General features: G+C 34.5%; 58 protein-coding genes and 2 tRNA genes (2 of these 60 only partly in view). 36 read left to right on the top strand and 24 right to left on the bottom strand.

Annotation, left to right across the window (positions count from 1 at the left end; genetic code table 11):
* The 12 genes from asnB to ACFSQS_RS07710 all read left to right on the top strand — a co-directional run.
* On the top strand, window positions 1–1,457 hold the 3' portion of the coding sequence (asnB, locus tag ACFSQS_RS07655) for an asparagine synthase (glutamine-hydrolyzing) (protein ID WP_388016561.1). The gene continues 250 nt to the left of window position 1, outside the view; the window shows 1,457 of its 1,707 coding nt (coding positions 251–1,707); the start codon falls outside the window, past its left edge; it ends in the stop codon at window positions 1,455–1,457.
* On the top strand, window positions 1,454–2,857 hold the full coding sequence (locus tag ACFSQS_RS07660; RefSeq protein WP_388016564.1) for a UDP-glycosyltransferase: 1,404 nt from the start codon (window positions 1,454–1,456) through the stop codon (window positions 2,855–2,857). The genes asnB and ACFSQS_RS07660 overlap by 4 nt, the downstream gene beginning before the upstream one ends.
* Window positions 2,858–2,875: 18 nt before the next feature.
* Window positions 2,876–4,309, top strand: a complete 1,434-nt coding sequence (locus ACFSQS_RS07665) for an MBOAT family O-acyltransferase (RefSeq protein ID WP_388016567.1) — start codon at window positions 2,876–2,878, stop codon at window positions 4,307–4,309.
* Between the two features lies 1 nt (window position 4,310).
* A complete protein-coding gene (locus ACFSQS_RS07670; RefSeq protein WP_388016570.1) occupies window positions 4,311–5,204 on the top strand; it encodes a hypothetical protein in 894 nt (297 codons plus the stop codon).
* The gene (locus tag ACFSQS_RS07675) at window positions 5,201–6,343 is read left to right on the top strand and encodes a glycosyltransferase family 4 protein (protein WP_388016573.1); all 1,143 of its coding nucleotides are present in this window, start codon (window positions 5,201–5,203) and stop codon (window positions 6,341–6,343) included. Before ACFSQS_RS07670 ends, ACFSQS_RS07675 begins: the two co-directional genes overlap by 4 nt.
* Entirely contained in the window at window positions 6,340–7,881 is a 1,542-nt protein-coding gene (locus ACFSQS_RS07680; RefSeq protein ID WP_388016576.1) for a glycosyltransferase family 2 protein, read from the top strand. The genes ACFSQS_RS07675 and ACFSQS_RS07680 overlap by 4 nt, the downstream gene beginning before the upstream one ends.
* Window positions 7,878–8,873, top strand: a complete 996-nt coding sequence (locus tag ACFSQS_RS07685) for a glycosyltransferase family 2 protein (protein WP_388016579.1) — start codon at window positions 7,878–7,880, stop codon at window positions 8,871–8,873. The genes ACFSQS_RS07680 and ACFSQS_RS07685 overlap by 4 nt, the downstream gene beginning before the upstream one ends.
* Window positions 8,870–9,991 (top strand): glycosyltransferase, encoded by a 1,122-nt coding sequence (locus ACFSQS_RS07690; protein WP_388016582.1) that lies wholly within the window; start codon window positions 8,870–8,872, stop codon window positions 9,989–9,991. Before ACFSQS_RS07685 ends, ACFSQS_RS07690 begins: the two co-directional genes overlap by 4 nt.
* On the top strand, window positions 9,988–11,058 hold the full coding sequence (locus ACFSQS_RS07695; protein ID WP_388016585.1) for a glycosyltransferase: 1,071 nt from the start codon (window positions 9,988–9,990) through the stop codon (window positions 11,056–11,058). Before ACFSQS_RS07690 ends, ACFSQS_RS07695 begins: the two co-directional genes overlap by 4 nt.
* 71 nt (window positions 11,059–11,129) lie before the next feature.
* Window positions 11,130–12,458, top strand: a complete 1,329-nt coding sequence (locus ACFSQS_RS07700; RefSeq protein WP_388016588.1) for an O-antigen ligase family protein — start codon at window positions 11,130–11,132, stop codon at window positions 12,456–12,458.
* An 11-nt stretch (window positions 12,459–12,469) separates the two neighbouring features.
* Window positions 12,470–13,483, top strand: a complete 1,014-nt coding sequence (locus ACFSQS_RS07705; RefSeq protein WP_388016591.1) for a glycosyltransferase family 4 protein — start codon at window positions 12,470–12,472, stop codon at window positions 13,481–13,483.
* 54 nt (window positions 13,484–13,537) lie between these two features.
* A complete protein-coding gene (locus ACFSQS_RS07710) occupies window positions 13,538–14,929 on the top strand; it encodes a sugar transferase (protein WP_388016594.1) in 1,392 nt (463 codons plus the stop codon).
* A 23-nt stretch (window positions 14,930–14,952) separates the two neighbouring features.
* Here ACFSQS_RS07710 and ACFSQS_RS07715 read toward each other — a convergent pair whose 3' ends face one another.
* Together ACFSQS_RS07715 and ACFSQS_RS07720 are read right to left on the bottom strand one after the other, a co-directional pair.
* Window positions 14,953–16,122, bottom strand: a complete 1,170-nt coding sequence (locus tag ACFSQS_RS07715) for a lipoprotein N-acyltransferase Lnb domain-containing protein (RefSeq protein WP_388016597.1) — start codon at window positions 16,120–16,122, stop codon at window positions 14,953–14,955.
* A gap of 61 nt (window positions 16,123–16,183) precedes the next feature.
* Window positions 16,184–17,254 carry a putative type IX sorting system protein PorV2 gene (locus tag ACFSQS_RS07720; protein ID WP_388016600.1) on the bottom strand — a complete coding sequence of 357 codons (1,071 nt, stop codon included), beginning with the start codon at window positions 17,252–17,254 and terminating at the stop codon, window positions 16,184–16,186.
* 135 nt (window positions 17,255–17,389) lie between these two features.
* Here ACFSQS_RS07720 and ACFSQS_RS07725 point away from each other — a divergent pair, with 135 nt between their 5' ends.
* The 3 genes from ACFSQS_RS07725 to ACFSQS_RS07735 all read left to right on the top strand — a co-directional run bounded on the left by ACFSQS_RS07725 (window position 17,390) and on the right by ACFSQS_RS07735 (window position 19,545).
* Complete coding sequence (locus ACFSQS_RS07725) at window positions 17,390–18,139, top strand: CDP-alcohol phosphatidyltransferase family protein (RefSeq protein ID WP_388016603.1); 750 nt, start codon at window positions 17,390–17,392, stop codon at window positions 18,137–18,139.
* Between the two features lie 5 nt (window positions 18,140–18,144).
* Complete coding sequence (locus ACFSQS_RS07730; RefSeq protein WP_388016606.1) at window positions 18,145–19,026, top strand: DUF808 domain-containing protein; 882 nt, start codon at window positions 18,145–18,147, stop codon at window positions 19,024–19,026.
* A 207-nt stretch (window positions 19,027–19,233) separates the two neighbouring features.
* Window positions 19,234–19,545 (top strand): GIY-YIG nuclease family protein, encoded by a 312-nt coding sequence (locus ACFSQS_RS07735; protein ID WP_388016609.1) that lies wholly within the window; start codon window positions 19,234–19,236, stop codon window positions 19,543–19,545.
* A gap of 199 nt (window positions 19,546–19,744) precedes the next feature.
* Here the strand turns inward: ACFSQS_RS07735 and ACFSQS_RS07740 are convergent, their stop codons facing one another.
* The 5 genes from ACFSQS_RS07740 to ACFSQS_RS07760 form a co-directional block, all read right to left on the bottom strand.
* Window positions 19,745–20,266: a hypothetical protein gene (locus ACFSQS_RS07740; RefSeq protein ID WP_388016612.1), complete on the bottom strand. Its 522-nt coding sequence runs from the start codon at window positions 20,264–20,266 to the stop codon at window positions 19,745–19,747.
* Between the two features lie 72 nt (window positions 20,267–20,338).
* Window positions 20,339–21,079, bottom strand: a complete 741-nt coding sequence (gene lptB / locus ACFSQS_RS07745; RefSeq protein ID WP_388016615.1) for an LPS export ABC transporter ATP-binding protein — start codon at window positions 21,077–21,079, stop codon at window positions 20,339–20,341.
* 74 nt (window positions 21,080–21,153) lie between these two features.
* Window positions 21,154–21,501: a carboxymuconolactone decarboxylase family protein gene (locus tag ACFSQS_RS07750; protein WP_388016618.1), complete on the bottom strand. Its 348-nt coding sequence runs from the start codon at window positions 21,499–21,501 to the stop codon at window positions 21,154–21,156.
* The gene (tatC, locus tag ACFSQS_RS07755; protein WP_388016621.1) at window positions 21,494–22,318 is read right to left on the bottom strand and encodes a twin-arginine translocase subunit TatC; all 825 of its coding nucleotides are present in this window, start codon (window positions 22,316–22,318) and stop codon (window positions 21,494–21,496) included. The genes ACFSQS_RS07750 and tatC overlap by 8 nt, the downstream gene beginning before the upstream one ends.
* The gene (locus tag ACFSQS_RS07760) at window positions 22,318–23,235 is read right to left on the bottom strand and encodes a KpsF/GutQ family sugar-phosphate isomerase (protein ID WP_388017224.1); all 918 of its coding nucleotides are present in this window, start codon (window positions 23,233–23,235) and stop codon (window positions 22,318–22,320) included. Before ACFSQS_RS07760 ends, tatC begins: the two co-directional genes overlap by 1 nt.
* A gap of 253 nt (window positions 23,236–23,488) precedes the next feature.
* On the opposite strand from ACFSQS_RS07760, the gene ACFSQS_RS07765 reads away from it, so the two are divergent.
* The 4 genes from ACFSQS_RS07765 (at window position 23,489) to ACFSQS_RS07780 (ending at window position 27,904) form a co-directional block, all read left to right on the top strand.
* Window positions 23,489–25,693 (top strand): RecQ family ATP-dependent DNA helicase, encoded by a 2,205-nt coding sequence (locus ACFSQS_RS07765; RefSeq protein ID WP_388016624.1) that lies wholly within the window; start codon window positions 23,489–23,491, stop codon window positions 25,691–25,693.
* Window positions 25,694–25,868: 175 nt separating this feature from the next.
* Window positions 25,869–26,801, top strand: coding sequence for a peptidylprolyl isomerase (locus ACFSQS_RS07770; RefSeq protein ID WP_388016627.1), 933 nt, complete (start codon window positions 25,869–25,871; stop codon window positions 26,799–26,801).
* 166 nt (window positions 26,802–26,967) lie between these two features.
* Complete coding sequence (locus ACFSQS_RS07775) at window positions 26,968–27,354, top strand: hypothetical protein (RefSeq protein ID WP_388016629.1); 387 nt, start codon at window positions 26,968–26,970, stop codon at window positions 27,352–27,354.
* A gap of 64 nt (window positions 27,355–27,418) precedes the next feature.
* Entirely contained in the window at window positions 27,419–27,904 is a 486-nt protein-coding gene (locus tag ACFSQS_RS07780) for a GNAT family N-acetyltransferase (protein ID WP_388016632.1), read from the top strand.
* Window positions 27,905–28,014: 110 nt separating this feature from the next.
* Here the strand turns inward: ACFSQS_RS07780 and ACFSQS_RS07785 are convergent, their stop codons facing one another.
* Window positions 28,015–28,569: a thioredoxin family protein gene (locus tag ACFSQS_RS07785; protein ID WP_388016635.1), complete on the bottom strand. Its 555-nt coding sequence runs from the start codon at window positions 28,567–28,569 to the stop codon at window positions 28,015–28,017.
* Window positions 28,570–28,615: 46 nt separating this feature from the next.
* Between ACFSQS_RS07785 and ACFSQS_RS07790 the strand changes: the two genes are divergently transcribed.
* Entirely contained in the window at window positions 28,616–28,975 is a 360-nt protein-coding gene (locus tag ACFSQS_RS07790; RefSeq protein WP_388016638.1) for a tRNA-binding protein, read from the top strand.
* A 32-nt stretch (window positions 28,976–29,007) separates the two neighbouring features.
* Here the strand turns inward: ACFSQS_RS07790 and ACFSQS_RS07795 are convergent, their stop codons facing one another.
* The 3 genes from ACFSQS_RS07795 to ACFSQS_RS07805 all read right to left on the bottom strand — a co-directional run bounded on the left by ACFSQS_RS07795 (window position 29,008) and on the right by ACFSQS_RS07805 (window position 33,899).
* Window positions 29,008–31,515, bottom strand: a complete 2,508-nt coding sequence (locus tag ACFSQS_RS07795; protein ID WP_388016641.1) for a M14 family metallopeptidase — start codon at window positions 31,513–31,515, stop codon at window positions 29,008–29,010.
* Window positions 31,516–31,593: 78 nt separating this feature from the next.
* A complete protein-coding gene (locus tag ACFSQS_RS07800) occupies window positions 31,594–31,977 on the bottom strand; it encodes a PUR family DNA/RNA-binding protein (RefSeq protein ID WP_388016644.1) in 384 nt (127 codons plus the stop codon).
* Between the two features lie 164 nt (window positions 31,978–32,141).
* Window positions 32,142–33,899, bottom strand: coding sequence for an ABC transporter ATP-binding protein (locus ACFSQS_RS07805; RefSeq protein WP_388016647.1), 1,758 nt, complete (start codon window positions 33,897–33,899; stop codon window positions 32,142–32,144).
* Window positions 33,900–34,114: 215 nt separating this feature from the next.
* Between ACFSQS_RS07805 and nusB the strand changes: the two genes are divergently transcribed.
* The 10 genes from nusB to ACFSQS_RS07855 all read left to right on the top strand — a co-directional run bounded on the left by nusB (window position 34,115) and on the right by ACFSQS_RS07855 (window position 40,145).
* Window positions 34,115–35,062, top strand: a complete 948-nt coding sequence (gene nusB / locus ACFSQS_RS07810; RefSeq protein ID WP_388016650.1) for a transcription antitermination factor NusB — start codon at window positions 34,115–34,117, stop codon at window positions 35,060–35,062.
* 82 nt (window positions 35,063–35,144) lie between these two features.
* Complete coding sequence (locus ACFSQS_RS07815; protein WP_388016653.1) at window positions 35,145–35,690, top strand: DUF1573 domain-containing protein; 546 nt, start codon at window positions 35,145–35,147, stop codon at window positions 35,688–35,690.
* Window positions 35,691–35,708: 18 nt separating this feature from the next.
* Complete coding sequence (gene yajC / locus ACFSQS_RS07820) at window positions 35,709–36,002, top strand: preprotein translocase subunit YajC (RefSeq protein WP_388016656.1); 294 nt, start codon at window positions 35,709–35,711, stop codon at window positions 36,000–36,002.
* A 222-nt stretch (window positions 36,003–36,224) separates the two neighbouring features.
* Entirely contained in the window at window positions 36,225–36,635 is a 411-nt protein-coding gene (gene ruvX / locus ACFSQS_RS07825) for a Holliday junction resolvase RuvX (RefSeq protein ID WP_388016659.1), read from the top strand.
* A 70-nt stretch (window positions 36,636–36,705) separates the two neighbouring features.
* A complete protein-coding gene (locus ACFSQS_RS07830; RefSeq protein WP_388016662.1) occupies window positions 36,706–37,296 on the top strand; it encodes a T9SS type A sorting domain-containing protein in 591 nt (196 codons plus the stop codon).
* A 194-nt stretch (window positions 37,297–37,490) separates the two neighbouring features.
* Complete coding sequence (gene def / locus ACFSQS_RS07835) at window positions 37,491–38,081, top strand: peptide deformylase (RefSeq protein ID WP_388016665.1); 591 nt, start codon at window positions 37,491–37,493, stop codon at window positions 38,079–38,081.
* Window positions 38,082–38,140: 59 nt separating this feature from the next.
* Window positions 38,141–38,572 (top strand): DUF5606 family protein, encoded by a 432-nt coding sequence (locus tag ACFSQS_RS07840; RefSeq protein ID WP_388016668.1) that lies wholly within the window; start codon window positions 38,141–38,143, stop codon window positions 38,570–38,572.
* A gap of 149 nt (window positions 38,573–38,721) precedes the next feature.
* Entirely contained in the window at window positions 38,722–39,279 is a 558-nt protein-coding gene (locus ACFSQS_RS07845; RefSeq protein ID WP_388016671.1) for a TlpA family protein disulfide reductase, read from the top strand.
* 207 nt (window positions 39,280–39,486) lie between these two features.
* The gene (locus ACFSQS_RS07850) at window positions 39,487–39,792 is read left to right on the top strand and encodes a hypothetical protein (RefSeq protein ID WP_388016674.1); all 306 of its coding nucleotides are present in this window, start codon (window positions 39,487–39,489) and stop codon (window positions 39,790–39,792) included.
* Window positions 39,789–40,145 (top strand): hypothetical protein, encoded by a 357-nt coding sequence (locus ACFSQS_RS07855; protein ID WP_388016677.1) that lies wholly within the window; start codon window positions 39,789–39,791, stop codon window positions 40,143–40,145. The genes ACFSQS_RS07850 and ACFSQS_RS07855 overlap by 4 nt, the downstream gene beginning before the upstream one ends.
* A 47-nt stretch (window positions 40,146–40,192) precedes the next feature.
* Here the strand turns inward: ACFSQS_RS07855 and ACFSQS_RS07860 are convergent, their stop codons facing one another.
* From ACFSQS_RS07860 to ACFSQS_RS07880, 5 genes are read right to left on the bottom strand one after another with little or no spacing between them, the layout of a single operon-like run.
* Window positions 40,193–41,341, bottom strand: coding sequence for a lycopene cyclase family protein (locus ACFSQS_RS07860; RefSeq protein WP_388016680.1), 1,149 nt, complete (start codon window positions 41,339–41,341; stop codon window positions 40,193–40,195).
* A gap of 16 nt (window positions 41,342–41,357) precedes the next feature.
* Window positions 41,358–41,807 carry a sterol desaturase family protein gene (locus tag ACFSQS_RS07865; RefSeq protein WP_388016683.1) on the bottom strand — a complete coding sequence of 150 codons (450 nt, stop codon included), beginning with the start codon at window positions 41,805–41,807 and terminating at the stop codon, window positions 41,358–41,360.
* 9 nt (window positions 41,808–41,816) lie between these two features.
* Complete coding sequence (locus tag ACFSQS_RS07870; protein WP_388016686.1) at window positions 41,817–42,656, bottom strand: phytoene/squalene synthase family protein; 840 nt, start codon at window positions 42,654–42,656, stop codon at window positions 41,817–41,819.
* A 4-nt stretch (window positions 42,657–42,660) separates the two neighbouring features.
* Window positions 42,661–44,124, bottom strand: a complete 1,464-nt coding sequence (locus ACFSQS_RS07875; RefSeq protein WP_388016689.1) for a phytoene desaturase family protein — start codon at window positions 44,122–44,124, stop codon at window positions 42,661–42,663.
* A gap of 45 nt (window positions 44,125–44,169) precedes the next feature.
* Window positions 44,170–45,069, bottom strand: a complete 900-nt coding sequence (locus tag ACFSQS_RS07880; protein WP_388016692.1) for a MerR family transcriptional regulator — start codon at window positions 45,067–45,069, stop codon at window positions 44,170–44,172.
* A gap of 178 nt (window positions 45,070–45,247) precedes the next feature.
* On the opposite strand from ACFSQS_RS07880, the gene ACFSQS_RS07885 reads away from it, so the two are divergent.
* Window positions 45,248–47,533 (top strand): tetratricopeptide repeat protein, encoded by a 2,286-nt coding sequence (locus ACFSQS_RS07885; protein ID WP_388016695.1) that lies wholly within the window; start codon window positions 45,248–45,250, stop codon window positions 47,531–47,533.
* 23 nt (window positions 47,534–47,556) lie between these two features.
* Here the strand turns inward: ACFSQS_RS07885 and ACFSQS_RS07890 are convergent.
* Window positions 47,557–47,641 (bottom strand) — tRNA-Leu (locus tag ACFSQS_RS07890).
* A gap of 58 nt (window positions 47,642–47,699) precedes the next feature.
* Window positions 47,700–47,772, bottom strand: a tRNA-Lys gene (locus ACFSQS_RS07895).
* Between the two features lie 146 nt (window positions 47,773–47,918).
* Between ACFSQS_RS07895 and ACFSQS_RS07900 the strand changes: the two genes are divergently transcribed.
* Entirely contained in the window at window positions 47,919–48,440 is a 522-nt protein-coding gene (locus ACFSQS_RS07900) for a shikimate kinase (RefSeq protein ID WP_388016698.1), read from the top strand.
* On the opposite strand, the gene ACFSQS_RS07905 is transcribed toward ACFSQS_RS07900, so the two are convergent.
* On the bottom strand, window positions 48,432–48,926 hold the full coding sequence (locus ACFSQS_RS07905; RefSeq protein ID WP_388016701.1) for a phosphoribosyltransferase family protein: 495 nt from the start codon (window positions 48,924–48,926) through the stop codon (window positions 48,432–48,434). The genes ACFSQS_RS07900 and ACFSQS_RS07905 overlap by 9 nt on opposite strands.
* Window positions 48,927–48,965: 39 nt before the next feature.
* A complete protein-coding gene (locus tag ACFSQS_RS07910) occupies window positions 48,966–49,337 on the bottom strand; it encodes an RNA-binding S4 domain-containing protein (RefSeq protein WP_388016704.1) in 372 nt (123 codons plus the stop codon).
* Window positions 49,338–49,506: 169 nt separating this feature from the next.
* Here ACFSQS_RS07910 and ACFSQS_RS07915 point away from each other — a divergent pair, with 169 nt between their 5' ends.
* Window positions 49,507–50,556, top strand: a complete 1,050-nt coding sequence (locus ACFSQS_RS07915) for an FKBP-type peptidyl-prolyl cis-trans isomerase (RefSeq protein ID WP_388016707.1) — start codon at window positions 49,507–49,509, stop codon at window positions 50,554–50,556.
* A 68-nt stretch (window positions 50,557–50,624) separates the two neighbouring features.
* Here ACFSQS_RS07915 and ACFSQS_RS07920 read toward each other — a convergent pair whose 3' ends face one another.
* On the bottom strand, window positions 50,625–51,221 hold the full coding sequence (locus ACFSQS_RS07920; RefSeq protein ID WP_388016710.1) for an outer membrane beta-barrel protein: 597 nt from the start codon (window positions 51,219–51,221) through the stop codon (window positions 50,625–50,627).
* 249 nt (window positions 51,222–51,470) lie between these two features.
* Here ACFSQS_RS07920 and ACFSQS_RS07925 point away from each other — a divergent pair, with 249 nt between their 5' ends.
* The 3 genes from ACFSQS_RS07925 to ACFSQS_RS07935 all read left to right on the top strand — a co-directional run bounded on the left by ACFSQS_RS07925 (window position 51,471) and on the right by ACFSQS_RS07935 (window position 53,985).
* Window positions 51,471–52,043, top strand: coding sequence for a GDYXXLXY domain-containing protein (locus ACFSQS_RS07925; RefSeq protein ID WP_388016713.1), 573 nt, complete (start codon window positions 51,471–51,473; stop codon window positions 52,041–52,043).
* Window positions 52,044–52,325: 282 nt separating this feature from the next.
* Window positions 52,326–53,204, top strand: coding sequence for an alpha/beta hydrolase (locus tag ACFSQS_RS07930; protein WP_388016716.1), 879 nt, complete (start codon window positions 52,326–52,328; stop codon window positions 53,202–53,204).
* Between the two features lie 34 nt (window positions 53,205–53,238).
* Complete coding sequence (locus ACFSQS_RS07935) at window positions 53,239–53,985, top strand: alpha/beta hydrolase (RefSeq protein ID WP_388016719.1); 747 nt, start codon at window positions 53,239–53,241, stop codon at window positions 53,983–53,985.
* A gap of 378 nt (window positions 53,986–54,363) precedes the next feature.
* Here the strand turns inward: ACFSQS_RS07935 and ACFSQS_RS07940 are convergent, their stop codons facing one another.
* The 3 genes in view from ACFSQS_RS07940 to ACFSQS_RS07950 are tightly spaced (at most 17 nt apart) and all read right to left on the bottom strand, a layout consistent with a single transcriptional unit that may run on beyond the window.
* Window positions 54,364–55,530: an acyl-CoA dehydrogenase family protein gene (locus ACFSQS_RS07940; RefSeq protein ID WP_388016722.1), complete on the bottom strand. Its 1,167-nt coding sequence runs from the start codon at window positions 55,528–55,530 to the stop codon at window positions 54,364–54,366.
* Window positions 55,527–56,405, bottom strand: coding sequence for a ComEA family DNA-binding protein (locus tag ACFSQS_RS07945; protein WP_388016725.1), 879 nt, complete (start codon window positions 56,403–56,405; stop codon window positions 55,527–55,529). Before ACFSQS_RS07945 ends, ACFSQS_RS07940 begins: the two co-directional genes overlap by 4 nt.
* Before the next feature lie 17 nt (window positions 56,406–56,422).
* Window positions 56,423–57,549 carry the 3' portion of an alanine/glycine:cation symporter family protein gene (locus ACFSQS_RS07950; RefSeq protein ID WP_388016728.1) on the bottom strand. Its footprint extends 514 nt past the window's final position, so the window shows 1,127 of its 1,641 coding nt (coding positions 515–1,641); its start codon lies off the right edge, out of view; it ends in the stop codon at window positions 56,423–56,425.

Below are 57,549 nucleotides of genomic sequence, written 5' to 3' on the forward strand. Positions count from 1 at the left end.
AACTGCAAAACTGTTACGATTTCAAAACGGTTTCAGATACCGAAGTACTGTTAGCCGCCTATATTAAATGGGGCGAAAACTGTTTGCATCGATTAAACGGCATGTTCTCGTTTACGATTTGGGACACTAAAAAACAGGCTCTTTTTGCCGCTCGTGATAGGTTTGGGGTTAAGCCTTTTTATTATGCACATAAAGGCGGTTCTTTCTATTTTGCCTCCGAAATAAAAACACTTTTTACTGGAGGAATTCAAAAGAAAACAAACGATTCGGTTTGGGCAAACTACTTTGTTTATGGCAGTTACGGCATGCCAAACGAAACATTTTGGGCAGGTGTAAATCAATTACCTGGTGGTTGTTTTTTGTGCTTTAAAAAAGGAAATATTTCCACCAAAAGATGGTATGTTTTTGAAAACAAAATAAAAAAGTATAACGAAAAATTACCTTTTGAAGACGTAAAAGCTATCTATAAAAACTTATTGGAAGATAGTATTAAACTACGATTTCGTTCTGATGTGCCCATAGGGTTTAATGTGAGTGGCGGATTGGACAGTTCCGCTCTTTTAGCCTTGGTGAATAAAAACGAAAAAGGACAAAACATAAACGCTTACACTTTTTATACAAACAATTCGGATTATGATGAACTACCTTGGGTTGAAAGTCTTTTAAAACATACAAAGAATCCGTTGGAAAAAGTACGTTTTAATGCCATTCAAGTCAAAGAACTTAGTGATACCATGTCTAGTTATCAAGACGAGCCCTTTGGCGGAGTTCCCACAATGGCTTACGCCGAAATTTTCAAAAAAGCCAGAAAAGATGGCGTTATCGTTTTGTTGGATGGACAAGGTATGGACGAGCAATGGGCGGGTTACGACTATTATTTGAATAACAACAATAGCGTGATTCAAGGTGTTAATAAATCACCGTTTAAACCTGAAATTTTAAATGATGAATTTTTAAAACTTGCTAAAAAACCAGCGTATCCCAAACCTTTTGATAACAATCTTTTAAACTTACAATTTAGGGATTTGTTTTACACCAAAATCCCGAGGGCATTGCGTTTTAACGATCGCATTTCCATGGCCTATAGCACAGAATTAAGAGAACCTTTTTTAGATTATAGGCTAGTTGAATTTGCTTTTGCCCAACCTTTAAATTATAAAATTAAGGATGGCATACAAAAGTATTTATTACGATCTTTAACCTCTGAATATTTATCGGATGATGTAACGTATGCACCCAAACGCCCTTTACAAACGCCTCAGCGCGAGTGGTTAGCCAATGATTTAAAAGATTGGGTTCAGTTAAAAATCGACACATTAAAAAATGTGGACTGGTTTAATGAAGCATTAATGGAAAAAGAATTACAATATTATTTTAATAAAAATCAAGACAGCAGTTTTCATATCTGGCAGTGGATTAACACCAGTTTACTTTTAAAACCGAATAAAGATAAATGAAAAAAAAGGTGTTTATTTTAGTGTCCGATGGTGTCAGCCTCCGCAATTTTGCTTATACCTCCTTTTATAAATTAGGAATTGCGCAAGGTTACGATGTTGTTTTTTGGAATGCCACACCTTTTAATTTGGAGCAACTTAACTTAAAAGAAGTTAAAACAAATAATGCTAAACCAAGTGCGTTTTCAGATGTATTAAAAACGGCATTAATAAGAATTGAACTGAATCTGTTTTCAAAACGCGATAAGGATGACATCTATCATAAATACAAGTTTCCGTTATCTTATAAAAGCATTAAAGCTTCGGTTAAAAGTTTAATTGTTCAAAGTTATATTACACGATATAGTTCTGAAAAAGGCATTCTAAAAATACGCAAAAAAATTGCTTCTTCAGAAAGAAAGACAAGCTATTATAAAGATTGCAAAACCACTTTGGAAACCGAAAAGCCAGACTTCATTTTGTCAACCAGCCAACGTGCATTAACCGCCATTGCGCCTTTAACGGCAGCACAAGATTTAAATATACCAACGGCATCGTTTATTTACTCATGGGATAATATCCCTAAAGCGACAACGGTAGTAACAACTGATTTTTATTTTGTTTGGAGTACATATATGAAAAACGAGTTGCTCCATTATCAGCGTTACATAGCGTCAAATCAAATTAGAGTAACGGGCACACCACAATTTGAAAATCATTTTGATATAGCTTTACAGGAATCAAAAACAGACTTCTTCAAATCCCATAATTTAGATTTGAATAAAAAATATATTTGTTTTAGTGGTGATGATATAACCACTTCACCCAAAGATGAAATGTATTTACGAGACCTTGCAAAAGCTGTGAGAAGCCTCAATAAAAAAGAGCATAATCTGGGTGTGGTATTTAGAAAATGCCCTGTTGATTTTTCGGATAGATATGATGCCGTAATTAAAGAATACAATGATGTAATTGTGCCCATAGAACCAAAATGGAAAAAAATGGGAGCAGCTTGGAACAGCATTTTACCAACCAAAGAAGATTACAAATTGCAAACCAACATTATTGCACATACCGAATGCGTTGTAAATTTAGGATCGTCCATGGTGTTTGATTATGCGGCACATAATAAACCTTGTGCTTTTATAGATTATAATTATTTAAACGCTTCAAATTCGTATAAAAAAGGTGTTCATGTTTATGAGTTTGTTCATTTTAAGTCAATGCCTTCTTCGGAAGCCGTAATTTGGTTGTCTAACCCAAACACTATAGCAGATCAATTAGAAGAAGTTTTAGAAAACCCATCAAAAACAATATCAAAAGCTAGGGCGTGGTTTGAGATTATCAATGCACATCCACCAGAGCATGTTTGTAATCGTTTTTGGGAAGAGATAGAAAAATTGGTGATTAAAAATGATGCCTAAAATTTTAAACAATTAACAATGCTCTTCAATTCCATAGCTTTTCTAGTATTTTTGCCAGTTACCTTTTCGTTGTATTGGTTTTTGCTTAAAAGAAGTACAAAAGGTCAAAATATACTGTTGTTGTTGGCGAGTTATTTTTTCTACGGCTGGTGGGATTATCGCTTTTTAATTCTTATTGCATTAAGCACCATTGTTGATTATTTTGTAGGGTTATCGCTTGAAAAAGAGTCGGTTGCTAAAAAGCGAAAACGTTTATTGGGTTTCAGTTTAACATTCAATTTGGGGTTATTGGGTTTTTTTAAATACTACAATTTTTTTATTGAAAGTTGGATTGATGCTTGGCAAAACATAGGCATCGAAATGCATACCTCAACCCTAAATATTGTACTGCCAGTTGGTATTTCGTTTTATACCTTTCAAACCCTAAGTTATACTATAGATGTTTATCGTAAAAAACTCCAACCAACACATAGTTTTATCAACTTTGCCACCTTTGTGGCTTTCTTTCCGCAATTGGTAGCTGGCCCCATTGAACGCGCCACAAACTTATTGCCGCAATTTTCTGAAAAAAGAAATTTTAATACCGAAAGGGCCATATCTGGCATACATTTGATTATTTGGGGCTTGTTTAAAAAAATAGTAATTGCCGATAGTTGTGCGACCTATGTAAATGCCATTTTTAGCGATTACGAAACACTAAATACATTAACGCTGTGTATTGGGGCTATCTATTTTGCATTCCAGATTTATGGCGATTTTTCTGGTTATAGCGATATAGCCATTGGTACCGCCAGATTATTTGGTTTTGAGTTAATGCGAAACTTTAATCTGCCTTATTTTTCCAGAGATGTGGCAGAGTTTTGGCGCAGGTGGCACATATCGTTATCAACGTGGTTTCGCGATTATTTATACATTCCGTTAGGTGGCTCAAGAGGAAATAAGGCTAACCAATTACGTAACGTATTCATTATATTTTTAGTAAGTGGTTTTTGGCACGGAGCCAATTGGACTTTTATTATTTGGGGGACGTTGCATGCCGTTTTTTTCATTCCTCTATTATTAAGAAAGCAAAACAGGAAACATTTAAACCAAGTTTCAGAGACAACATTAATACCATCCTTTGGAGAGCTATTTAAAATGCTTAAAACCTTTGCACTTGTTACATTGGCTTGGGTGTTTTTTAGGGCCGACAATGTGTCTATTGCAATTGATTATCTACAAAGATTAGCGCTAAACCTGAATTTTAAAATTGAATATTTAACAATCGAAAGATATAGTATAGAAATGTTTGCTCTTATAGGTATATTTATACTTTTAGAATGGTTTAACAGGCAAAAGGAACATCCTTTTTCCGGTAGATTCAAATGGATTAAGATTACAGGTGTCATGCTTATGCTACTTCTTTTTGGAGTATATTCAGACCACCAAGAATTTATATATTTCCAGTTTTAATATGAAGGAATTTTTAGGGTACATATTTAAAATACTTATTATTGCTTTCGTTGTCATGTATGTTTTTGATAAGGTTTATTCCTATACCTTCCAAAATGGAGCTCCGAGAAATAAAATTCAAAAAATATTACAATTAAAAAACCAACATTACGATTATGCTTTTTTGGGTTCGTCAAGAACCGAAAACCATATAGATTGCGAACTTGTTGAAAAATTAACAGGGAAGTCCTGTATTAACTTAGCTATATCGGGTGGGACTATTGGCGACATGTTAATATTAATGACCATTGCAGAATCTAAAGGAATCACCTTTAACGAGGTCTTTTTACAAGTGGATTATAGCTATAACGGTTCAGGGATATCAAATAATTTTAGGGCAAGTTTAGTTCCGTATATAAATCATAAAGTGGTAAAGCAACAACTTATTGAAAATGGAGAAAGTGTGTTTTATAATTACATCCCCTTTTATCGCTATTTAAAATACGATAAAGTAGTTGGTTTTAGAGAGTTTTTTTCGGTGCTTTTTAATAAGAAACCTAAAACAGATCTTAATGTAGGCTTTGCTCCAAAAACAGGGCAAGGGTTGGCGGTTTCTGGTAAATTACCCGATAAATTTAAAGCTGAAAATGATGAGTTGACCGCACTATTCAGACTTATGGAAAAGCGGAATACAAAGATGGTTTGTTTCATAGCGCCTTATTGTAAAAACATTGAAAACCGAGCGTTTATGCGTACTTTAAAATCCCGAGTCCCTGATTTAAAAGATTACATTTCAGTATTTGATGACAATCCCGAGTTTTTTTTTAATTGCGGACACCTTAACATTGAAGGCGCTAGAGCTTTTACTAAAATTATTACCGAAGACCTGATTCAACCTACAAAAACTAATCTATGAAAATTGCCTTTTTGACTCCCGAATACCCACATAGACGTACAGGTACAGCAGGTGGCATTGGCACCAGTATTCTAAACTTAACAAAAGGTTTAATTGCGCTAGGGCATCAAGTTGTTATTTTGGTTTATGGGCAAGATAAAGATGCTTATTTTGAAGAAGATAACGTGCAGTATTATAAAATAAAGAATATTAAAATTAAAGGTTTATCGTTTTATTTTACCCAAAAAAAAGTAGAGCGTTTAATTGATAAATTATATTCCGAAAATAAGATTGATATTGTTGAAGCGCCAGATTGGACAGGCTTTACAGCATTTATAAACCCTAAATGCCCATTGGTAATTAGAGAAAATGGTAGCGACACCTATTTTTGTCATTTGGATAATCGACCTGTAAAGTTTAAAAATAAATACCTCGAAAAACGGGCCTTAAAAAAAGCCGATGCCATTATTTCGGTAAGTCATTTTACTGGAACCTTAACCAATAAGTTATTCAAATTAAAAAGTCCTTTTACTGTAATTCCCAATGCTATCGATGTTTTGGCTTTTAAGCCATTTCCAAAAACAGATACTCGACTTACTATTTTGTATTTTGGAACATTAATACGAAAGAAAGGCCTGTTGGAGTTACCGGAAATTTTCAATAAAGTGCATGCTGAAAATAAAGAAGCAGAACTTGTTTTGGTAGGGAAAGACAGTCCGGATATTTTTACGAATTCTAAATCTACATGGGCATTAATGCAGCCTTTGTTTAATGCAAATGCTATAAAAAAAGTAAACTATTTGGGTGCCGTACCTTATAAAGATATGCAAGATTTAATTCAGCAAGCTACAGTTTGTGTGTTCCCTACATTTGCAGAAGCTTTACCGGTATCATGGATTGAGGCTATGGCGATGGAAAAACCCATTGTAGCCTCCAATGTGGGTTGGGCAAAAGAAGTGATTTCAGATGGGATTAATGGCTATTTAGTGCATCCAAAAGACCACACAACTTATGCGAATAGAATATTGGAACTTTTAGAAAAACCAAGTTTACAAAAAGAATTTGGTAAAGCCGCTAGAAAAAAAGCAACCACTACGTTTAGTGCAGAAGTAGTTGCAAAACAGAGTGTTGAATTTTATAAAACGATGGTTACTTTATGATAATAGTGTTTCATAAACAAGGTGAAATTACAGATTTGAGAGCCGACTCTCAGCCTAATTTACATGTTTATACACAAAAGAAGGTAACGTCATCGTTATTCGATTTGGCATCAAATCACCCAAATTGTATTTTAGTTTGGTGCCACGAATCTCTAAAAGAACATATTAATATTGAAGGTATAAAGGCATCTTTTCATCTTAAAAACATGATGCTTTCTTATGGGGCAAAACCATATTTTTCCAACCGGATTGGTTATGTTGAAGACTCTCCATTTTTAAAAGTAAATAAAACCGTAAAATACCCAACATGGTTAATGAGCAGTCAAGTTGGCGCTATTTATGCATCGCAGCTATTAAAGTTTAAAAACAAAATAAAGATAGACGATACTTTCGATTTTGTTTTAAACGCCATAGCAAAACAGGGCATGCCCAATGGTTTGTTTTGTTATTCCGAGCCTAAACTTTTAAATAAGAACGCCGCTTTAATTCATTCTGAAATAGCTTCAAACGTTCAATTGTTTAAGTTTGTAAAATTACATTATAAGAGCGTTTGGAGCATTTTATTACTTCTTAATATAATGATTAATGAAGGCAAGTTTCCTATATGGGCTTTTGTTTGGAATTTGCTTAAAAGACAACAAAAATTCAAGTTGAAATTTGATTTAGAACCTCTTGAGAAACAAGTTATAAAAACGAGCTCGACAATAGATGTTATTATTCCAACCATCGGGAGAAAAGAATATTTACATAATGTGTTAAAAGACTTGTCAAATCAGGCTTTATTGCCCACAAAGGTGATTATTGTTGAACAAAATGAAGCTATTAATAGTAAAACGGAATTGAATTTTATTGAAAATGAAAAGTGGCCTTTTAGTATTGTTCATAAATTTATACATCAAACAGGAGCATGCAACGCCCGTAATTTGGCTTTAAAAGAAACAACCTCAAACTATGTTTTTTTTGCTGATGATGACATAAGATTTAATGAAAATTTATTGTTAAATAGCATTAATTTTATGCAAAATCATCATACAAAAGCAACAACTCTAAGTTGTTTAAGGAAAGATGAACTAGAAGTTTTTAAAACCACATTTCAGTGGGCATCGTTTGGTTCGGGTTGTAGTATTGTAAAACGTGAAGTTTTAAATAAAGCCAAATTTAATGTAGCCTATGAACATGGTTTTGGTGAAGATGCCGATTTTGGCATGCAATTGCGACATTTAGGATTAGATGTAATTTACTATCCAAAAGAAAAAATAACCCATTTAAAAGCGCCAATTGGTGGCTTTCGTGAACCTTACAAACATCCGTGGCAAAGGGAAGGCGAGGTGCAACCCAAACCATCTCCAACAGTAATGCTGAATCGATTGAATAACTCAACACCGCAACAAGTTTTGGGCTACAGAACCAAGCTGTTTTTTAAATATTATATAACGCAAAAAGTTAAAAACCCTATCGCATATTATAAACGGTTTAAAAAACAATGGGCACAAAGTTTACTCTGGGCTAATATTTTAAACGAACAAAATAATAAATGAACTTCTCATTAATTATATGTACCTACATGCGCAGCGAACCTTTATTGAAACTCCTGTTTTCAGTAAAGAATCAAACCCTATATCCCAACGAAATATTAATAATAGATGGTTCTGTTGATGATAAAACTAAACAAGCATTAAATACAAATACCTTTAAAAACCTATGTCATTATAAAGTTGAAGAAAAAGACAGAGGCTTAACCAAACAACGTAATTTCGGGATTAATTTAGTTGATGCGACTTCAGAAATTATATGTTTTTTAGATGATGATATTATTTTAAAACCAAATTATTTCGAAAATCTTATATCAACTTATTCCACAAAAAATGATGTTCTAGCAGTTGGCGGTTATATTTTAAATGACAATGCATGGAAACTATCAGATAATCAAAACAATAAAAATAAATTCTATTTTGATGGCTGGATGCGCAATGAACCCTCACGATTTAAACTAAGACGAAAGTTTGGTTTGCTTCCAGATAAAATACCTGGTTTTTTCCCAACCTTTGCCCACGGTAGGTCTATAGGTTTTTTGCCGCCTTCTGGAAAAATTTATCAAGTGGAACAAATTATGGGGGGCGTATCGTCATATAAAAAAGAGATTTTTCAGCAACTTAATTTTTCAACCTATTTTGAAGGCTACGGATTATACGAAGATGCCGATTTTAGTTTACGGCTCTCAAAAATTGGTAAGCTTTATGTAAACACTGCAGCCAAATTGTACCATTATCACGACGATTCGGGCAGACCAAATAAGTACAAATATGGTAAAATGGTAGTAAGAAACGGGTGGTATGTTTGGCGTGTAAAATATCCAAAACCCACTATGAAAGCGAGAATAAAATGGAATGCCACATCACTTTTATTAACCATTATCAGGTTTACAAATGTTGTAAATACAAATAAAAAGAAAGAGGCATTAACCGAAAGTTTAGGTAGAGTAATAGGTTGGTGGTCTATAATTTTCAATAAGCCAAAAGTGAAATTATGAGGTTTTTAATTATTTCACATACACCACATATTCAAATAAACGATGCGCTTTATGCCTATACACCTTACGTGCGCGAAATGAATATATGGTTAAAACATGTTGATACTGTTGAAATTGTAGCGCCAAAAATTAACCAATCGGTTTCAAATATTGAATTGCCATACAAACATGATAAAATTCATTTTAATAAAACACCTTCAATAGCTTTTATTTCGGTTAAAAAAAGTTTAGAATCATTAATTAAAATCCCTATAATTTTCAGCACCATTTTTAAAGCCTGCAAAAAAGCAGACCATATTCATTTGCGTTGTCCCGGAAATATTGGGCTTTTGGGATGCTTGGTTCAAATATGTTTTCCAAAGAAAATAAAAACAGCAAAATACGCTGGCAATTGGGATTCAAAAAGTAAGCAACCTTTAAGTTACAGATTACAAAAACGGATTTTAAGCAATATTTTCCTAACTAAAAATATGCAAGTGCTTGTTTATGGAAATTGGGAAAATCAAACCAGAAACATTAAACCGTTTTTTACGGCAAGTTTTAATGACTCTGAAATTGAAATTCCTAAAGAACGCAATTATGATTCTAAATTAAATTTTGTTTTTATAGGCACTTTGGTAAAAGGAAAACGACCTCTTTTTGCTATTAAATTAGTGGAACTATTAAAAAAAGAAGGCAAAAATGTTTTTTTAGAATGTTATGGCGATGGTGTTTTAAAGGAAGAGTTGCAAGAATATATAACAAAAAACAATTTAGAAGATATCGTTGATTTAAAAGGAAATCAAGATGCATCTGTAATAAAAAAAACTTTAAAGAAATCACACTTTTTAATACTCGCTTCAAAGTCCGAAGGTTGGCCAAAAGCCATTGCCGAAGCCATGTTTTTTGGAACCATTCCTATTGCCACAAAAATTTCGTGCGTACCTTTTATGCTGGATTATGGGAAACGCGGTATATTGATTGATGAAAATTTAGATACTTCCGTCCATCAAATAAAAAATCATTTAAAAGATGAATCGCGTTTAAAATCCATGTCAAAAAACGCTAGTAATTGGTCTCAAAATTATACTTTAGAAGCCTTTGAAAAAGAAATTGTTAAATTGCTAAAACCACAATGAAAGTATTACAATTAATAGATTCTTTGCAAACAGGGGGCGCAGAACGCACTGCGGTTAATTATGCAAATTTACTGGTTAATGTAATTGATAAATCTTATCTGTGCACAACACGTTTAGAAGGCGCCTTAAAAAAAACGATAGATTCACAAGTTGAATATATGTTTTTAAATAAGAAGCGCACCATAGATTTTAAAGCCATAAATAAACTGAATACATTTATAAAAACACACAAGATTACTTTGGTGCACGCGCATTCAACATCCTATGTGCAAGCAGCTATTTTAAAACTTTTTAATAGTCGTGTTCAGGTTATATGGCACGATCATAACGGTAACAGAAGCTCACAAGGTTTATTTGAAAATTTGGTGTTAATGTTATGTTCGTTTTTTTTTAGAAAAGTAATCGTGGTAAATACTAATTTAAAGCTGTGGGCAGAAAACAACCTGTTTACTAAAAAAGTATATTGCCTATCTAATTTTTCTGTTTTAAAAGAAGAAAATCAACATACCATTTTAAAAGGAAAACAAGGAAATTGTATAGTTTGTTTAGCAAATTTAAGGCATCCCAAAAACCATATAATGCTCCTTAAAGCATTTAAAAATATTTCAGACTCTAAATTAAATTGGAGTTTGCATTTAGTGGGCGAAGATTTTAACAATGCATATTCAAAACAAATAAAAGCCTATATTATTGAAAATAAACTGGAAGACCGCATTTTTGTTTATGGTTTACAACAAGATATAAATTATATTTTATCGCAATGCGATATTGGGGTCTTGTCCTCATCATCTGAAGGGTTGCCATTGTCTTTGTTAGAATACGGATTAGCTAAACTAGCTGTTGTAGCTACAAATGTTGGCGATTGCAATAAGGTTATTACTAACAAAGCTGAAGGTGAATTGGTAAACCCTAATGATGTAGATGCTTTTTCAAAAGGCTTATTAAAATATATCAATAATAAAGACGAACGCAAACAGGCAGGAGAAATGCTATTTAAAAATGTTTCTGCTAATTTTAGTGCCAAAAAAAATCTAGAGCAATTAATTTCAATTTATAGCAACGCGTGAAACCCTATAGTTACATATCGTTAATTGTGTTTCATCTAGCTTTAGCAGTCGGTATATTTATTTTGCAACCATTGTCTGAACTTTATTTTATTGCTATAGTTGTTATTTGCTTATATAGTATAATAAGTGCACCAGAAAAAAAACGATATTTATATGTATTGGGTTCTTGCGCCTATGTTGTTGGATCCGAGGTGTTTTTAAGAATGACGGGAGGTAATTTATTGTACGAAGCATCAAAGTATTTAGTTATTTTGTTTTTAGTTTTGGGCATGGTTTTGGGCGATGGTATTGATAAAAAATCATATATATACTTTATGTATATTTTGGCCTTAATACCGGGTATTGTTGTTGCAGCCCATACACTAGATTTTGAAACCAATGTAAGAACAGCAGTGGCCTTTAACTTAAGCGGTCCCATTTGTTTAGGAATAGCAGCCTTATATTGCTACAGAAGAAATGTAACTATAAGCGCATTGCAAACTATTTTGTTGGCGGCTATTTTACCATTAATTACCACAACAGCTTACTTGTTTTTGTATAATCCTAGTATTAAAGCTGTTTTATCTGGTACTCAATCCAATTTTGAAGCCTCTGGCGGCTTTGGCCCAAATCAAGTATCAACTGTATTGGGCTTAGGCGTTTTTTTATTGGCAGGGCGATTGTTTTTACAATCTAAGACCCTTTTTTTAAAGATTTTAAACGTTTCAATATTAGCCTTAATGGCCTATAGAGCCATTATTACATTTAGTAGGGGAGGCGTTTTTGTGGCCGTTATAATAATATTAGCTTTTATTGCCGTGTTTTATTTTAAATCTTCGTCTAAAACAAAGCTTCGTATAACCTTTACATTGCTTATTTTTGGTTTAGGCATACTGTTAACTTGGTATATAAGTTCTTTAAGTACAGAAGGCTTAATCGATAAACGTTACACAAATCAAGATGCTATAGGAAGAGAGAAAGCCGATATAACAACAGGAAGGACAAGCTTACTTGCCAACGAATTAAACGAGTTTTTCGAAAACCCTTTTTTAGGTGTTGGCGTTGGTAAATTGAAAGAGTTGCGATTTGAAAAAGAAGGCATACAAGCCGCAACGCATAACGAGATGAGCAGAATAGTAGGAGAACACGGGGTTTTTGGCGTTTTAGCTTTTTCTGTTTTGCTGCTAACGCCCTTGTTTTTAAGATTTAAGAATAGAAGAAACATATATTTCTACTCCTTTTACTTATTCTGGTTTTTAACCATTAACCATTCATCCATGCGTATTGCAGCACCTGCTTTTATTTACGGCCTGTGTTTGTTGAATATTCAGTTTGAAAAGCAGACAAATAAAAAAAGCATACTAATTAAAAATGCATCATCGCGAAAAGCAAATGGTAAGCAATCTATTAAAAAGCACTAAATTTTATACAGATGAAAACCCTATTGTACATAGGAAACAAGCTATCAAACCAAGGTAAAACAGTAACCTCTATTGAAACCTTAGGTAAGTTTCTTGAAGCTGAAGGCTATATAGTTAAAACCGCTTCAAGTAAAACAAATAAGGTTTTAAGGTTGATGGATATGCTGTACCATGTAATAAAATACAGGAAGCAAACACATTTTGTTTTAATAGATACTTACAGCACCTCTAATTTTTACTATGCTTTTTTTGTTAGCCAGTTGTGTTGTTTTTTAAACTTGAAATATATACCGATTTTAAGAGGTGGCAATTTACCCAATCGTTTAAAATCGCACCCTAAATTATCAAAACCCATATTTAACAAGTCCCATATAAATGTGGCACCATCAAAATATATACTATCCAATTTTGAAGCAATGGGATATTCAAACGTAGTTTGTATTCCTAATACCATCGAAATAAAAAAATACCCATTTAAATTACGGAGTTTCGATAAGATAAAATTATTGTGGGTGCGTTCATTCTCAAAAATCTATAATCCGCTATTGGCAATTCAAGTTTTAAAAGCATTAAAAGATGAAAACATAGAAACCGAACTTTGTATGGTCGGTCCAGAAAACGACGGAAGTTTGCAAGAAACTAAAAACTATGCAAAAGAACTTAATCTTGAAGTTGACTTTAAAGGGAAGCTTAATAAAGACGCATGGGTAAAATTATCAGAAAGTTTCAATATTTTTATAAACACCACCAATTTTGATAATATGCCAGTAAGTGTTATTGAGGCCATGGCCGTGGGGTTGCCTGTTGTTTCTACAAATGTGGGCGGTATGCCTTATTTGATTTCCACCGGTAAAAATGGAATTTTAATAGAACCCAATAATGCTGAAGCGTTTGTAAATGCCATCAAAAAAATTAAAAATCAACCAGAAAAAACAATCGATATAATAACTTCAGCTAGAAAAAAAGCCGAAGCATTTAATTGGGGCACAGTTAAAAACCAATGGATTAAATTATTTAATAATTAGAGCTCAAATAAATTTACTTGCTATATTTATGCACTCTCGATTTAATCATTAAGAATGCCAAAAAAAGGAATTCATTTTAATATTTCAGAACGTAAAGTCCTGCTTCGCATATTCGATATTATTTCGGTGCTTGCTGTATTGTATTTTCTTAGCCTTACATTCGATTTCGATTATTTTACCATCACTAAAGAAAACTGGACCTGGGTTGTTGTTCTTGTGCTTTACATCTCTGTTTTTGGCACCATATTCGAACTTTACGATTTGCAAAAATCCAGTAAAATAGAATCTGTATTTGCCAACATTGTACTTACAGCGTCTATTACCGTTTTGTTCTATTTTTTAACCCCATTTTTAACCCCTTTGTTGCCCGACAATCGTTTACAGATTCTATACTTTTATGTGGCCATATTATTTGCGCTTTTTGTTTGGAGGCTGGCCTATATAACATTTATAGTGTCTCCAAGATTTTACAAAAAAGTGCTTATTGTTGGCGAAACATCCAATATTCAAGCTATTGTTGAGGCTTTTAATATGGCAGACCCTAATTATAAAATAGTGGGTTTTATTAATTGTGAAATAAATAAAGCTGAAAAAGTTAAATTTAAAGGTATTGTTGAGTATAGCCCCAAGCAAATTTATCAGGTCATTAAAGATGAAAATATATCTGAAGTCGTTATAGCCAGTTACAACTCAGAAACCATAGCACCAACTATTTATAAAGACCTCACCGCTCTTTTGGAAGGTGGTTTTTCAATAAGGGAATACACCCAAGTTTACGAGGATTTAACTCTTAGAATTCCCATACAATTTATTGGAAAAGATTTTTATAAGTATTTCCCTTTTAGTAGGAGCAACCAAAATAAATTGTATTTGTTTTTTCATCGTTTCTTCGATATCCTTATTTCTATATTGGGCATTTTAGCAGGCATTTTGTTATTGCCATTTATCCTTTTAGGAAATGCTATTTGCAACAGGGGAATGCTATTTTATACTCAAGAACGCATTGGTAAGCACGGAAACCTGTTTAAGATTATTAAATTTAGGACCATGATTGAAAATGCTGAAAAAGAAGGTGCGGTTTGGGCTAAGAAAAACGATTCTAGAATCACCAAATTCGGTAAATTTTTAAGGCATTCCAGATTAGACGAAATTCCTCAATTTTGGAATATATTAAAGGGCGATATGAGTTTAATTGGCCCTAGGCCAGAACGCCCCTATTTTGTAAGAGAACTATCCCAGTTACTTCCGTTTTACGAAACCCGCCACATTGTAAAACCCGGCTTAACAGGTTGGGCGCAGGTAAAAACCAGATACGGCTCATCGGTTGATGATAGCCTTCTTAAACTGCAATACGATTTGTATTATATTAAACACCGAAGCTTTTTTCTGGATGCTAATATTCTTGTAAAAACACTAAGTACGATGATATTTTTTAGAGGACAGTGATTTTAGTTTTCTGTCATCGGTCTTTAGTCATTAAAAAACTTTATCAAATGCACATATCTAATAAATAGCGCAATTAAAAACGGTATTAATCCAATGGCGAAAGCCTGTACACCAATTAACCAATGCAGCGTTAGTAAACAAAGTAAAATTACCAAAAACTTTAAATATTTAATAAACCAGTTGCTTGGTTTCTTTTTTAATAATTGTGGTGCCATAAATAAATTAAGTGCAAAAGCCCAAAGCAAATTGTAGTTTTGGTGCGTTCCGGCGTGGTCTGTTGCAAGCCAAAGCAGTAAAACAAATACGCCAACAATACCTGTAATGCTAAATAAAAAAATGTCTAGCCATGTACTGCGTGTGCTGGTTTTTTGGTTTTTGTAAGTGATATAAAGTATAATTAACCCGATAACTCCAAAAACGAAAAGCGGACTGGTAAAAAAAGCAGTTGGTTTAACACTGTTTTTTTGAGTGTAAAGTGTTTTACTTTCTTTTACTAAAGGTTTATTGCTATTTTTTATGGTTGCATTTTCAAAGAATTGATAAACAAATTCTGGTAAAAACATGTGTTGTTCTGGTGTGGCTTTTATATCTATTACCGAGCCTAAAGCCACATCAATCCCCAAGCTTCCCCAAGAATTTTTGTTGAGGTTATCGTGTATTAATGTCCTAAACGTTTCTTGTTTAAAACCTTTAGGTTGGTTAAAAGCAATGTTGTTATTAAGGGCAATATTGGTAACATCTTTAATTTTTGTAGCGCAATTATCAAAAAAGAACTCATATAAATATTCCCTGTTTTCAGGCTTGTAATTATTAACTAAAAAATTATAAAGTTTCTGTTTTTCGGGTTGCGTAAGGTTTAAAACCTGTTCTTTAACGGTTCTGTTTTGCCTTACATAAAAGCTTAAAAAATCATAGTAGTTGCTAGTTCCTAACGAATAGTTTAGTTTGCCTCTAGCAAAGTTTAAATAAAAATTAGGAGCTTCAAAATCAAAGCGGCCATAATCAAATGTTTTGTCTAAATTATTTGAAGCATCTTTAATTCTAAAGGCATTATGCCCAAATGCATCATTTAAAGATAAACCGGGAGCAATAGTTAATACGCTAATTTCAGCATCGTTTGATAACTCGATTTGTTGCCCAAAAAAAACTTTTGAAATTAATAAAAGAAATAAAAGAGATCCTGTTTTTTTCATTTAATATTCAATTTTTCCGCTTTGCTATAATTTTTATTGGCTAAATATCCATCCATTAGGATCATCTAAAAATACTTAAATCGAGTTTTAAGGAGAACACATTCGAGTACAGTGCCACACTTTGGTCGCCAATATCGGTAAAGGCATAATCTATTTGGATGCCATTGTATTTAAAGCCCACTCCAAAACTAGGTTGAAAGCCTAATTGCTGGGTGTTGTCAATTTGCAATTCATTTTGAAAATTGCCAACGCCTGCTCGTAAATAAACCATATCGATATAGCCAAACTCAAATCCTAAAGCGGGATTGATGCTGGCCAAAGATGATGAAATAATATCGTTGTTTTCTTCAAACCGAACATTCAAATTTACTGCCGTTAAAAGCGTATAATCTACATTAAAATCTACTAATTTTGAGACACCTATTTGTAGTTTCGGAATAGTGATTTCGGTAGTTTCTGGTAGTTCCTGGTTTTGTCCTGCAACTGCATTTTGTATTTTAGAAAACTCGTCTTCATCAATAGCCCAGGCATTAAATGTTGTTGTGATATCGCGTGCCATAACACCAAATTTCCAGTTGTTTTTAGTTTTAAACTGAATGCCAGCATCAAAACCAAAACCCCACGATGAGGCAAAATCGCCAATAATCCTTCTAATTACTTTTGCATTTATCCCGTAATTCAAACCTTGAACGGGCAGTTTTCGGGCATACGAAAAGGTTAGTCCGTAATCGGCAGTAGAGAATAAACTAATTCTGTCGTAATTTATATTACCTTGTGCATCAATAAGTTGTGTGGTGTTTAAAATGTCGTCAACCGCAAATCGAATTAACGAGATGCCAATAGCACTTCGGTTATCGAGCGGCATCGCAAAGGCTGCATAATCGTAATTGGCAATGTTGGCAAAATAGCTGGAATGCATTAAAGCGATCTGGTTGTCTTTCAAAGCCAAAAGTCCGGCAGGATTCCAATAGCCCGAGTTCACATCGTTGGTATGTGCCGTAACCGCGCTGCTCATGCCCAAAGCGGCGGCATCAACGCCAATATTCATAAACTCGTTGGAGTATTTTCTAACGGTTTGAGAACACAGCGTTAGTGTTAAAAAGCAAAATAATGTGGTTATGTAAGCCTTCAATCGCAAATTTTTTACAAATATGCACATAATTTATAACCTATAAACTTGAAATAATAACAGATATTGTTTCATAGTTGTTTTTCACAACAATAGTTTGTTATTTTTACAAAATAAAACAAAATAAAACAAAATAAAATGAAGCGATATATCCCCAATGCATTAACTCTTTTAAACCTTTTTTCAGGATCTGTTGCTGTAATTTTTGCTGTTAACAATAACTTTGTGGCAGCGGCTTTGTTTGTGTTTCTTGGTATTTTCTTCGATTTTTTTGATGGTTTTGCTGCCCGAAAGCTAAATGTACAAAGCGAATTGGGCGTGCAATTGGATTCTTTGGCTGATATGGTAACCAGCGGATTGGTGCCCGGGATTATTATGTTTAAACTTATTGGCTTAACGCAACTTGCTTGGATAGATGATTTTTACCAAACCAATGCTTTTAATTCGCTTTTAAAAATAACAGGCGGAAGCTTTTTGCCCTTTTTAGGTTTGGCAATTACTTTGGCATCGGCCTATAGATTGGCCAAATTTAATATTGATACCGAGCAACAAAGCTATTTTAAAGGCTTGCCAACACCAGCAAATACCCTGTTAATTGTATCGCTTCCGTTAATTATGGAATATCAAAATAGCGATTTAATAAATTCCATAATTTTAAACCATTGGTTTTTAATTGGCTTAACCGCTTTTAGCTGTTGGATATTAAACGCCAACATTAAGCTATTTGCTTTAAAATTTAAAGATTGGAGTTTTAAAAACAATGCCTCACGTTACGTTTTTGTACTACTGTGTATTGTGCTTTTAATTATACTGCAGTTTGCAGCAATTCCCATAATTATTTTGCTTTATATTTCTATGTCTGTTTTAGATAACCTAACTTCAAAATAAAAAATATGGCATCTGGTTTTTTTGCCTTATTCGACGACATTGCCGCTTTAATGGACGATGTGGTGGTAATGAGTAAAATAAGCACCAAAAAAACAGCAGGTATTTTGGGCGACGATTTGGCGGTAAATGCCGAAAAAGCAACAGGGTTTGTTTCGTCGCGCGAGTTGCCCGTTTTGTGGGCCATAACAAAAGGCTCATTTTTAAATAAATTAATTATTTTACCCATTGCCTTTTTGCTTAGTGCTTTTGCGCCGTGGGCAGTTACATGGGCTTTAATTTTGGGGGCTGTGTATTTAGCTTTTGAAGGCGCAGAAAAAATATACGGGTTTTTTGTGCCCCACGAACACGCTAAAGTTGAAACTAAACCTGAAAATCTTTCAAAAGAAGCTATTTTAAAAAATGAAAAAACCAAGATTAAATCGGCTATACTTACCGATTTTATTTTGTCGGTAGAAATTGTAATTATTGCTTTGGGGACGGTTTTAGGAAGACCTATTTTGTTTCAAATTATAGTGGTTTCCATTGTTGCCATTATTGCTACCGTTGGCGTTTATGGTATTGTAGCCCTTATTGTGAGAATGGACGATTTTGGTTATAAGCTTGTAAAACTAAGCCAGAATAAAAAGAGTATTTCTAAACTAATTGGCAATTTTTTAATAAATGCATTGCCTCTTGTTATTAAAAGTTTATCGGTTATAGGTACGATAGCTTTACTATTGGTTTCGGGCGGTATTTTTGTGCATAATATTGAGTTTTTGCATCATTTTTTAGAGGTGTTGCCATCCATTTTAAGAGACTTTATTGTTGGGTTGTTGGTTGGGTTTGCGGCTGTTTTGGTGGTGAAGCTTTTTATAAGTGTTAAACGGAAATTATTTGCTGAAGAGTAACTAACAATACCTCTAGATTTGAAATGGATCCCTGCCTGCGCAGGAATGACAGACAATTTTCAAAAGACAAAAAGAATTTACCAATAATTAAAAACAATCAAATAATACTGAGTGTCTGTTCAAGATTTTTATTTATCCTAAACTCAAAATCCCATTATTTGTCATTCCTGCGCAGGCAGGAATCCACTCGGTTAACTAAAATTTTTAATGCATAAAACCATTCATCAATATTATTTATACATTTTAACCAATAAAACCTATGGCACATTGTACATTGGTGTTACAAACGATTTGGAGCGCAGAATGTTTGAACACAAAAACAAAATAATGGAAGGCTTTACAAAAAAATATGGTTTATATAAACTTATGTATTTTGAAACCTATCAATATGTAAATGATGCTATTAAAAGAGAAAAGAATATGAAGAAATGGAAGCGCCAATGGAAAATAGACTTGATTGAAAAAGAGAACCCTAATTGGAACGATTTGTCTAAAGATTGGACTTATTTAGTTGATTAGAGAATCTATATAAAACTTGAAAGATCTTAACCTTTAAGTGGATTCCTGCCTGCGCAGGAATGACAAAAAATGGTTACGTATAAGAATAGTGCCGTTTTGTGTCTGAGGGTTTTCCGCAGGAAAATCAGAAATTAACAAACGAGCAACTAACCTTGGTTCAGCAAAAACTAGCAATTTTTTATATGATACTGTGTTGTGCTTAGTTTTTTATTTTTTCAAATTTATATTCATATATTCCATGATTTCCGTTACCTAAAAATAGAATAGCTCCTTCACTCTCAAAACCGTCAACCAAAATTAAATTTCCGTCTTTATCATTACCTAAAATAGTTTTCTGTTCGTTCCGAATGTAATAAATAGGATAAAATGGTATAAGTTTCAAATCTCGGTCAATAGAAAAATATGGTTTTTTTATCTTTCCAGGAAGATTATATTCTTCTAAAACAGAATCTTGGTTAATAAGTTTAATGTTTAGTATTTGTTCTTTTAACAGTGTTATTTTCACGTTTGAGTGGTCTGATTCTTTGTGTTTAGTTAGAATAAACCATAGGTTATTCCCCTCAGATGTTTTATTTCTGTTACTGTAAATTCCATTAAGATTGTCTTCGCTAAATTCTGAAACTTCTGTTGAACTATTACGAATTAATTTCTTTGTCGAAATACAACTCGAAGAGAATATTAAGGTAAGTAAAAGTAGTTTGTAAATGTGTTCAGATTTCATTTTTCAAAATAAGCACAACTTGTGGACAACCATATAAATTAGCTAAAAAAAAATCAAATAAGCCTTAGGCTTTTAGTCGCGAATCTTTTTCTTTCGAAGCTCAAAATTTTGCCCTAAATACACTTTGCGTACCATTTCGTCTTCGGCCAATTCTTCGGGTTTTCCGGCTTTAAGAATACCGCCTTCAAACATTAGATAGGTTCTGTCTGTAATGGCCAGGGTCTCTTGCACGTTGTGGTCTGTAATAAGAATGCCGATATTCTTTTTGGTAAGTTGGGCCACGATACGCTGAATATCCTCAACCGCCACAGGATCTACACCGGCAAAAGGCTCGTCTAATAAAATAAAACTTGGGTCGGTGGCCAGAGCTCGTGCAATTTCGGTACGCCGGCGCTCGCCACCAGAGAGTAGATCGCCACGGTTTTTGCGAATATGCCCAAGGCCAAACTCCTCGATAAGCGATTCCATTTTAAGCTGCTGTTCTTTTTTGCTGAGTTTGGTAAGTTGTAAAACGCTTAATATATTGTCTTCAATACTCAGTTTTCTAAACACCGATGCTTCTTGTGCCAAATATCCAATACCGTTTTGGGCACGTTTGTACATGGGGTATTTGGTAATTTCGGTATCATCTAAAAAAATATGGCCACCATTGGGTTTTATTAATCCCACGATCATATAAAATGAAGTAGTTTTACCGGCACCGTTTGGTCCGAGAAGTCCAACAATTTCACCTTGTTTTACCTCAAGGGAAACATCTTTTACCACTTTTCGCCCGCTGTAGGACTTCATTAAATTTTCGGCTCTTAAAATCATAGTTTAAATACTGAACGCTAAAAATAGTAAAATCATATAGACTATTGTAGCTAAGGTGTTATTTTATCTTAGGTTTAACTTTGTTGTTCTAACGCGTCCCAATACTCATAAGCACGACGCAAATGCGGAATTACAATGGTTCCGCCAATTAAGTTGGCAATACTTAAGGTTTCAACAACTTGTGCTTTTGGAATGCCTTCTTTATAGCAGGTTTCAAGGTGGTATTTTACGCAGTCGTCGCAGCGTAAAACCATGGAGGCCACCAAGCCTAAAAGCTCTTTTGTTTTAATATCTAAGGCGCCTTCCGCGAAAGCGTTGGTATCTAAATTAAAGATGCGTTTTATAACTTTATTGTTATCGGCAAGAATTTTATCGTTCATTCTCTGGCGATATTCATTAAATTCGGTAACGATATCAGACATGTTGTTTTTCTTTTTTCTTTTGATTTTTAACGACTACTTTAGAAATGTAAATGCTAACTTGATATAATATTAAAATAGGAATTGCAACAATAACTTGGCTTACAATATCTGGAGGTGTTATAATTGCAGAAAGGATTAATACAACAACAAGTGCATATTTTCTGTATTTCCTTAATATTTCTGGCGTAACCAAACCTATTTTAGTGAAAAAATAGATGATAATGGGTAGCTCGAAAATCAATCCTGCAGCCAAGGCTGAGTTTCGCACTAAAGCTATATATGAACTTATATCGATTTGATTATCAACAATTTTTGAAATACTATAATTTGCTAAAAAGTTAAGTGATAGAGGTGTTACAATATAGTATCCAAATAATACACCGATAAAAAATAAGAGTGATGAAATGATTATAAAACCACGCGAATGTTTACGCTCGTTTGCATGTAAGCCGGGGCTAATAAATTTCCATAATTGGTAAATAACGTAGGGGAACGATATGATGAAACCGCCTAAAATTGCCGTCCAAATATCTGCTGAAAACTGTCCGCCCATAGTACGGTTTTGTATCATCATGGGCATTTCTTCAGCACAAAACGTAGTTTCAACACCTATAAAATTTGCACCATGGCACAAAAACTCATAGGTTGGAAAACTCATTTCCAGTGGTGCAAAAATAATTCTATCAAAAACAAAACGGCTAAAAATAAAAACCAAAGTTGCTACAATAATAACAGCTAAAACGATTCTTATTAAATGCCAACGTAAATCTTCAAGATGATCTAAAAAAGACATCTCATTAATATCTTTTTTAGCCATTACAAAATACCTTCTTTAATTAAATCGTGCAAATGCACCACTCCGGCGTATAGGCCATTGTCTTCAACAAGCAATTGCGAGATACCGTTGGTTTCCATAACTTCCAGGGCATCAACAGCCATAGCATCTACATTGATGTGTTTTGGGTTGGGGCTCATAATATCTTTGGCGGTTAAAGCAGAAAAATCGTTAACTTTGGTTAACATTCTACGTAAATCGCCATCGGTAATTATACCAATAATTTTTCCGTTTTCAACAACAGCAGTAACGCCCAGCATTTTTTCGGTAATTTCAATAATTATGTTTTTAATGCTGGTGTTTGGCATAACTTGTGGTTTTTCGTTTACCGATGAGATATCGCTAACCCTTAAATACAATTTCTTTCCTAAAGCGCCACCGGGGTGGTATTTGGCAAAATCGTTACTCGAAAAGCCTCGAAGTTCCAATAAGCATACGGCAAGTGCATCGCCAATAACCAATTGTGCGGTGGTGCTGGTTGTAGGTGCTAAATTATTAGGACAAGCTTCTTGCTCTACATAAGCGTTTAGAACAAAATCTGCCTGTTGCCCTAAAAACGAATCGGTATTGCCCGTAATGGCAATCATTTTGTTCTTGGCACTTTTTATTAAAGGAACCAAAACCTTGATTTCGGGCGTGTTGCCGCTTTTCGAGATGCAAATTACCACATCGTCTTTAAGAATTAAGCCTAAATCGCCATGAATAGCATCGGCGGCATGCATAAAAATAGCGGGCGTACCAGTAGAATTTAATGTGGCTACAATCTTGTTTGCTATAATGGCACTTTTACCAATACCGGTAATAATTACGCGTCCTTTAGAATTGTAAATTAGCTTAACGGCCTGCGCAAAATCATCGGTTACAAGGCTGGCTAAGTTAGAAATAGCCTTGCTTTCCATTTCAATGGTATGTTTTGCTGTATCAATAATAGAGATTCCGTCTTTCAAAATTTATTATTTTTTTTTGTTGATGCATTAAAGATTTTGTTATCTTTAAATGTTAAACCAGTTTGAATTTATTTTGTAGATTCGAATTTGGTTACAAAACTAACGAAAAAAACATGAGGGTTCTCTAAATACACTACCAAATATAACCAGAGTAAATTTTACATTAGTGTATTTTCAATTGTGTAAATTAATTTTTATTTAATACATGTTAACAGCCAATAGTGACATTCATGCTGCACTAAAAAAGTATTTTGGGTTTAACAAATTCAAAGGATTGCAGGAAGAAGTCGTAAAAAGTATTCTATCAAGAAACCATACCTTTGTAATTATGCCAACGGGCGGCGGAAAATCGCTCTGTTACCAACTCCCAGCATTAATGCAAGACGGCACAGCTATAGTAGTGTCTCCGTTAATCGCTTTAATGAAAAACCAGGTCGATGCCATTCGAGGCCTTTCCAACGAAGAAGGTGTGGCTCATGTATTAAATTCATCCTTAAATAAAACCGAAGTAAAACGCGTAAAGGAAGATATTGTTAACGGTATAACTAAATTACTTTATGTCGCCCCAGAATCGTTAACCAAAGATGAAAATGTTGATTTCTTAAGAAGTGTAAAAGTGTCTTTTATGGCCATAGACGAAGCCCATTGTATTAGCGAATGGGGGCACGATTTTAGACCCGAATACAGAAATTTAAGGCATATTGCTAAGCGTATTGGCGATGATATACCAATTATAGGATTAACGGCAACAGCTACCCCAAAGGTACAAGAAGACATTATAAAAAACCTTGGTATTACCGGGGCTAAAACATTTAAAGCCTCGTTTAACAGACCTAATTTATATTACGAAGTAAGACCGAAAACCAAAAATGTAGATGCCGATATTATTAGATTTATAAAACAAAATGATGGCAAGTCTGGTATAGTATATTGTTTAAGCCGAAAACGAGTTGAAGAGTTAGCACAAGTACTACAGGTAAATGGCATTAAAGCAGTGCCATATCATGCCGGTTTAGATGCCAAAACCAGATCCAGCCACCAAGATAAATTCTTAATGGAAGATGTAGATGTTGTGGTGGCAACTATTGCCTTTGGGATGGGTATCGATAAACCCGATGTGCGGTTTGTAATCCATCACGATATTCCAAAAAGCATAGAAAGCTATTACCAAGAAACCGGTCGTGCAGGTCGCGATGGGGGCGAAGGCCATTGTTTGGCGTATTACGCTTATAAAGACATTGAGAAATTAGAAAAATTTATGTCTGGTAAGCCCGTTGCCGAACAAGAAATAGGGCAGGCATTATTGCAAGAAGTTGTTGCTTTCGCCGAAACATCAATATCGCGTAGAAAATTCATTCTGCATTATTTTGGAGAAGCCTTCGATAACAAAACAGGCGAAGGAGGCGATATGGACGACAATGTGCGTTACCCTAAAAAACAAAAAGAAGCTAAAGACAACGCTAAGTTGCTTTTACAGACTATTGATAAAACCAACGAAAAATATAAATCCAAAGATTTAGTAAACGTACTTACCGGTAAAGAAAACGCCTTGATTAATTCGCATAAAACCAACGAACAAGATTTTTTTGGCAAAGGCAAAAACCACAACAATAAATATTGGATGGCATTGCTAAGGCAAGTGCTGGTTGCCGGATACCTTAAAAAAGACATTGAAACTTACGGCGTTATAAAATTAACAGATTCCGGAAGGGAATTTATTAAAAAACCAGTATCGTTTATGATGACCGAAGACCATATTTTTGAAGGCGAGCAAGAAGATGGAACCATAATAACCGCCCAAAAAGGCGGCGGAGCAGTGGCCGACAATGTACTTATGGTGCTGCTTAAGGATTTGCGTAAAAAAAATGCCAAAAAACTAGGCGTCCCTCCGTTTGTAATTTTTCAAGACCCCTCGTTAGAAGATATGGCTTTAAAGTACCCAATTACCATGTCCGAGCTTAGTAACGTGCATGGTGTTGGAGATGGAAAAGCAAAAAAATACGGTAAAGATTTTATCGGTCTTATTTCAAAATACGTAGAAGAAAACGATATTACACGTCCAGACGATTTGGTGGTAAAATCTACTGGGAGCAACTCTGCAAATAAATTATATATTATTCAGAATGTAGACAGGAAATTGCCCTTAGATGATATTGCATCATCTAAAAACATGTCTATGGAAGATTTTATAAAAGAAATGGAAGCCATAGTATATTCTGGCACCAAGCTTAATATAGATTATTGGATTGACGAGATTTTAGATGAAGACCAACAAGAGGAAATACACGACTATTTTATGGAATCCAATTCAGATAGTATAGCCGAAGCCATTGAAGAGTTTGATGGCGATTACGATGATGAGGAATTGCGCCTATACCGTATAAAGTTTATTAGTGAAGTTGCTAATTAACGCTTAAGGGGCTCAAAGTTCCAAGCAAGGCCTAAAAGCAATTCAATGCTTCAAAATTGATAATCTTCCCATATCAATCTTTGCAACTTTGTTTCCCGGTAACTTTTGATTCTCCTTCAAACAGAAAATCGTTAATCATTTCTTATATTTGCTGCTTCAAATAAAAAAACAAAAAATGCAAGACGGATTATACGCTAAATTCAACACAACAAAAGGAGAAATTCTTGTTGCTTTAGAATACCAAAAAACCCCAGGAACAGTAGGTAACTTTGTTGCCTTGGCAGAAGGAAACCTTGAAAACGAGGTAAAACCACAAGGCACACCATATTATAATGGTTTAAAATTCCATAGGGTTATTCCAGATTTTATGATTCAGGGCGGTTGCCCACTAGGTTCTGGATCTGGTAACCCCGGCTACCAGTTTGACGACGAGTTTCACCCAGACTTAAAACACGACGCGCCAGGTGTGTTATCTATGGCAAATGCAGGTCCGGGAACCAACGGTAGCCAGTTTTTTATAACCCATGTAGAAACCCCCTGGTTAGATAACAACCATACGGTTTTTGGAAAAGTACAACAAGGGCAAGACATTGTTGATGCCATTGCCCAAGGCGATGTTATTGAAAGTTTGCAAATTATCAGGGTTGGTGCACATGCCGAAGCTTATAATGCTGTAGAAGCATTTAGAACCTTTGAAGGTTCAAGAGAAAAAAGATTGGCAGAAGCAAAGGCACTAGCTGATGCAGAATTAGATAAAATCGCTGCAGGTTTTAACAAAACCAATAGTGGACTGCGCTATCAAATTATACAACAAGGCAACGGTGCAAAAGCCCAAAAAGGCCAAACCGTATCGGTACACTACAAAGGCCAATTAGCCGATGGTACGGTATTCGATTCTTCTTATAAACGCAAACAACCATTAGAGTTTCCCGTTGGAGTAGGACAGGTTATTCCAGGCTGGGACGAAGGTATTTGTTTATTAAACGTTGGCGACAAAGCGCGTCTGGTTATACCCAGCCATTTAGGCTATGGCAGCCAAGGTGCTGGCGGTATAATTCCTCCTGATGCGACTTTAATTTTCGATGTAGAATTAATGGATGTAAAGTAAAGCGCATTAGCTTTTTTAATAGTTTACAAACAGATTAAATTACAAAAATAACATGTTTTAAAACACCCTTTTTTGGGTGTTTTTTTGTTTTAACCCCTTAGGCTAATTTTCTACTACTTTATCGAAAATATTTACAGCCAAATTAAAGTAGCCATATTTTTGACTTATGATTAGTATTAAAAAAACAGATTTATATTCTGAAGTAGTAAAAGAATTTAATTACCTGTTTGGCAGTATATTTGTGTTTAAAGGATTTGTGGTTTCTGAAATTAACCAAGGACAAATTATTAACTGGGATAATCAAGCTAAATTGATTGCTGAAGATGTGACTGCTTTTTTAGGCACTAATGGAGCTGATGTTATTTACATTTCAAACCGAATTAATTCTTATTCGGTTGTAGCCTTGGATTGGCTAAAGTTTTTTAAGCACAGCTATACTTTAAAGGGTTACTGTATCGTTTCTCAAAATAAAAGAGGGATTATAAACGCTAAGATAGAAAAGCTTTTCTACACTAAAAAATTAAGCATTTTAGCAATTTATTCGAAGCAGTGAATTTTGTTAAAAAAAGCGGTTTTGAAATAACTTAGCTGCAAATAATTTTGGACTCATTTTTATTATGATAAGACCATTTTGCATTGCCGATACCCAAGCGCTCTTGGATATTTACAATTATTATGTGCTGAATACTACAGTTACTTTTGATGTAGAACCACTGTCCTTAAAGGTATTTAAAGATAAATTGATTAAAATACATAACCAGTACCCTATTCTGGTTTTTGAAGAGGAAGCTAATGTTTTAGGTTACGCTTACGGCAGCAGATTTAGACCTAAAACAGCTTATAATTATACAGCCGAATCTACAGTTTACGTAAAACAGGATGCGCTCGGACAACAGATTGGTTCCAAGCTTTATGCCGAATTGTTAAGCCAACTTAAAGCCTCAAACTTACATGCCGTTTTAGGGGTGCTTACCTTACCCAATGCAGCCAGCGTAAAGCTTCACGAAAAATTTGGTTTTAAACAAGCAGCCTATTTAAAAGATGTTGGGTATAAATTTGGCGAATGGCAAAGTGTTGGTATTTGGCAATTAACCTTTAATTAAAAAGAATTTCTCGATGCGCTTTACAATAGCAGATAAAAACATGTAACTAAAGCAAAACCCATTTACTATTGGTATGTAAAGTAATCTGCTTAAAAAATAATATGCCAGCACTATTTCCACTTAATGTTACAGCCAATACTGGGTTTTTGCATCTGCATATTTTCTTTGTTTTCCAATACACAATCTAGTGCATGTTTTAAATCTTTGCCCGTAACTGGTAAGCCGTTATCTGGTCTAGAATCGTCTATTTGTCCTCGGTAAACCAATTCTAAATGGGCATCAAACACATAAATGTCGGGTGTGCAAGCGGCATCATAAGCTTTGGCTATTTCTTGGGTTTCATCGTATAAATATGGGAAAGTGTAGCCTTCGGTTTTAGCGTGGGTTTTCATTTTTTCGGGAGAATCCTGTGGGTAATTAACCACATCGTTACTGGAAATGGCAATAAAAGACACGCCTTTTTCAGCGTAAGTTTTTGCTATGGCAACCAGTTCTGGATTTACGTGTATTACAAACGGACAATGATTGCATATAAACATAATAACCGTGGCTTTTTTTCCTTTTAAATCTTCAAGAGATAAAAGGCAGCCCGAAACCGTGTCGAATAATTTAAAATCTGGGGCTATTGTTCCAAGGGGAAGCATGTTTGAAGCTGTGCGTGCCATAATTTATTGTTTTCCCAAAGTTCGGCAAAAAATGTATTTTTAAAAAATGAAAGGCACAATAACTTTTAAAGACTTGGTAAAGGTAGATTTACGTGTTGGAACCGTAATTGGAGTAAACGATTTTCCTGAAGCCAACAAACCAGCTTACCAACTCGCCATCGATTTTGGAGATTTGGGCATTAAAAAATCTTCGGCGCAAATAACAAGCTTGTATAGAAAAGAAGATTTGTTAAACAAGCAAATTGTAGCGGTTGTTAACTTCCCGAAAAAGCAAATTGCTAATTTTATAAGCGAGTGTTTGGTTTTAGGCGCCGTAAATGCTAAGCATGTAGTGCTTTTAAATCCAGAAAATAAGGTTGAAAACGGTATGCCCGTTTTTTGTATTTGCACAAACAGCCGGCTATAAATAAATAAGAATAGAACCTAACAGTAGCAAAACTATATTTGGTTTCTAAAGAAAATAGCATTCATCAATAATTTATTTGTACCGTACCAAAAGCCCCTAAAATTGGTGTTATCTGTAAATGCGATTACTTTGCCCTTGCCCAGTTTTTTAATTTTAACTGGAACACTTTCTGCCAAAGCCTTTAAATTTGGTTTAGAAATATAACCGCTTAACAACGGGTTTTTGGTATATTTAATGGGGTTGTTATAGCTTAAAGAATCGGGTTTTACAAAAACAGTGGTGTTTCTAAACAGCGGTAGTTTATCGTTTTTGTATCCAAAATTTATAGGATGAGAGCGGTCTAGTTTTGCTTCAAAAATAGCGCCTCCAATAACTTGGGCGTCTTTAAAATCGATTTTATCTTCAAAGCTTATGTTGTTGGCGGGTACATTGGTTTTTTTAATATCCAAGCTAATAAATGCTTTTTCCTTTAGCCATTTTACAGTGTTTCTATAGCCAATAATGGTTCCGCCGTTTTTTGCCCAAGCTTTTAGTTTTTTAGTGTTAGCTTCGCTTAGGTATTTTATATTTGGGATAATAATGGTGTTGTATCTACTTAAATCTGCGCGGGCAATGGTTTTGGTATCTAGTTTTGTTGCTGTAATGTTATACCGGGTATCAAATAAATGCCATATTTCGCCGGCATCGTTCGATGTAACCCCATTGCCAACCAAAAGGGCTATTTTGGGCTTCTTTAAGGTTTTAAAATGTCGGCTACCTAAATCCATGCCTTCTGCCAAACTAGTGTTTACAGCATCTATTTGTAGGTGGCTTTCTCGGGCTAGTTTACTTAAAAGGGTATGTAAATCTTTACTGTTTAATTTTTGATTTTGAACAGGGATTAAAACTGTACCGTAGTCGTAATTTTTATTGTTCATTCTAAATTGTTTCAATGCCACTTTGGTACGAATGCCTTTATTTAACAACTGGTTCAATAGTTTTGGCGAATAGTATTCGTGCCATTCCATTAAATAAGCATAATGGGTTTGTTTTGATACAGTGCCCTTTTTTGGCTGCAAATCGATAACTTGTTCGCCTAAATTATTTGTTGAAATATTTTCGGCATAATCTACATTAAAGGCTAGGGGAAAAGACCAAGCCGAAACATCGTAAAACAGACTGTCTTTAAACGTGCTGCGTTTTTCAAACATCGCATCTATTAGGCGTGTGTTCTTTTGGTTTTTTGGCACGATGTAACTGTATCCTTTTTTAAAATGTTTTCCGTTGGCCGTAAAATTTTGTTTTATCTCGTATAATTTAATGTTTTGTCTATGCAGTATTTCTGCTAAATGGTAGGTTTTTGCTGCGTCTTTTTCATCACCAAAAACAATGGCTTTATGGGCTTGTTTTCCGCCTTCTTTTCTGGCGTTTTTATAAAAATCATGCTGGTACCTTAAAATGGTTTCGCGCATGGTTTTTGCTGCTTTTAAGGTAGATAAAGCTGTTGTAAACTGATTTTTTATGGTAAACGGAAAGGTTATTATGCCATTGTCGCTTTCTTGCATATGCCCTCTAGAACTAGCTTGCTCAAATAAAATACCAATACTTCCATTAATGTCTGGAAATGTTGAGCCTTTGCCATAGTAAAAATCATCAAAGCTTTCTTCGGCATAATATAACGAACCAATTTTATTTAATGCCTCGGCATGGAAATTACCAATTTTTTTGGTTAATTCTTGATTTAGCTTTGGCGTTAAAGGATGTGTTCTTGATGGAATGCCGGGTTGGAAGAAGAACGTTGCGTTGGTGCCCATTTCGTGATGGTCTGTTAAAATATTTGGTAACCATTTATGAAAAGTTTCAACTCTGGCTCTAGATTCTGGTAGTTGTACGGGCAACCAATCGCGGTTCATGTCGAACCAATAGTGGTTGGTTCTTCCACCGGGCCAGACCTCGTTAAATTCGCGGTCGTTTGGGTCTGGATTTAAGTTGATGTTTTTGTTGGTATTAGCCCAATAGGCAAATCGCTGTAAGCCATCTGGGTTTAAGCACGGGTCTAAAAGGATAACCGAGTTGGCCAATAATTCGGTAATATAATTGCCTTTAGCCGCAGCCAAATAATAGGCGGCCAGTAAACTAGCATTAGAGCCACTGGGTTCGTTTCCGTGAATCGAAAAGCCTTGATATACCACTATGGGCATGTTTTTGGTTTCTGCCGTATCATTATTTGTGGCATCAATATGGGTTTTACGAATGGCCTCGATATTCTTGTGGTTTTCTGGCGATGTTATGGTTAGCAACAGCAAGGGTCTGTCTTCAAAGGTTTTGCCTCTTTGCTCTATGGTTATCCTATCAGAAGCTTTGGCAAGTACATGCATGTATTGCACCAGTTTATCGTGGTTTACGTGCCATTTGCCAACTTGGTGCCCAATAATACTTTCGGGTGTTGGTATGTCTTGGTTGTAATCGATGTCTTGCGGAAGATAATACGATAAGTTTAAGGTGTTTTGTGAGGTTGCTGTTAAACACAGAAAAAGGCAAATTGTAAAAAGTCTTTTCATTGTATGATGCTTAGGTAATAAATATAAAAAAACCGTTGCAATTTTTTACAACGGTTTTTTTATATTTAATGCGTTGTTTTATATGTCGTCAAAATCTATATCTGTAAAGCTTTCGGGTGTTTTTAGTTGGTTTTCGGTAACTTGTGGCTCTGTACTGTATTCTTTTTTGTAGTCTTTTTGATGGCGCTCGCTAATTACTTCATCACCTTTTTCTTTGATGATAAATTCGGTCATTTCTGATAAAATCGAATTAAATTCGGCAAAATCTTCTTTGTATATGTAAATTTTGTGTTTTTTGTAATGGTAAGAACCGTCATCATTGGTAAATTTTTTGCTTTCTGTAATGGTAAGGTAGTAATCTTTTGCTTTTGTAGCTCTTACGTCAAAAAAATAGGTGCGTCTTCCGGCTCGTAGTACTTTTGAAAAAATCTCTTCTCTCTCCATCATGTCATTATTATTCATAGTTATTTAGAAATTTGTTAAATGCTATTTAATATGTATCAAAAATCTAAAAAAAACGGATATTAACCAACAAATATTGGGTTTTCTTTTTTTAAATGTAAATAGGTGTTGCGTTTAATCGAATTAAAATGTGTTTTATACACTTAAAATTCAGGTGGTTTTTTTTATTTGTGGGCTGTTTCGCTTTTTTGCTTTAAGTATAAATTTTTATAGTACCCTTTGGCAGCAAGAAGTGTGTCGTGGTTTCCTTGTTGTACAATTTGGCCTTTTTCAAGTACAATTATTTTATCGGCATTTTTAGCAGACGATACTCGATGGCTTACTATAATGGTTGTTTTTCCTTTTGATAGTGTATTAAGGTTTTTAAGGATTTGCTCTTCGGTTTCGGTATCGACAGCCGATAGGCAATCGTCGAACAATAAAATCTTGGGCGATTTAATAATGGCACGCGCAATGGAAATGCGTTGTTTTTGTCCGCCGGAAAGTGTAATTCCGCGTTCGCCCAAAACCGTATCGTACCCGTTGTTAAATTTTATAATGTTGTTGTGTACTTGGGCGTTTTTTGCGGCTTTTATTACATCGGCATCCGTAGCATCTTCTTTACCAAATTTGATGTTGTTTTTTATAGAATCTGAGAATAGAAAGGCATCTTGCGGTACATAACCAATGCTGTTTCGTAAATCGGTTAGGTTGAGTTTGTTTATTTCTGTGCCGTTTATGGTAATTGAGCCCGCATCGACATCGTAAAGGCGCCCAACTAAATCTAAAATAGTAGATTTTCCAGAGCCTGTTTTGCCCAAAATAGCAAGTGTTTCGCCTGCTTTTATAGTAAAGCTAACGTTTTTTAGGGCTTGTATATTGGTGTCGTCATAAGTAAAGGACACGTTGTTAAAAGCTATATCCCCGGTTATTTCTGTGGGGTTTGCGACCATGTTTTTTATTTCGGGCTCAATCTTTAAAAACTCGTTGATTCGTTTTTGCGATGCTTCGGCTTGTTGTACAATAGAGGTTACCCAACCTACCGTGGCCACAGGCCATGTAAGCATGTTTACATAAATAATAAACTCTGCAATGGTGCCCAGGCTTTCTATTTCGCCATTTATGTATTGCATACCGCCAATGTATATAACCAATAAATTACTGGCGCCAATGAGTAAAATCATCATCGGGAAAAACAGGGCTTGTACTTTGGCCAAATGGATTTGTTTTTCTTTACTGGTAGCTGATAGTTGCTTGAAATTAACAGCTGTTAAAGGTTCAATACCATAAGCTTTTATTACAGAAATACCGCTAAAAGACTCTTGGGTATAAGTAGAAAGTTTAGAGAGGTACTGCTGCACTGTAGTACTGCGCTTGTGTATTTTTCTGCTTAGTCTATATATAACAACCGATAGGATTGGTAGCGGTGCAATGGTAAATAAGGCCAGTTTTGGTGCGGCACTAAACATGTAAATAAGTACTATTGTAAAAAGGGTAATGGTGTTTATGCTGTACATTAAAGCAGGACCAGCGTACATGCGTACCCTACCAACATCTTCACTTATACGGTTCATTAAATCGCCTGTTCGGTTTTTTTTGTAAAAGTTAGAGGATAGTTTTTGGTAATGCGCGTAAATTTCGTTTTTTAAATCGTATTCAATATAACGAGACACGTTTATAATGGTTTGGCGCATAAAAAAAGTTAGTATTCCGGCAATTACTGCAGCACCAATAATATACAGTATGGCAGTTGTTAGTTCTGCCTTAAAGGCTTCTTTTGTAATTAGGTTATCGGCATACCTTTCAATAGTTACAAAAATCTCTTTAACATAACGTGGTGTAAAAAGCAGAAATATTCTGGCTACCACGGTAATTATACTGCCAATTATTAAGTGGGACTTATATTTTAAAAAGTATTTGTTTAAATGCTGAAGTTCCTTCATTTATTAATATAACCGTTGCTTTGTTTTAAAGTAGCAAAGGTAATAGATTAAAACCATTAATCGATTTTTACTTTATGCTACAGAAATGTTAAAAATAACCCCAAGCTGTATTGCCGTAATAAGTTTGTATTACCTAGTGTTATTTTTAAAATAATATTATTTTTGCGGCACGAAACATATTAAATATAACGTTTTATAACCTAAAGTTCTTTGTAATGATGCTAAACAGAAGACATATCCGTGTAAAAGTAATGCAAACTTTATATGCTTTTAAAGGAGGCGAGAGTGACGATTTTATTAAAGACCAAAAATTCCTGCAGTTTAGTATCAATAATATGTACAACCTGTACCTTTTGCTGTTAGCATTGTTAATAGAAGTGCAAAAGAGGGCCGAAAGCGATTTGCTGAAAAAACAAAACAAGCATTTGGCTACCAAAGAAGACAAAGACCCCAATAAAAAGTTTGTTAATAACCAATTACTGCAGCTGCTTAAAAACAATGCCGCATTAAAAAACCAGTTTGAAACCTTTAAAATAACCCATTGGAACTTAGATAATGAGTACGTAGATATTATATTTAAAGCTATTGTGGCCAGTGATTTGTACAAAGATTACATGCAAACCAAAACATCGGACTTTAAAGAAGATAAAGATTTTATAGTAGATGTTTTTAAAGAAATTATAGCGCCAAACGATAAGTTATACGATTATATGGAAGATAAAAACCTAACCTGGTTAGACGATCTTCCAACAGTAAATACTACTATTTTAAAGCTGTTGCGAAAAGTAAAACCGGCATCAAACGAAAATCATTTTACACCTATTCTTTACAAAGATGCAGATGACAAGCAATTTGCCCTGGACCTGTTTAAAAAAACCCTTCTAAACAAGACCGCATTAAACAAAGAAATTGAAGATAAAACCCAAAATTGGGATGCCGAACGTATTGCCAATGTAGATTATGTGCTGCTTCAAATGGCCATTTGCGAGTTTCAGTACTTTTCCTCAATTCCGGTAAAGGTTACCATAAACGAATATTTAGAAATCGCCAAAGAATACTCGACCCCAAAAAGCAGTATATTCATCAACGGCATTTTAGACAAGCTTGTAAAAGAATACAATGCCAATGGGAAATTAAATAAAATAGGCCGTGGCTTAATGTAAATTTCTGTTAAGATAGCTGCAAAAATTTTTAATCGATTAAATAATTGCTATTTTTGCATCCCAAATAATAAAACCTTAAAAAATGAAAAACATACTAATAGCTTTAGGTGCATTCTGCCTAATAGGCTTTACATCTTGTAAAGACAATGCTGCTAAAAAAATAGAAGAAAGCAATTTGGCCGCTGCGGCAAAAAGAGATGCGGTGTCTTCTAAATTTCCAAAAATAGAGTTTGACAAAACCATACATGATTTTGGAGAAATTGAAGCAAAAACCCGAGTTGAAACCGTATTTAAATATAAAAATACTGGAGAAGCTCCATTGGTTATTACCGATATAAAAAGCACCTGCGGCTGTACCGTTCCTCAAGATTGGAGCAGAGAACCACTGGCTGTTGGAGAAACCGGAGAATTTACCGTTAAATTTGACGGTACGGGACAAAACAAAGTAACCAAAACCGTAACCATTACCGCCAATACAGAAAAAGGAACAGAAACAGTAAAAGTTTCGGCTTTTGTAAAACCAGATCCAAATGCCAAAAACATAGCACCAAAACCAAACTTAACAGTGCCAAGTACTACGGTTAAATCCAGTACAAGACCAGGACACGAGGGACATAACCACGATTAAATAAAAATATAAATTATAATGGGAGAAGGAATAGGGCAATTTATGCCATTTGTATTAATGTTTGTAGTCATTTACTTTTTTATGATTGCACCACAAATGAAACGTGCCAAAAAAGAAAAAAAGTTTGCAGCCGAATTAAAACGTGGCGATAAAATAATTACCAAAAGTGGTATGCATGGTAAAATTTTAGAACTAAACGATAAAGACGGCAGTTGTGTTTTAGAAACCATGTCTGGTAAAATAAAGTTTGACCGCTCTGCAATTTCCATGGAGATGAGCAGCAAGTTAAATACACCGGCTAGCAGCAAATAACTAATGCTTGCCTTAAAGTTTAGTAGCTGTTTAAAAAAGTTTTTAGCTTTAAATTACGTTTTAAAAGCCTTAGTGTTATCAAAGAAAAAGATAATGGTTTTTATTGTTTAAATAAGGCATGCTTTTTTAAACAGCTTTTTTGTTTATTTGGGTAAGCGCATTGCCAAGGTGCGCTTTGTGCTTGTGCAATCAAAAAAAATATTAATTTTCGTAACCGTATATATGGCACGTATTTTATCAATAGATTATGGAGAAAAACGAACCGGAATAGCGGTAACAGACGAGTTACAGATTATTGCATCAGGGCTAACCACGGTTAATACCAAAGCACTAATTTCTTTTTTAAAGGAATATACCAGTAAAGAAAAAGTAGAACTGTTTTTGGTAGGAGAACCCAAACAGATGGATAATACCGCATCTGAAAGCGAAAAACAAATTCGGCCATTTATACTAAAGCTCCAAAACCAATTCCCCAATATTCCTATTGTTAGGGTTGATGAGCGTTTTACTTCAAAAATGGCATTTCAAACCATGATTGATAGCGGTTTAAAAAAACAACAGCGAAAAAACAAAGCGCTAATAGACGAAATTAGTGCTACACTAATACTTCAAGGTTACCTGTATTCTAAATAATTTCTTTTTTAATTATAAGAAAATAAGTACTTTTACTTTTTAATTTATAAACCCCATAATACCATTTACCATGAAAAAAAATTACATGCTTTTATTGTTAATTTGTGTATTTGGCTTTGGCACAATTTATGCCGAACCATGTCCCAATGCAGGAGGAACCACTTCGTCTGGAGGAACCAAAATCTTTTTTTCTTATTTGCCAGCAACCTCTTTTTGTGTTAACAGGCCAGCCACTATCGAGGTTAACGGAACCTCTGTTTTTACATTGGAAGTAGCCTCTTGTTCTGAAACCACTTCTGTGTACAACCTTACAAGTGGACCGGCCATTGTAGGGCAAGATTTTACCGTAACATCTGGCTTCGATAGCTCTTGTGCGTACTCTGGCGGTACATTGCCAATAGTAAAAAACAGTATTGAAACTGGTTTTTGGATGTCGCCCAATCCGCTTAAAAAAGACAATTTGCTAAAATTGTCGTTTGGCTTTCCCGTAAATGCCCATGTTAGTATATACGATATTACCGGAAAAAAAATAATTCAGGATCATATTAACAATAAAGATTATAAAGACCTTAGCATTGCAAATTTAACTAAAGGTGTTTATATATTGAATCTTTCAACTAAAAATACTGCCATAACAAGAAAAATTGTTGTAGCACAATAGTTAAACCTTTAATTACAGAGGCTGCCTAAAAGTAATTTAGTGGTTTTTTATAATCTAGCAAAGAATCATTAAGGCTTTTAGGGAGCCTTTTCTATGTTAAAAAACGCATTAATATGAGTGTTTTTTTAATACAAAAAGCAATAAATTAACTGTTAAGTATTGTATTTTTGCAAAAATTAAATTTAGTAACCACAATGATTTTACCAATTGTAGCCTATGGCGACCCTGTTTTAAAAAAACAATGTGCCAATATCTCAAAAGATTACCCCAATTTAGACGGGCTTTTAAAAAACATGTTCGAGACTATGTACAACGCACATGGCGTGGGTTTGGCTGCACCGCAAATAGGATTGCCAATACGCTTGTTTTTGGTAGATACAGAGCCTTTTTCTGAATACGAAGAAGTATCTGAAGACGAAAAAAGCACACTTAAAGATTTTAAACGTGTTTTTATAAATGCCAAAATAACAAAAGAAGAAGGTAACGAGTGGGCTTTTAATGAAGGCTGTTTGAGCATTCCGGATGTTAGGGAAGATGTATTTAGAAAACCCCAAATAACCATTGAATATGTTGACGAAAACTTTACACCGCATACAGAGGTTTTTGAAGGCTTAGTAGCTAGGGTTATTCAGCATGAATACGATCATATTGAGGGCATATTGTTTACCGATAAATTATCGAGCTTAAAAAAACGTTTAATAAAAGGAAAGCTAAATAGCATATCAAAAGGAAAAATAAGTGCAGATTACCGCATGCGCTTTCCAGACCAAAAAAAGAAACGATAATAGTTGCACTATTGTATTAAACAAGTGATATTTGCCACTTTCAAAAACAAAAACAATTTATGGGTTTAGATAAAGTTTTAGCCATTTCAGGAAAACCAGGTTTATACAAGTTAATAGCACAAACCAGAGGCGGTTTTGTAGCAGAATCGTTATTGAACAACAAGCGCATTTCTGTAAGCATGCAGCAGAATGTAAGCGTTTTAAGCGAAATAGCTATTTATACTTTAGCCGAAGAAATACCATTAACACAGGTTTTGGCTAGTATTAAAGAAAAAGAAAACGGCGCCCAGACCAGTGTTAAACCAAAAGATAGCAAAGATAAACTAGAAGAATATTTCTTCAATGTTTTACCAGATTACGATGAAGATAGGGTATATGCCAGCGATATAAAAAAGATATTGCAGTGGTATAATTTATTACAGCAGCACAATATGTTAGGGCTTTTAGATGATGGAAATGATGAGTCTAAAGTTCTGGATGAAGAAGAATAGCACAAGCTGTTTTATACAATACTAACCTCTGTTTTTAGAGGTTTTTTTATGCCTATTTTTGTGGGTTTTATTATTTTAAATTATAGCTCTATAATTAAGCTGAAATATTAAGAACACATCGCTTTTTTAAGCATAGTAAATTAATACACATGAAAATCACCAAACCAAAAAGGAATAATATTATTTTTTTAATTGTAATAGCGGTTTTATTAATTCCGCAAACTCGAAAACCCATACAAGTATTTTTACAAAAAGGTTTGGCTTTAATTAGTCCGTCTGTAATAAAAGAGAGCGAACAAACTAGCATAACAAATTACAATTGGAAGTTAAAAGATGAAAACGGAGCCGTTTTTAATTTTGAAACCACCAAAGAAAAAGTGGTATTACTAAACTTTTGGGCTACATGGTGCCCGCCTTGTATTGCAGAAATGCCGAGCCTTCAAAAACTTTATGATGATTATAATGATAAGATTGAATTTATACTTGTTTCAGACGAATCGTTTAGCACTATCAATTCATTTTTAGAAAAAAACAACTATAATTTCAAAGTATATAACCAAGCATCAAAATCTCAATTTTTTAATGTTAGAGGCATTCCAAGAACGTTTTTAATCGATAAAAAAGGTAACGTGGTTATCGATAAAACGGGTGCCGCCAATTGGAATAGCGACTCGGTAAGAAACACCATTGACGGACTGTTAAAATAGCGAGTATTAAAAAAGGCTGTTTAAATTTAGGGTTTAGCATGCGGTAAATCAAACCAAGGTGTCTGTTGCCCTTAAAATATTTGTCCATTAATACTTCTATTGCTAAAACTATCAACCGTTATATTGCAATCAATTTTAGCTTTTAAAGCAGAACCGGTAAAAATCTTTTAATTATTAATACCTTTACAATTAATAGTAATGGTTAATATGAATATCCGGAATATCAAGTGCCCTAGCTGTGGTATTTATAATGTTAATAGCGATTATTGCTCTAAATGCCATACGGTTTTATCGTATAAAAAACGTCGTGAAATAGAGTATGAAAACGAACAAAAAGCCCGTTTAGAGCGTATTAGTATCGAGAAAACAAACAACCCTTCTTTTTTTGAGAAATATGAAGACCATCGATTTTTGTTGGTGCGTATTTTTGTAAAACTACTAAAATCCATTTGGGTAGTTGTAATGGCTATAGGCATGTTTATAGCGTGGTTAATTACAACTATTGCTGCATGAATATTTTAAAACATCCTATATTTATTGGTGTTTGCACTTTGGCTTTGGCTATTTATTTGGCAAAAATAAGTCATGTGAATCTGCCAAATTGGGTGTTTTTTTATTTAAGCGATTTGCTGTGTATGCCTTTTGTTTTTAGTTTATGTTTGGTAGTAGTTCGGTTAATAAATAAAGACAATACGTTACTTATCCCGTTGGGGCCAATCATTGCGTTAACAGTATTTTATGCCATGTATTTTGAGTGGCTGCTACCACAATATATTGCTCGCTATACTGCCGATATTATTGACGTTTTCTTATATATTGCAGGTGCGGGATTATTTTATAAATTTCAAAAACGATTATATTGCTAGTGTTTTCACTCTTATTAAAAACTAGAAATATTCGTTTTTAATCTTAGCTAAAGTGTCCTAAAAAAAGCCTTTATAAAACTAAAGGAGAATAGAGACGACATGATTTTTAAGTCTTCAAAAAAATTAGATTCTTCATCTAGAAATTTAAACATGGTTTCCACAGAATTTTTATTGTAAAACTGCTGGAAAATCCATTCGCCTTTATGGTTATCGTCTTTTAAAACCTTTAAAAACACTTTATCGTAAAACTTAAATTTACTTTTAAATAGCTTGTTTGAAGGTGCTTTATTGGCTTTAATATTCTCAATTATTTGTGCGGTTTTTTTCTCGGTGTGCTTAAACGAATACCCTGTTGATGCTTTTACCCAACCACCTGCAGTACCAATTTTTGTAAGGCGTTTGCTGTTGTGTTTTTCAAAAGGAAAAGTGGTCATTGGTATAATGCCTGTTTCCGTTTCAACAATGGTATAACTATCAATTTTTAAATATTCCTTTATGTATTTTTTTATGAATTTGCTGTAGGTTTCATCATTTACAAGTTGTTCGGTAAAATAGGTAAACTCTACCAAGGCTTCTGTTTTCGAGAATGGTAAAACGTAAGTGAATGTGGTTTGATTGCCGTCTTTTAAGCGATAATCCATCATAATCACTTTGGTTTCATCAAAAGATTCCTGCTCGGTTTTAATAACCCAGCCTTTAAAATGTTGAAGGATGGTTAGGCTCTGTTTTGAAAGTTCTGAAAATGTTTTGGGAATTCTGCTATCAAAAGCATACGAAGCCGTAAAAGTGTTTTGTTTGGTGGTTACAATAATGTTATCGTTTTCTTCTCTAACCAATTCTACGCCATCTATTATAAAATGGATATTATGATGTTTTTTGAGTTTCGTTTTTGCTTCGTTGTAAAAATCTATAGATCGAATAGATTTGTAACTATATGGTTTAAGCGTTAAATGGGTGGTTTTTTTTGAAGTAATTATTGATGCTTTTTTCCAAGACCTAAAAACGATGCCGTTCCATAACGAAGGTTTGGTTTCCCAGAAGCTCCAAGTTTTGTCGTTCAGTTTTTTTTCTGAATGGTCAATCAGCGCCACTTGCTTGTCGTTAAAAAAAGCATCCGAGGCCATTTTTAAGGCCAGTTGTAAACCTGCTAAGCCATTCCCTATAATAATGTAATCGAAATGGGAGCTGTTGTGCATTTATAATATTGTTTTTTTATCTTTTAAAATATTTAAAAGGAACAAACAGCATACCAAAGCACTCTCCATCTTCTTTACCTAAGTGTTTGTGGTGTATTTTGTGGGCTCTACGCACACCTCTGGCATACCAGTTATTGGCATTTCTAAAAAGTTTGAAACGCTGGTGTATAAAAATATCGTGTACAATAAAGTACGATAAACCATAAGCGAAAATACCAATGCCAATGGGCAGGCCAATCCATAAATCGTTATACTTCCAAAGTAAAAAGAAGGTAACGCTAACTATGGCATAAAAAATAAAAAACAGGTCGTTGCGCTCAAACCAACTATCGTGGTCTTTTTTGTGATGATCTTTGTGCAGGCTCCATAAAAAACCGTGCATAATATATTTATGCGTAAACCACGCCATAAATTCCATAAAGCAGTAAGTGCTTAAAAAAACGAGTATCCAGAGTAGGGTTTCCATAGCTTAAAATTACATTATTTTTAGTTGATATTTTATATAACTGCGCATTAAAAGTTCTATTTTTTTAGGGTTTGAAACTCTAATACGTGTGTTTTTTATTTTTAAAGCGGGTGTTTTTTTTAGTTTTTTTAACAGTTGCCTGTAATATCTGTAAGCCATAAACACACCAAATTTGGCCTCTATGGGAAGTTTTTTTATGCCGCTTAGTCCTTTGCTAAAATCTGCTTCAATATCGTTTATAATGTTTTGTTTCGAGTTTTCGTTAAGGTTTTTTAAATCGGTATTTGGGAAATAGGTCCGGTTTAAACCTTCAAAATCGGCTTTTAAATCCCTTAAGAAATTTACCTTTTGAAAGGCAGAGCCAAGAGCCATAGCCGTTTCTTTTAGCTCGTTATATTTTTTGTTATCGCCCTTTACAAATACTTTAAGGCACATAAGCCCCACAACATCTGCCGAACCGTAAATGTAGGCCTTAAATTCTTCTTCGGTTAAATATTGTGTTTTGTATAAATCTGTTCTCATACTATCCATAAAAGCATCAACCAATTGCTTGTCGATGTTGTATTTATGGTAGGTGTGCTGAAATGCATTTAAAATGGGGTTTAAACTAATTTTGTGTTTTAAAGCGTGTTCTAAATCTTCATTAAATTTATTAAAAAGTTCTTCTTTATTGTAATTGTGAAAGGAATCTACAATCTCGTCGGCAAACCGCACAAAGCCATAAATGTTGTAAATATGGCTTCTTATGGAGCCATGAAGCATTTTGGTAGCTAATGAGAAAGACGTGCTGTACGTTTTTGTTACAAGCTTACTGGAATGGTACGAAACGGTATCGAAAAGTGATTTCATCTGTTTAACTGTGGTGTTTAGATACGAGATTAGCAACTAATTTTCCTGATATTAACGATGGTGGCACTCCGGGACCAGGTACGGTTAGCTGTCCTGTAAAATATAAATTGTTTACTTTTTTGCTTTTTAATTTTGGTCTTAAAAAGGCCGTTTGCAGCAGGGTGTTTGCCATACCGTAGGCATTTCCTTTGTAAGAATTGTAATCGTTTATAAAATCGTTCAAGCAAAAACTTTCTTTAAATATAATATTATCTTTGACATTTTGAGACGTTAAATTCTCAAAGCGGTTTATAATTTTTTCAAAGTATTGGTTTCTTAGCTCTTGTGTGTCTTCAAGACCTGGAGCGAGCGGAATTAAAAATATGCCTGCTTCTTTTCCTTGGGGAGCCGTACTGCAATCGGTTTTACTGGGGAAGCTGGCGTAAAAAAGCGGGTTTTCTGGCCATTTTGGATTATCGTAAATGGCTTTGGCGTGCGTTTCAAAGTCAACATCAAAAAATAAAGTATGATGGTTTACATTTTTTAATTTTTTATTAAAACCAACATAAAAAAGTAGGGAAGAGGGCGCAAATGTTTTTTTGCTCCAATATTTTTCAGAGTACTGCCTATACGATTTGTCTAAAAGTGTTTCGGTGTGGTGGTAGTCTGCACCGCTTAATACAATATCCGAAACATAGGTTTTTCCGTTTGAAATAATGCCTTTTGCCCATCCGTTTTCAACTATGATTTTTTCGATTGGCGATTCGGTTATAATTTTAACACCAAGTTCTTTTGCTAAACTTTCCATGGCCATTATAACTTGGTACATGCCTTTTTTGGGATGAAAAGTGCCTAGGCCAAAATCGGCATAGTTCATAAAACTATAAAACGACGGTGTATCACTGGGTTTTGCGCCCAAAAACAAAACGGGGAACTCCAGTATTTTAATTAGTCGCTCGTTTTTAAACTCTTTTCTAACATCTCTTTTAATGGTACTAAAAAACTGGTTGATTTTTTTAATGGTTTTTGGAGTAATTAGTTCTAATGGCGAAACACCCGGGTTGTAAACCAAGTCTTTTATGGCGACATCGTAATTGTCTTTGGCTTCTTTAATAAACTTTTTAAGTTTTAATGAACTGCCGGGTTCTTCTTTTTCAAATGCTTTTATTATTTTTTCCAGTGTGTCTTCAATGGTAATAAAATCGTTTTTACCATAATAAACACTATAGGCCGGATTTAATTTTTCTAATGTGTAATAGTCTGATGGTTTTTTGTTGAAATCAGAGAAAAATCTTTCAAAAACATCGGGCATCCAATACCATGTTGGTCCAATATCAAATACAAAACCGTCTTTTTTTAATTGCCTTGCCCGACCACCAATGGTCTTGTTTTTTTCGAATATGGTTACATTGTAACCGGATTTTGCTAAGTAGCAAGCGGCTGCTAGCGAGGAAAACCCAGAGCCTATTATGTTTATGGTATTTTTCATTTGTTTAACAAATATATTAAAATGTTAAACAAATATAATGAAATTTTACAAATGTTTAACTAAGTTTTCTATTGAAGTAAAAGTAGTTATGTTTTTTGGCAGGTTTGATAAGTTTAAACTAGAAAGTTTGGCGCCCAAAACCAGGAATTTGGTATTTTCGTTTATTAAAAGTGTATCTCTAAACTTGTTTATGTAGTTTAATAGGTTTTCTTCTTCGGGATATACCGTAAAATAAGATATAAAAGTAATATCGTTAAAAAATTCGTGTAAACCTTTAAGGCTATCCATAGGCACGCTTTCGCCTAAGAAAATGGTGTGGTAGCCTTTGCTTCTTAATTGGTAATTGATAAAAAGCAACCCAATATCGTGTATTTCGTTGTCGGGTAAAAACAAAACAAAGGTTTTAGAATTTGGTTTAGGCTCTAGGCTTTGCAGCCTTTCAATATTAATAAGAATTTTTTGTTTAATATGAACAGATAAAAAATGCTCGTGTGCCGGTGTTATGGTATTTGTTTGCCAAAGCAGGCCAATTTCGTTTAATAGTGGTAAAAAAACCGTGTAGAATATTTCGCTAAAGGTTTTGTTTTCAAGTAGGTTATTGTATGTGTTGTAAAAAAGCACTTGATCGAAATTAATCATGGCCATTTTAAAGGCGTTAATAGCATGGTCTTCAATTTTTGCCCGCGATGCTATTTCTCTTACTTTAATGGGTATTTCCTCTTCTTTTAAACTGGCAATTTTAGAGACTTTAAGTCCGTTATTGTTTAAATAAGAGATGTTTAACAGTTTTTGTAAACTTGTTAAGCTGTAATTTCTAATGTTGGTTTCGGTTCTGTTTGGGCTAAGTAAATTGTAGCGTTTTTCCCATATTCTTATGGTGTGTGCTTTTATACCTGTTAGGTTTTCTAAATCTTTTATGCTGAAGTTTACCTGTATATTGTTCATTTCTTTCATTAATTCATTAAACAAAAGTAGGCATTATTATTTAATGTACAACAAGAATTATGTATTAATATAGATATTAGCTTTGCAACTTTAAGTAAACACGGTATTTTTGATGGGGTATTGTTTAGTGTATGTTTTATTGTGCAACCTTGGTTTGCAAATAAATATTCTGTTAATTATGCCTAAAAAAAACTTAATAAAAAAAGAGCTTTTGGACTTTAAATTGCTATCTGTATATATTTTTGCTTGTTTGTGCTTTTTTTCTGCTTGTAAAGAAAAAAAAGATAATTATATAGCGGTTACACAAGCCCAGAAAAATAATTTCGCTTCAACAAACCCGATACCAGACCATCATTTTTTAGGCGATAATACTTGTAAAACATGTCATGCTGCCGAGTTTAAATCCTGGAAAGGATCACACCATGATAAAGCCATGGAAATAGCTTCAGACTCCACGGTTTTAGGAAACTTTAATAATGCTGAATATACCAATAAAGGTGTAACATCATTATTTTTTAAAAAGGGCGACGAATTTTTTGTTAATACCGAAGGGCCAGATGGTAAATACCACGATTACAAAATAGAATACACCTTTGGGGTAGAGCCCTTGCAACAATATATCGTTAAATTTCCAAACGGACATTTTCAGTGTTTAAGAACCGCTTGGGATACCGAAAAAATGGTTTGGTTCGACTTGTACCCAGACTTTAAAATTGTACACTCCGAGTGGTTGCATTGGTCCAGGGGCGGTTTAAACTGGAATAACATGTGTGCCGATTGCCATTCTACCAACGTTAGAAAAAACTATGATGAGGCTACTCATAGTTACAACACAAAATACGCCATAATAAACGTAAGTTGCGAAGCTTGCCATGGCCCAGGTAAAACACACGTAGAGCAGGTAAACTTGCTGGGAAAAGACTATAAAGTCTCTAACGATTTAAAAATGACTGTTGGCACCAACCCCAAAGCCTTGGTCGATCAATGTGCCCGATGCCACATGAGGCGCGAGCAAATATCAGAATTCTATAATTTTGAAGGGACTATGCTCGATCATTATTTTCCGCAATTAATTGCTGAAGATACCTATTATCCCGATGGGCAAATTCAAGACGAAAATTATGTTTATGGCTCTTTTGTTCAAAGTAAAATGTACCACAATGGTGTAACCTGTACAAGTTGCCACGATGCACATTCGTTAAAGCTAAAATTTGAAGGCAATAATTTATGCGCCCAATGCCATAACCCTGAAACCTACAACACGCCAAAACATCATTTTCATACCAATAATACCGAAGCTTCAGAATGCATTAATTGCCACATGACGGGTAAATATTATATGGGTAACGACTTTAGGCGCGACCATAGTTTTAGAATCCCTCGTCCGGACCAAAGTTTAAAATACGGTACACCAAACGCTTGCACGCAATGTCATACAGATAAAGACAACCAATGGGCCTGGGATAACTATGTTAAACTGTATGGCGAACCAAAAAGCAAGCACTTTTCAGATTTGTTGATTCCGGGATTGCGCGGTAGCCATAACGGATTTAATAATTTATTGGACTTAGCAAAAGATACCGTATATCCAGAAATAGCGAGGGCTTCGGCAGTTAGAGGCATGACAAATTATTTAGATGCCAATGTTATTGATAACTTGCTAAGCTTTTTAAATGATGAATCGCCACTTGTAAAAGCTGCTGTGCTTGATGCTTTTGGCGAAATAAATTCTGCTGATTACATCAACTATTTTTTGCCTTTGTTGAATGATGAAAAGCGCTCGGTAAGAGTTAAGGCCTTTTTTGCACTAGCCCCCTTAAACGAACTGTCTGTGCCAGAGACCTACAAAGCGGTTTACAAGAAGGTAAAGAAAGAATTTGAAACGCATTTGGCCGTAACGTCTGATTTTGTTGGCGGACGCATTAAAAAAGCAAACTATTATTTAAAGCAAGGCAATTTAGCCCAAGCCATAAAAAATTATGAAAATGCTTTGAAAATAGATAATACAAATAATATGGCCAGAACCAATTTAGCCAATTTGTACTATAGAAATAAAGATTATGTAAACGCAGAAAAAGCTTTTAAAACTATTATCGAACAAGAACCAGAATATGCACAAACCTATTATTCTTACGGATTGCTTTTGGCAGAATTAAATAGAACAGATGATGCCATTGCACAAATGGAATTAGCTATAAAATATATGCCAGATAATATAAGGCCTTATTACAACCTTAGTCTGCTGTACGATAAAAACAACAGCCTAAAAAAAGCAATATTAACTGCGGTTAAGGGATTAAAAAAAGCACCGCAAAACGAAGATTTATTGTACGTGTTGGCCTATGTTTATTCTAAAGACAAACAATTTGAAAAAGCAAAAAACATAGCAAAAACCCTAGCAGAGTTAAACCCTAACAACCCTAACTACGCAGCGCTTTACAATCAATTAAACAATACAAACTAAATAAAATGGATGGTACTTAAAAGTGCGCACGAGAAGATTCGAACTTCCACATCCTAAACAGATACTGGCCCCTCAAGCCAGCGCGTCTACCAATTCCGCCACGTGCGCATAAAAGAAGTATGTAAAAATAAAAAAAGTTAAGCGAAGTAGCTTAACTTTTTTTTTGTGACCGGGCTGGGGCTCGAACCCAGGACCCTCTCCTTAAAAGGGAGATGCTCTACCAACTGAGCTACCCGGTCTTTACTTCAAAACAGCTAACTCTATTACCGTTAGCGGGTGCAAATATAAAATGTTTAATTAATAAAACAATACTTTTTTAAAATATTTTTTCGTTTTTTTGCAGCTTCTCAACGTATGTTTTTAATAATCAATTTATAGCGAAAAAATGATTGTAGTTTTAATTGGGTATATGGCTTCTGGAAAGACCTCTATTGGTAAGAAATTGGCAAATAAATTAAGTTATGATTTTATAGATTTAGACGATTTAATAGAAGAAAAGGAAAAATTATCGGTTACCCAAGTTTTTAAATCTAAAGGAGAGGTTTATTTTAGAAATCAAGAGCATCTGCATTTAAAAGAAGTATTAAGTTCAAAAAACAATATTGTATTGTCTGTTGGTGGTGGCACACCATGTTACAGCAATAACATGGATATTATTGTTAATAATATTAAGGTTAAAAGCATTTACCTAAAAGCCTCAATTACAACATTAACAGAAAAATTGATGAGAAAAAAAGCGCAACGGCCTTTAATAGCCCATATTGAAACCGAAGCGGCCATGGCCGAATTTATTGGCAAGCATTTATTTGAGCGTGTGCAGTTTTACAATCAGGCAGAAATTGTTCTAACAGTCGATAATAAAACCAAAGGCGATATTGTTGAAGATATTATTCTAAAATTATTCTAAAACCGCTTCAAAATTTTTGCCTTCTAAAATCACGTTAACGTGCTCGTGCAGCGATGTAGATAAAGAAATTCCTTTAAAATCAGCTTTAACAGGATATTTTTTATGGTTTCTGTTTACCAACACCGCAGTTTTAAATTGTTTTAAGGGTACATCTAAAAAATGTTTCACACCATAAATTAATGTCGTGCCCGAGTTTAAAACATCATCAATTAAAACCAGCGATTTGTTTTTGTAAACCTCTGCGGGAATAGAGGTTTTAATGTCTGAAAACGGATGTTTTTTATCGATACTTACTTTGCAAAGCACCGGGTTTATATTGGATATTTTGGCAAGTACCGTTTTTAGTTTTTTTGCAAGTATGTAGCCATTGCTGTCAATTCCAGCTAAAATAACCTCGGTCTCGTTTACATTATTCTCGTAAATTTCAAAAGCAATACGCCTTATTTTATGGTTAATTTCGGTATGGGTAAGAATTACATTATCCATGGTACTTATGTTTTTGGTGTGTTGAAATATAATTTAAAATTACTCATTTTCATCAGTAAAATCATCAATATCGCGCCTGTCTTTTTTTGTTGGTCGTCCAACGCCTTTTTTCCGATAGTAATTTTTAGCGTATTTTAAAAGCTCTTGGGCTTCAAATTGTTCTTTAGGCGTTAAGTCTGTTCTGTAAATATCAACCAATTTGGCGCCAATTCTACTTTCAGGAATATCGTTAACTTTTAATTTATAGTTAATTTGGTTTTTCCTCAACTCAATAATATCCTGCGCAAAAACCTCTCTGCTGGGTTTAACCACATTGTTGTTTATTTTAACCTGTCCTTTTTTGCAGGCCGTTGTTGCCAAAGATCGGGTTTTGTAATACCTAATACACCATAAATACTTGTCTATACGCATACAATTAATCTAAAAACTACGTTAATGTTGTTGTGCAAAACTATATTAAAATTGTATCTTGCGCCTCAAAAATAGTTAATATTGAAACATGCCCCACAAAAAACTCAAGCATTAATACTTGCTTTAACGGATGTTACATGTTACCGATAAAAATAATATATTGTATCGTATGAAAAAAGGAAAAATAGCTTTATCTATTTTGTGTTTGGCCATTGGGTTTATATCTTGTAATAAAGACGATGAAGGAAGCAACATTACCGAAGTTCCGCTTAGAGATAGAACTGAGCAACAAGCCATGGACAAAGACTCTTTGGTTAAATATTTAAACGGACATTATTATAATGCCAGCGCATTTGTGTCTAATCCTAATGCAAGCACTTCAGATTTAATAATTAGCAAACTTCCGTCTGATGGTGTTGTGCCAGATCCAGCTAATAATACATTATTAATGGATGATGTGGAGTTAAAAACGGTAACTTTTGCCGATACAAATTATGAGTTTTATATTCTAGATTTAAACCCAACTGCTGGTGGAGAATCGCCTAAATTCTCAGATCAAATACGTGTAAATTACGAAGGTTTTACGTTAAATAATGAAGTTTTTGATAGTGCCGTAACACCTGTCGATTTCGATTTAATATCGCTAGTTCCTGGTTGGAGAAAGGTTATGCCCTTTTTTAAGGCCGCCGAATCTTTTGCTGCCCAAAACGATGGAACGGTAAGTTACACCAACCACGGCGTTGGTGTGATGTTTTTACCTTCTGGTTTGGGGTATTTTAATAATGCAACAGGTAGTATTCCTTCTTATGCATCAATAGCTTTTAAGTTTGATTTATTGCAAATTTCTCAAAACGACCATGACAATGATGGGGTGCCATCTTATTTGGAAGATTTAAACGATGATGGAGAATTTACGCTTAATACATATGCCGATACCAAAGATGGCGACGATACAGATGGTGACAATATCCCAAATTATTTTGATACAGATGATGATGGTGATGGTGTAGCTACCCTTAACGAACTAGAACATAAAACCTACGAGGTTGATACCAACCAAGGCGGGCAAGAACCTGTTCTTGGCGTTAAGGAATTTGAGTTTAGCCGATCTGATAAAGGGGGCATTATTACCATAAAAACGGTAACAATTAAAGATTCCAATAACGATGGTTTAGATGATTACCTTGATGAAAACATTAGCATTAACTACAACGAATAACAATAAAATATTATAAACCAAAAAACCACGCTACAAAGCGTGGTTTTTTGGTTTATAATCGTTCTTTATTAAAGTATAAGCGATAAACTCAAAATAAGTTGATCGGGGCGTGTATCCAGTCTATTATCAACATTAATGCCGTTGTTATCTAAAAAAGTAGCTTCATTATTACTTAAACCTCTTTCGTACCTCACATCAATTCCTAGTTTATTAAAATTAAGTCCAACACCAAAGTTCAATCCAACAGAAAAATCATTTTTTATTTTATTAATAGCAAGGTTGGAAGCTTTAAAATCGGTGTCTAAAATATATTGGAATGATGGACCTCCAAAAACACTAATAGGCCCTAATACTTTTAAGCCCACTAGCATAGGCGCATCTAGCTTTTGCATTTTAAAGCTATTACTAACATAATCACTTTTTGTACTGGTGTAAACTAACTCGGGTTTAAAATAAACTTGCTTTCCAAATTTGCCAAATACACCAAAGTGATAACCAATGTTTCTATCGGGGTTTTCTGCATTGCTGGTAACAGACTCCACGTAATTGCCATTGGCATTGTAATTTAGTCCTGCTTTAAAGCCAAAGCCACTTACGGTCTGTGCATAAGAAACAGCAGAAATCGACATTAAAAATAATAAGGTAATAAAAAATGAATTTTTCATAATTGTTCGTTTTTTAAGATTTAATCTTTAGTATCAAAAACGTTGCCAAACCAGAATTATTTCTTTAAACAAAGATTTATTTAGAATGTACAAGGTAGTTTAAAAAGTAATTTTTATATTGGTTAAAGTTTCGTTAAAAGCAACAAGCAGCTCAATTTAAAGGGCTTAAGGTTTGTTTTGGTTTAAATCTAAATAACTTAAACGGCCTAAAAGAATTGTAAAAACATAAACATTAAACATTTATTGCTAATGAAAACCAGAAATCTGTTTGTAATATTTGTAGTTGTGGCCTTGGTTCAGTTACTTCTTCCAGCACAAATTATTTTTAACCAAGAAACAATTATAAATTCTGGTACGGCCTATAAATTTAAAACCCAGCCTGTCGATCCCAGCGATCCTTACAGAGGTAAATATATTAACCTTAATTACCTGCAAAATACATTTGTAACACCCGACAGCCTATGGGAAAGACAAGATAAGGTTTACCTGTATCTCGATACCGATAGTTTGGGTTTTGCCAAAGTGGACACCGTTGGTAGAACACCTTTAAATTCAGATAAAGATTTTATTGTAGCCCAAGTAAATTGGTATAATAAAAGAGACCAAAAGCTAAATTTCAACCTGCCATTTAATAGGTATTATATGAAAGAGACCAAAGCCTATGGTGCCGAGGTTGCCGTAAGAAACAATCAGCGCGATTCCATTCAAAACACAACCTATGCGTTGGTATATGTTAAAAATGGCGAAACGGTGTTAAGCGATGTTGTTATTAACGACATCTCTATTAAAGATTATGTTGAAAAAGAGGACAATAAACAATAGAGCGATTTATTGTATATTAGTAATCTTACTAGAGTTCGATACAGGAAATTTGTTTTTAAAGTTGATGTACCAATAAAATCAATACTTTTTAGCTTGTGCATTGGTTGAAAAGAAAATTTATTTTCTTAAAAAGCGCCTAGTTAGGCAAGCCAAAAGCCTTATAATTTTTAGAATCTAAATTAGGTTTCTAATGCGCTGAACCAGACATGTAAACCTAATGATTTGAAATTTAAAAATCATACAAATCAACTCTGGCTTACTTTAATCTAACAGGTTTTTAATATGCCATATTGGTTGCACATACTTGTAATTGTATTGTTAATTTACATAGCTATAAGTTTTGCCTTGTACTATTTGCAGGATTATATGTTGTTTAAACCTGAAAAACTTCCCCAAAATTTTCAGTTTAATTACGATAACCAGGATTTTCAAGAACACAACCTTATAACCCGCGATGGTGCCGTAATAAACGGCATTCTGTTTAAACCCAAGGGCAAACCAAAAGGCATAGTTTTGTACCTAAAAGGAAACTCTAAAAGCATAAAGGGCTGGGGCAAATTCGCAATAGATTTTACACGGCACAACTACAATGTACTTATGGTCGATTATCGCGGTTTCGGAAAGAGTACGGGCAGACGCTCGCAAAAAGCCATAAAGCGCGATTTACAAAAAGTATATAATAAAATAAAAGAACGCACAACAGAAGATCATATTATCCTCTACGGCCGTTCGTTAGGCTCCGGTTTTGCGGCAAAACTGGCCTCAATGAACAACCCCAAAATGCTTATTTTGGATGCACCATATTACAGTTTAACCAAAGTTACAGCAAGATACGCACCCTTTATGCCCCTAAGTATTTTAATTAAATACCCTTTGCCAACTTACAAATGGCTAAAATATGTGCAATGCCCCATCCACATAATACATGGTACAAACGATACGTTAATCCCTTATAAAACCAGTGTAAAGCTATCGCAAGTAAAACCTAAATTAACCAAGTTGCACACGGTAATTGGTGGCGGGCATAAAAACTTAAATACCTTTGAATCTTATCATGAAATGATTCACGACATACTAAACCAAAAACCAACCAACATCGATTTATCAACCACAAGTATTAATGTTAAGCACAGCTCGAAACCCAATAAAGCAAAAACTTAAAAAAGCCTTACTAATCCTTTTAAGCATCTATATTATGGCAGTTTCTTTGTTATATTTTTTACAAGAGAAAATGCTGTTTTTCCCAACGGTTTTAGAGCAGGGTTATCAATATCGGTTTTCAAAACCTTTTGAAGAGTTATTTTTGAAGACTGATAACGATGCGGTTATAAACGCCATCCATTTTAAAGCCGAAAACCCAAAAGGCGTCATTTTGTATTTCCATGGAAACGCGGGCAATCTATCGCGTTGGGGATTAGTAACCGAATATTTTGTTGAAAAGCAATACGACGTGTTGATTATGGATTACCGAACCTACGGAAAAAGCACAGGGAAATTAAGCGAAAAAGCATTGTACACCGATGCACAGTTTTGTTACGATTATTTAAAAGCACACTATCCTGAAAACGGTATTACGCTCTACGGCAGATCTTTAGGCACGGGAATAGCAGCGTATTTGGCGTTTAAAAACAAGCCCAAACAACTTGTCTTAGAAACCCCGTATTACAGCATTACCGATGTGGCTAAAACCAGGTTCCCGATGTTGCCCGTTGAAACCCTGTTAAAATACAAACTGCCAACTCATCAATACCTTGAGGGAGTAAGCTGCCCGATTACCATATTCCATGGAACTCAAGATAGGGTTGTGCCAATGGATTCTGCCAAAAAACTCCTGAACTTGAATATGGAAAACTTAAATTTTGTAACCATAGATGGCGGAAACCATGGCGATTTGATTAATTACGATTTGTACCATAGGGAAATAAAAAAAATACTTCCGTAGAGCTTCAGTCATTTAAAAACCTTTCCGTATTCATAACAAAGCTAACATACATTAAAGCAGAAATAAAGTAGAAAGTGGTTAACCGATTTTAATCTGATAATGCTCAAGGTACAAATAAGTTGAATGTACTCGAATCGGCTCAATTTTGAGCAAATATACAATGGGTTTCTCTTAAAAATTTTAACATGCTAATAATCGTTTCTTAAAGAAAACACAAAACTCCAATATAAGCGTTAAACATTTCTAAACAAGTATGGTTTAACGCCTAATTTATCGTCTATTTGTAAAGTATTTGGTTAATAAACTAAATTATAAATAGTTAGTTAAGTTTGGTTAGTAAAAAAGCCGGTAATTATAATTGCCGGCTTTTTTTGTTTGCTAAGTTGCTGGTTTGTATTCTTTTTTGTCTATGATGATTTTTGCCAATATTTCGCGTAAAATCTCAGATGTTCCGCCACCTATTGGTCCTAATCGGCTATCGCGTAGCAGTCTTGCCATGGGGTAATCTTCAATATAACCGTAGCCTCCTAAAAACTGGAGGCACTGGTAAATTACCTCGTCTGCCATTTTAGTAGATTTTAGCTTAGACATGGTAGCTTCTTTTACTACGTATTCGCCTTTATTTAACCTGTAAGCTATTGCATAGTTAAAGGTTTTACAGATTTCCATATCGGTATAAAGATCGGCAAGGGTATGGCGCAAAGCCTGAAACTTATCTATGGTTTTCCCAAATGCCATACGTTCAGACATGTATTGCAATGCATACTCTAAAGCATATTCTGCTCGGGCATGAGCGTTAACCCCCATAATTAAGCGCTCCAAAGAAAAGTGCTGCATAATGTAAGGAAACCCTTTGTTTTCTTCGCCCAATAAATGAGTTTCCGGAATTTTAACATTATCGAATGCAATTTCTCCGGTATCTGATGCGCGCCAGCCCAACTTATCTAATTTGGTTGCCGTAATGCCAGCACTTGCTCTGTCGATAACAAACATGCTTATGCCCTTGTTGCCTAATTCTGGTTTTGTTTTGGCTGCTACCACCAAATAGTCGCTTGTAACGCCATTGGTTATAAAGGTTTTAGAGCCGTTTATAATATAATGGTCTCCACTTTTTACGGCAGTGGTACGCATGCCTGCTACATCGCTACCGCCAAAGGGTTCGGTAATGCAAAGGCAACCTATTTTATGGCCTGTTATACTTGGTGTTAAATAGTGCTCCTTTATTTGTTGGCTGCCTTGGGCATTAAGGTGCGTCATTGCTAAGTAGCAGTGTGCCCAAATAGCTGCAGCAAAACCGCCGGAGTTTATTTTTTGAAGTTCTTCTAGAAGAATAACGGTATAGAAAAGGTCTAGGTCCAATCCGCCATAAGCTTCGGGGTAATTGATGCCAAAGAACCCCATGCTGCCCATTTTTTTCCAAATGAAACGTTCAATATGTCCGTCGTTTTCCCATTTGTTAATATGCGGAACAACTTCTTTGTTTAAAAACTCTTGTAAACTTTTTCTAAAAAGCTGGTGCTCTTCGGTGAAGTACATTGTATTCATTCTTTTTCTTTTTCAAGCAGCAAATATAATTTAATTATCTCTAATTTATTTACTGGGAAGTCCTTTACTTTTGTTAATTCATCCAACGTTTTGTAGCCGTCTCTTAATTTTCTTTGCTCAACGATTTGGTGCGCTAGATCGTAATCGATGTGCTGTATGTTAACAAGATCTTCTATTTCGGCTTTGTTTATATTTATTTTTTTGATTTTTCTTGGAGTTTTTACTGTAAACTGATTTGTTATTTTTTCAATAACTTCCGGGGATAGCCCATAAACATCTTGTAGTTGTATGTCTGCAATAAAGCCTCCTGAAAATTTATTTCTAAATTTAACGATACGCTCTGAATAATACTCGCCAATGCCATTTATTTTCTGCAATTGTTTTGCCGTTGCAGTATTTAAATCTTGTTTTTGGGCATAGGTTTTTACTGTGTTATTGTAAATTGTGGTATTTTTTTTTGGTTTTGTACTTGTTACCCAATCAGGAAATTTAAAATAGGGCGATAAGATATTTAAAAGTGAATCTGATACTTGGGTAACTTCTTGGAATTCTTTGGTAGAATTAATCCATTTGTTTTGTTTTCTGAAGCTGTGCAATCTATCGATTTCTTTATTAGACATGCCTAACAAAGCGCCTTTGTAATCTGTTATGTAATTGGGGTTAAATGGATAGGTTTTTGGTTTTCGTTCTTCAAGTTCAATAAGTTTAAGCGAATCGATTTCTTTTTGGAACTTTGCTAGTTCTTCTTTGTTTGTTTTTATGTTTTTAGGGCCTTGTTCGACAAAAAAATAAAGGCACTGTAGTGCTATTATCGATAATATCAATAAAAAAATCCCATTTCGTTGCTGTTTGGAAAACGTGAAATGGGATTTCATGGTATTGTTTTTTTTAATTATTTTTTATTCGCTTTTATAGCGTTTACATACTTTTTCATTTCTTCTTTTACTTTGGGGAACAAGAAGAAGAGCCCAATCATATTGGGGAAAACCAATGCTAAAATCATGGCGTCAGAGAATTTTATTACAGCATTTAATGTGGTTGATGCGCCTATAATTACAAATATTAAAAATAAAATTTTATAAGTTAAATCTGCAGCTTTTCCTCTACCAAATAAAAATTTCCAAGATTGCAATCCGTAATACGACCACGAGATCATGGTTGAGAAGGCAAATAAAATAATGGCCACGGTAAGCACATAGGAAAAGTGTGGGATTACGGCATCAAAAGCTCTAGAGGTAAGCTCTACGCCTCCAACGGCTTTTCCGGTTTCGTTTAAAATAACATTGCCCGAGCCGTCTCCGCCGTAAGTAAAAGCGGCTTGCACCATAGAGGTGTCGCTCATGTTAAAAAAGATGATTACCAAGGCGGTCATGGTACAAATAATTACGGTATCTATAAACGGCTCTAAAAGTGCTACAACACCTTCTGATGCTGGGTATTTGGTTTTTACAGCAGAATGCGCAATGGCAGCAGAACCTGCACCGGCCTCGTTTGAAAAAGCAGCACGTTGAAAACCAACAATTAAAACTCCCAAGGCGCCTCCTAATCCTGCTATGGGCGTAAAGGCACCTTCAAAAATCAAGGCAAAAGCATCGTCTATAAATTTGTAGTTAGAACCAATAATTACCAAAGCTGCCAGTACATAAATACCGGCCATAAAGGGTACTATTTTTTCGGTTACGTTGGCTATTCTTTTTATGCCGCCAATAATTACAATGGCAACTATTATAGCAATTACCAGTCCAATCCAAAATCCAGATGTTTCAAAGTTCCACCCAACTAAATCTGATAGTTGTTGAGCGGCCTGGTTAGACTGGAATGCATTGCCGCCGCCAAACGATGCACCAACACAAAGTATGGCAAACAGTACAGCCAGAATTTTTCCTATAGTATTAAAGCCACGTTCTTTTAATCCTTTTGACAGGTAGTACATTGGGCCGCCATAAACGGTGCCGTCTTGTCCTACATCTCTATATTTTACGCCCAGGGTGCATTCAACAAATTTTGTGGACATGCCTA

This window comes from Gelatiniphilus marinus (assembly GCF_042684345.1).
GTDB classification, from domain to species: Bacteria; Bacteroidota; Bacteroidia; order Flavobacteriales; family Flavobacteriaceae; genus Gelatiniphilus; species Gelatiniphilus marinus.

Bases quoted from the DNA above. Each gene is read 5' to 3' on its own strand.
- ACFSQS_RS07660 (WP_388016564.1), top strand. From the start codon at position 1,454: ATGAAAAAAAAGGTGTTTATTTTAGTGTCCGATGGTGTCAGCCTCCGC.
- ACFSQS_RS07665 (WP_388016567.1), top strand. From the start codon at position 2,876: ATGCTCTTCAATTCCATAGCTTTTCTAGTATTTTTGCCAGTTACCTTT.
- ACFSQS_RS07670 (WP_388016570.1), top strand. From the start codon at position 4,311: ATGAAGGAATTTTTAGGGTACATATTTAAAATACTTATTATTGCTTTC.
- ACFSQS_RS07675 (WP_388016573.1), top strand. From the start codon at position 5,201: ATGAAAATTGCCTTTTTGACTCCCGAATACCCACATAGACGTACAGGT.
- ACFSQS_RS07680 (WP_388016576.1), top strand. From the start codon at position 6,340: ATGATAATAGTGTTTCATAAACAAGGTGAAATTACAGATTTGAGAGCC.
- ACFSQS_RS07685 (WP_388016579.1), top strand. From the start codon at position 7,878: ATGAACTTCTCATTAATTATATGTACCTACATGCGCAGCGAACCTTTA.
- ACFSQS_RS07690 (WP_388016582.1), top strand. From the start codon at position 8,870: ATGAGGTTTTTAATTATTTCACATACACCACATATTCAAATAAACGAT.
- ACFSQS_RS07695 (WP_388016585.1), top strand. From the start codon at position 9,988: ATGAAAGTATTACAATTAATAGATTCTTTGCAAACAGGGGGCGCAGAA.
- ACFSQS_RS07705 (WP_388016591.1), top strand. From the start codon at position 12,470: ATGAAAACCCTATTGTACATAGGAAACAAGCTATCAAACCAAGGTAAA.
- ACFSQS_RS07710 (WP_388016594.1), top strand. From the start codon at position 13,538: ATGCCAAAAAAAGGAATTCATTTTAATATTTCAGAACGTAAAGTCCTG.
- ACFSQS_RS07715 (WP_388016597.1), bottom strand. From the start codon at position 16,122: ATGAAAAAAACAGGATCTCTTTTATTTCTTTTATTAATTTCAAAAGTT.
- ACFSQS_RS07725 (WP_388016603.1), top strand. From the start codon at position 17,390: ATGAAGCGATATATCCCCAATGCATTAACTCTTTTAAACCTTTTTTCA.
- ACFSQS_RS07730 (WP_388016606.1), top strand. From the start codon at position 18,145: ATGGCATCTGGTTTTTTTGCCTTATTCGACGACATTGCCGCTTTAATG.
- ACFSQS_RS07735 (WP_388016609.1), top strand. From the start codon at position 19,234: ATGCATAAAACCATTCATCAATATTATTTATACATTTTAACCAATAAA.
- ACFSQS_RS07740 (WP_388016612.1), bottom strand. From the start codon at position 20,266: ATGAAATCTGAACACATTTACAAACTACTTTTACTTACCTTAATATTC.
- lptB (WP_388016615.1), bottom strand. From the start codon at position 21,079: ATGATTTTAAGAGCCGAAAATTTAATGAAGTCCTACAGCGGGCGAAAA.
- ACFSQS_RS07750 (WP_388016618.1), bottom strand. From the start codon at position 21,501: ATGTCTGATATCGTTACCGAATTTAATGAATATCGCCAGAGAATGAAC.
- tatC (WP_388016621.1), bottom strand. From the start codon at position 22,318: ATGGCTAAAAAAGATATTAATGAGATGTCTTTTTTAGATCATCTTGAA.
- ACFSQS_RS07760 (WP_388017224.1), bottom strand. From the start codon at position 23,235: ATGGAAAGCAAGGCTATTTCTAACTTAGCCAGCCTTGTAACCGATGAT.
- ACFSQS_RS07765 (WP_388016624.1), top strand. From the start codon at position 23,489: ATGTTAACAGCCAATAGTGACATTCATGCTGCACTAAAAAAGTATTTT.
- ACFSQS_RS07770 (WP_388016627.1), top strand. From the start codon at position 25,869: ATGCAAGACGGATTATACGCTAAATTCAACACAACAAAAGGAGAAATT.
- ACFSQS_RS07775 (WP_388016629.1), top strand. From the start codon at position 26,968: ATGATTAGTATTAAAAAAACAGATTTATATTCTGAAGTAGTAAAAGAA.
- ACFSQS_RS07780 (WP_388016632.1), top strand. From the start codon at position 27,419: ATGATAAGACCATTTTGCATTGCCGATACCCAAGCGCTCTTGGATATT.
- ACFSQS_RS07785 (WP_388016635.1), bottom strand. From the start codon at position 28,569: ATGGCACGCACAGCTTCAAACATGCTTCCCCTTGGAACAATAGCCCCA.
- ACFSQS_RS07790 (WP_388016638.1), top strand. From the start codon at position 28,616: ATGAAAGGCACAATAACTTTTAAAGACTTGGTAAAGGTAGATTTACGT.
- ACFSQS_RS07795 (WP_388016641.1), bottom strand. From the start codon at position 31,515: ATGAAAAGACTTTTTACAATTTGCCTTTTTCTGTGTTTAACAGCAACC.
- ACFSQS_RS07800 (WP_388016644.1), bottom strand. From the start codon at position 31,977: ATGAATAATAATGACATGATGGAGAGAGAAGAGATTTTTTCAAAAGTA.
- ACFSQS_RS07805 (WP_388016647.1), bottom strand. From the start codon at position 33,899: ATGAAGGAACTTCAGCATTTAAACAAATACTTTTTAAAATATAAGTCC.
- nusB (WP_388016650.1), top strand. From the start codon at position 34,115: ATGATGCTAAACAGAAGACATATCCGTGTAAAAGTAATGCAAACTTTA.
- ACFSQS_RS07815 (WP_388016653.1), top strand. From the start codon at position 35,145: ATGAAAAACATACTAATAGCTTTAGGTGCATTCTGCCTAATAGGCTTT.
- yajC (WP_388016656.1), top strand. From the start codon at position 35,709: ATGGGAGAAGGAATAGGGCAATTTATGCCATTTGTATTAATGTTTGTA.
- ruvX (WP_388016659.1), top strand. From the start codon at position 36,225: ATGGCACGTATTTTATCAATAGATTATGGAGAAAAACGAACCGGAATA.
- ACFSQS_RS07830 (WP_388016662.1), top strand. From the start codon at position 36,706: ATGAAAAAAAATTACATGCTTTTATTGTTAATTTGTGTATTTGGCTTT.
- def (WP_388016665.1), top strand. From the start codon at position 37,491: ATGATTTTACCAATTGTAGCCTATGGCGACCCTGTTTTAAAAAAACAA.
- ACFSQS_RS07840 (WP_388016668.1), top strand. From the start codon at position 38,141: ATGGGTTTAGATAAAGTTTTAGCCATTTCAGGAAAACCAGGTTTATAC.
- ACFSQS_RS07845 (WP_388016671.1), top strand. From the start codon at position 38,722: ATGAAAATCACCAAACCAAAAAGGAATAATATTATTTTTTTAATTGTA.
- ACFSQS_RS07850 (WP_388016674.1), top strand. From the start codon at position 39,487: ATGAATATCCGGAATATCAAGTGCCCTAGCTGTGGTATTTATAATGTT.
- ACFSQS_RS07855 (WP_388016677.1), top strand. From the start codon at position 39,789: ATGAATATTTTAAAACATCCTATATTTATTGGTGTTTGCACTTTGGCT.
- ACFSQS_RS07860 (WP_388016680.1), bottom strand. From the start codon at position 41,341: ATGCACAACAGCTCCCATTTCGATTACATTATTATAGGGAATGGCTTA.
- ACFSQS_RS07865 (WP_388016683.1), bottom strand. From the start codon at position 41,807: ATGGAAACCCTACTCTGGATACTCGTTTTTTTAAGCACTTACTGCTTT.
- ACFSQS_RS07870 (WP_388016686.1), bottom strand. From the start codon at position 42,656: ATGAAATCACTTTTCGATACCGTTTCGTACCATTCCAGTAAGCTTGTA.
- ACFSQS_RS07875 (WP_388016689.1), bottom strand. From the start codon at position 44,124: ATGAAAAATACCATAAACATAATAGGCTCTGGGTTTTCCTCGCTAGCA.
- ACFSQS_RS07880 (WP_388016692.1), bottom strand. From the start codon at position 45,069: ATGAACAATATACAGGTAAACTTCAGCATAAAAGATTTAGAAAACCTA.
- ACFSQS_RS07885 (WP_388016695.1), top strand. From the start codon at position 45,248: ATGCCTAAAAAAAACTTAATAAAAAAAGAGCTTTTGGACTTTAAATTG.
- ACFSQS_RS07900 (WP_388016698.1), top strand. From the start codon at position 47,919: ATGATTGTAGTTTTAATTGGGTATATGGCTTCTGGAAAGACCTCTATT.
- ACFSQS_RS07905 (WP_388016701.1), bottom strand. From the start codon at position 48,926: ATGGATAATGTAATTCTTACCCATACCGAAATTAACCATAAAATAAGG.
- ACFSQS_RS07910 (WP_388016704.1), bottom strand. From the start codon at position 49,337: ATGCGTATAGACAAGTATTTATGGTGTATTAGGTATTACAAAACCCGA.
- ACFSQS_RS07915 (WP_388016707.1), top strand. From the start codon at position 49,507: ATGAAAAAAGGAAAAATAGCTTTATCTATTTTGTGTTTGGCCATTGGG.
- ACFSQS_RS07920 (WP_388016710.1), bottom strand. From the start codon at position 51,221: ATGAAAAATTCATTTTTTATTACCTTATTATTTTTAATGTCGATTTCT.
- ACFSQS_RS07925 (WP_388016713.1), top strand. From the start codon at position 51,471: ATGAAAACCAGAAATCTGTTTGTAATATTTGTAGTTGTGGCCTTGGTT.
- ACFSQS_RS07930 (WP_388016716.1), top strand. From the start codon at position 52,326: ATGCCATATTGGTTGCACATACTTGTAATTGTATTGTTAATTTACATA.
- ACFSQS_RS07935 (WP_388016719.1), top strand. From the start codon at position 53,239: ATGGCAGTTTCTTTGTTATATTTTTTACAAGAGAAAATGCTGTTTTTC.
- ACFSQS_RS07940 (WP_388016722.1), bottom strand. From the start codon at position 55,530: ATGAATACAATGTACTTCACCGAAGAGCACCAGCTTTTTAGAAAAAGT.
- ACFSQS_RS07945 (WP_388016725.1), bottom strand. From the start codon at position 56,405: ATGAAATCCCATTTCACGTTTTCCAAACAGCAACGAAATGGGATTTTT.